Source organism: Pseudomonas sp. AMR01 (assembly GCF_041946035.1).
In the GTDB taxonomy this organism is placed as follows: domain Bacteria; phylum Pseudomonadota; class Gammaproteobacteria; order Pseudomonadales; family Pseudomonadaceae; genus Aquipseudomonas; species Aquipseudomonas antarctica_B.
In genome coordinates this window covers 171,319-227,420 of sequence record NZ_JAUTYR010000003.1, presented here as the reverse complement: position 1 = coordinate 227,420, position 56,102 = coordinate 171,319, and the positions used below count along the sequence as shown (strand labels likewise).

The 56,102-nt window shown below is 61.0% G+C and carries 50 protein-coding genes (2 of these 50 only partly in view); 22 read left to right on the top strand and 28 right to left on the bottom strand.

The features are described from left to right. The 4 genes from glmU to Q7C20_RS04505 form a co-directional block, all read left to right on the top strand. Window positions 1-1,238, top strand: the 3' portion of a protein-coding gene (gene glmU, locus Q7C20_RS04520; protein WP_375065768.1) for a bifunctional UDP-N-acetylglucosamine diphosphorylase/glucosamine-1-phosphate N-acetyltransferase GlmU. Its footprint begins 130 nt before the window's first position; only the last 1,238 of its 1,368 coding nucleotides appear in the window; its start codon lies off the left edge, out of view; its stop codon occupies window positions 1,236-1,238. Window positions 1,239-1,466: 228 nt separating this feature from the next. Next, window positions 1,467-2,234: a DeoR family transcriptional regulator gene (locus tag Q7C20_RS04515; RefSeq protein WP_348055767.1), complete on the top strand. Its 768-nt coding sequence runs from the start codon at window positions 1,467-1,469 to the stop codon at window positions 2,232-2,234. 12 nt (window positions 2,235-2,246) lie between these two features. Next, a complete protein-coding gene (gene glmS / locus Q7C20_RS04510) occupies window positions 2,247-4,079 on the top strand; it encodes a glutamine--fructose-6-phosphate transaminase (isomerizing) (RefSeq protein WP_348055765.1) in 1,833 nt (610 codons plus the stop codon). A gap of 76 nt (window positions 4,080-4,155) precedes the next feature. Further along, the gene (locus Q7C20_RS04505) at window positions 4,156-4,533 is read left to right on the top strand and encodes a hypothetical protein (RefSeq protein ID WP_375065765.1); all 378 of its coding nucleotides are present in this window, start codon (window positions 4,156-4,158) and stop codon (window positions 4,531-4,533) included. 57 nt (window positions 4,534-4,590) lie between these two features. Here the strand turns inward: Q7C20_RS04505 and Q7C20_RS04500 are convergent, their stop codons facing one another. The 5 genes from Q7C20_RS04500 to Q7C20_RS04480 all read right to left on the bottom strand — a co-directional run bounded on the left by Q7C20_RS04500 (window position 4,591) and on the right by Q7C20_RS04480 (window position 15,246). Continuing rightward, complete coding sequence (locus tag Q7C20_RS04500; RefSeq protein ID WP_375065763.1) at window positions 4,591-5,349, bottom strand: hypothetical protein; 759 nt, start codon at window positions 5,347-5,349, stop codon at window positions 4,591-4,593. Further along, on the bottom strand, window positions 5,331-6,341 hold the full coding sequence (locus Q7C20_RS04495; RefSeq protein WP_375065761.1) for a hypothetical protein: 1,011 nt from the start codon (window positions 6,339-6,341) through the stop codon (window positions 5,331-5,333). The genes Q7C20_RS04500 and Q7C20_RS04495 overlap by 19 nt, the downstream gene beginning before the upstream one ends. 99 nt (window positions 6,342-6,440) lie before the next feature. Then, complete coding sequence (pbpC, locus tag Q7C20_RS04490; RefSeq protein WP_375065759.1) at window positions 6,441-8,750, bottom strand: penicillin-binding protein 1C; 2,310 nt, start codon at window positions 8,748-8,750, stop codon at window positions 6,441-6,443. After that, entirely contained in the window at window positions 8,731-14,538 is a 5,808-nt protein-coding gene (locus tag Q7C20_RS04485; RefSeq protein ID WP_375065757.1) for an alpha-2-macroglobulin, read from the bottom strand. The genes pbpC and Q7C20_RS04485 overlap by 20 nt, the downstream gene beginning before the upstream one ends. A 78-nt stretch (window positions 14,539-14,616) precedes the next feature. Beyond that, entirely contained in the window at window positions 14,617-15,246 is a 630-nt protein-coding gene (locus Q7C20_RS04480; protein ID WP_348055747.1) for a LysE family translocator, read from the bottom strand. A gap of 135 nt (window positions 15,247-15,381) precedes the next feature. Here Q7C20_RS04480 and Q7C20_RS04475 point away from each other — a divergent pair, with 135 nt between their 5' ends. Then, window positions 15,382-15,855 carry an Lrp/AsnC family transcriptional regulator gene (locus Q7C20_RS04475; RefSeq protein ID WP_029529034.1) on the top strand — a complete coding sequence of 158 codons (474 nt, stop codon included), beginning with the start codon at window positions 15,382-15,384 and terminating at the stop codon, window positions 15,853-15,855. Between the two features lie 118 nt (window positions 15,856-15,973). On the opposite strand, the gene Q7C20_RS04470 is transcribed toward Q7C20_RS04475, so the two are convergent. From Q7C20_RS04470 to Q7C20_RS04430, 9 genes are all read right to left on the bottom strand, one after another. Further along, the gene (locus tag Q7C20_RS04470; RefSeq protein WP_348055745.1) at window positions 15,974-16,174 is read right to left on the bottom strand and encodes a DUF3077 domain-containing protein; all 201 of its coding nucleotides are present in this window, start codon (window positions 16,172-16,174) and stop codon (window positions 15,974-15,976) included. A 368-nt stretch (window positions 16,175-16,542) separates the two neighbouring features. Beyond that, on the bottom strand, window positions 16,543-17,130 hold the full coding sequence (locus tag Q7C20_RS04465) for a mobile mystery protein B (protein ID WP_375065754.1): 588 nt from the start codon (window positions 17,128-17,130) through the stop codon (window positions 16,543-16,545). Further along, window positions 17,121-17,585: a helix-turn-helix domain-containing protein gene (locus Q7C20_RS04460; RefSeq protein WP_348055741.1), complete on the bottom strand. Its 465-nt coding sequence runs from the start codon at window positions 17,583-17,585 to the stop codon at window positions 17,121-17,123. Before Q7C20_RS04460 ends, Q7C20_RS04465 begins: the two co-directional genes overlap by 10 nt. 162 nt (window positions 17,586-17,747) lie before the next feature. Continuing rightward, window positions 17,748-18,680 (bottom strand): phosphatidate cytidylyltransferase, encoded by a 933-nt coding sequence (locus Q7C20_RS04455; RefSeq protein ID WP_375065752.1) that lies wholly within the window; start codon window positions 18,678-18,680, stop codon window positions 17,748-17,750. 1 nt (window position 18,681) lies between these two features. Beyond that, complete coding sequence (locus Q7C20_RS04450) at window positions 18,682-19,302, bottom strand: lysophospholipid acyltransferase family protein (RefSeq protein ID WP_375065750.1); 621 nt, start codon at window positions 19,300-19,302, stop codon at window positions 18,682-18,684. A gap of 9 nt (window positions 19,303-19,311) precedes the next feature. Next, on the bottom strand, window positions 19,312-19,755 hold the full coding sequence (locus Q7C20_RS04445) for a hypothetical protein (RefSeq protein ID WP_348055735.1): 444 nt from the start codon (window positions 19,753-19,755) through the stop codon (window positions 19,312-19,314). Beyond that, a complete protein-coding gene (locus Q7C20_RS04440; RefSeq protein ID WP_375065748.1) occupies window positions 19,745-21,043 on the bottom strand; it encodes a phosphatase PAP2/dual specificity phosphatase family protein in 1,299 nt (432 codons plus the stop codon). The genes Q7C20_RS04445 and Q7C20_RS04440 overlap by 11 nt, the downstream gene beginning before the upstream one ends. A 2-nt stretch (window positions 21,044-21,045) precedes the next feature. Beyond that, a complete protein-coding gene (locus tag Q7C20_RS04435; RefSeq protein ID WP_375065746.1) occupies window positions 21,046-22,800 on the bottom strand; it encodes a bifunctional alpha/beta hydrolase/class I SAM-dependent methyltransferase in 1,755 nt (584 codons plus the stop codon). A gap of 11 nt (window positions 22,801-22,811) precedes the next feature. Further along, window positions 22,812-23,432: a CDP-alcohol phosphatidyltransferase family protein gene (locus Q7C20_RS04430; RefSeq protein ID WP_375065744.1), complete on the bottom strand. Its 621-nt coding sequence runs from the start codon at window positions 23,430-23,432 to the stop codon at window positions 22,812-22,814. Window positions 23,433-23,735: 303 nt separating this feature from the next. On the opposite strand from Q7C20_RS04430, the gene hflK (Q7C20_RS04425) reads away from it, so the two are divergent. The 8 genes from hflK (Q7C20_RS04425) (at window position 23,736) to cfaB (ending at window position 32,906) form a co-directional block, all read left to right on the top strand. Beyond that, the gene (hflK, locus tag Q7C20_RS04425) at window positions 23,736-25,661 is read left to right on the top strand and encodes a protease modulator HflK (RefSeq protein WP_375065742.1); all 1,926 of its coding nucleotides are present in this window, start codon (window positions 23,736-23,738) and stop codon (window positions 25,659-25,661) included. A gap of 12 nt (window positions 25,662-25,673) precedes the next feature. Next, complete coding sequence (gene hflC / locus Q7C20_RS04420; RefSeq protein ID WP_177004980.1) at window positions 25,674-26,663, top strand: protease modulator HflC; 990 nt, start codon at window positions 25,674-25,676, stop codon at window positions 26,661-26,663. Further along, on the top strand, window positions 26,660-27,694 hold the full coding sequence (gene hflK, locus Q7C20_RS04415) for a protease modulator HflK (RefSeq protein WP_375065739.1): 1,035 nt from the start codon (window positions 26,660-26,662) through the stop codon (window positions 27,692-27,694). Before hflC ends, hflK (Q7C20_RS04415) begins: the two co-directional genes overlap by 4 nt. After that, on the top strand, window positions 27,691-29,577 hold the full coding sequence (locus Q7C20_RS04410; RefSeq protein WP_375065737.1) for a cation-translocating P-type ATPase: 1,887 nt from the start codon (window positions 27,691-27,693) through the stop codon (window positions 29,575-29,577). The genes hflK (Q7C20_RS04415) and Q7C20_RS04410 overlap by 4 nt, the downstream gene beginning before the upstream one ends. Before the next feature lie 118 nt (window positions 29,578-29,695). After that, complete coding sequence (locus Q7C20_RS04405; RefSeq protein WP_348055725.1) at window positions 29,696-29,947, top strand: hypothetical protein; 252 nt, start codon at window positions 29,696-29,698, stop codon at window positions 29,945-29,947. 65 nt (window positions 29,948-30,012) lie between these two features. Continuing rightward, complete coding sequence (locus Q7C20_RS04400) at window positions 30,013-30,858, top strand: DUF692 domain-containing protein (RefSeq protein ID WP_375065735.1); 846 nt, start codon at window positions 30,013-30,015, stop codon at window positions 30,856-30,858. Next, entirely contained in the window at window positions 30,849-31,637 is a 789-nt protein-coding gene (locus Q7C20_RS04395; RefSeq protein ID WP_375065733.1) for a putative DNA-binding domain-containing protein, read from the top strand. The genes Q7C20_RS04400 and Q7C20_RS04395 overlap by 10 nt, the downstream gene beginning before the upstream one ends. An 87-nt stretch (window positions 31,638-31,724) precedes the next feature. After that, window positions 31,725-32,906: a C17 cyclopropane fatty acid synthase CfaB gene (gene cfaB, locus Q7C20_RS04390; protein WP_348055719.1), complete on the top strand. Its 1,182-nt coding sequence runs from the start codon at window positions 31,725-31,727 to the stop codon at window positions 32,904-32,906. Window positions 32,907-33,040: 134 nt separating this feature from the next. Here cfaB and cls read toward each other — a convergent pair whose 3' ends face one another. After that, window positions 33,041-34,480, bottom strand: a complete 1,440-nt coding sequence (cls, locus tag Q7C20_RS04385) for a cardiolipin synthase (RefSeq protein ID WP_375065730.1) — start codon at window positions 34,478-34,480, stop codon at window positions 33,041-33,043. 130 nt (window positions 34,481-34,610) lie between these two features. On the opposite strand from cls, the gene Q7C20_RS04380 reads away from it, so the two are divergent. After that, the gene (locus tag Q7C20_RS04380) at window positions 34,611-35,132 is read left to right on the top strand and encodes a DUF3617 domain-containing protein (RefSeq protein ID WP_375065728.1); all 522 of its coding nucleotides are present in this window, start codon (window positions 34,611-34,613) and stop codon (window positions 35,130-35,132) included. Here Q7C20_RS04380 and Q7C20_RS04375 read toward each other — a convergent pair. Genes Q7C20_RS04375 through folE2 form a run of 7 tightly spaced genes read right to left on the bottom strand, consistent with a single transcriptional unit; the run spans window position 35,129 to window position 40,754 of the window. Then, complete coding sequence (locus Q7C20_RS04375) at window positions 35,129-36,466, bottom strand: dihydroorotase (RefSeq protein WP_375065726.1); 1,338 nt, start codon at window positions 36,464-36,466, stop codon at window positions 35,129-35,131. The two genes, Q7C20_RS04380 and Q7C20_RS04375, sit on opposite strands and share 4 nt — an antisense overlap. Before the next feature lie 3 nt (window positions 36,467-36,469). Continuing rightward, window positions 36,470-37,030 carry a DapH/DapD/GlmU-related protein gene (locus tag Q7C20_RS04370; protein WP_375065724.1) on the bottom strand — a complete coding sequence of 187 codons (561 nt, stop codon included), beginning with the start codon at window positions 37,028-37,030 and terminating at the stop codon, window positions 36,470-36,472. After that, window positions 37,027-37,440, bottom strand: a complete 414-nt coding sequence (hisI, locus tag Q7C20_RS04365; protein WP_375065722.1) for a phosphoribosyl-AMP cyclohydrolase — start codon at window positions 37,438-37,440, stop codon at window positions 37,027-37,029. The genes Q7C20_RS04370 and hisI overlap by 4 nt, the downstream gene beginning before the upstream one ends. Continuing rightward, window positions 37,437-38,315 carry a metal ABC transporter substrate-binding protein gene (locus Q7C20_RS04360; RefSeq protein ID WP_375065720.1) on the bottom strand — a complete coding sequence of 293 codons (879 nt, stop codon included), beginning with the start codon at window positions 38,313-38,315 and terminating at the stop codon, window positions 37,437-37,439. Before Q7C20_RS04360 ends, hisI begins: the two co-directional genes overlap by 4 nt. A gap of 11 nt (window positions 38,316-38,326) precedes the next feature. Then, on the bottom strand, window positions 38,327-39,193 hold the full coding sequence (locus Q7C20_RS04355; protein WP_375065718.1) for a metal ABC transporter permease: 867 nt from the start codon (window positions 39,191-39,193) through the stop codon (window positions 38,327-38,329). Then, complete coding sequence (locus Q7C20_RS04350) at window positions 39,193-39,861, bottom strand: metal ABC transporter ATP-binding protein (RefSeq protein WP_375065716.1); 669 nt, start codon at window positions 39,859-39,861, stop codon at window positions 39,193-39,195. The genes Q7C20_RS04355 and Q7C20_RS04350 overlap by 1 nt, the downstream gene beginning before the upstream one ends. Continuing rightward, window positions 39,858-40,754: a GTP cyclohydrolase FolE2 gene (folE2, locus tag Q7C20_RS04345; RefSeq protein ID WP_375065714.1), complete on the bottom strand. Its 897-nt coding sequence runs from the start codon at window positions 40,752-40,754 to the stop codon at window positions 39,858-39,860. Before folE2 ends, Q7C20_RS04350 begins: the two co-directional genes overlap by 4 nt. Window positions 40,755-40,882: 128 nt before the next feature. Between folE2 and Q7C20_RS04340 the strand changes: the two genes are divergently transcribed. Continuing rightward, on the top strand, window positions 40,883-42,094 hold the full coding sequence (locus tag Q7C20_RS04340) for an N-acetylmuramoyl-L-alanine amidase (RefSeq protein ID WP_348055699.1): 1,212 nt from the start codon (window positions 40,883-40,885) through the stop codon (window positions 42,092-42,094). On the opposite strand, the gene Q7C20_RS04335 is transcribed toward Q7C20_RS04340, so the two are convergent. Continuing rightward, on the bottom strand, window positions 42,091-42,459 hold the full coding sequence (locus Q7C20_RS04335) for a glutamine synthetase (RefSeq protein ID WP_375065711.1): 369 nt from the start codon (window positions 42,457-42,459) through the stop codon (window positions 42,091-42,093). The two genes, Q7C20_RS04340 and Q7C20_RS04335, sit on opposite strands and share 4 nt — an antisense overlap. Before the next feature lie 126 nt (window positions 42,460-42,585). On the opposite strand from Q7C20_RS04335, the gene dksA reads away from it, so the two are divergent. From dksA to Q7C20_RS04315, 4 genes are read left to right on the top strand one after another with little or no spacing between them, the layout of a single operon-like run. Beyond that, window positions 42,586-42,990, top strand: coding sequence for an RNA polymerase-binding protein DksA (gene dksA / locus Q7C20_RS04330; RefSeq protein WP_348055695.1), 405 nt, complete (start codon window positions 42,586-42,588; stop codon window positions 42,988-42,990). Between the two features lie 27 nt (window positions 42,991-43,017). Further along, on the top strand, window positions 43,018-44,226 hold the full coding sequence (zigA, locus tag Q7C20_RS04325) for a zinc metallochaperone GTPase ZigA (RefSeq protein ID WP_375065709.1): 1,209 nt from the start codon (window positions 43,018-43,020) through the stop codon (window positions 44,224-44,226). Beyond that, on the top strand, window positions 44,226-44,870 hold the full coding sequence (locus tag Q7C20_RS04320) for a DUF1826 domain-containing protein (RefSeq protein ID WP_375065707.1): 645 nt from the start codon (window positions 44,226-44,228) through the stop codon (window positions 44,868-44,870). Before zigA ends, Q7C20_RS04320 begins: the two co-directional genes overlap by 1 nt. Before the next feature lie 44 nt (window positions 44,871-44,914). After that, window positions 44,915-45,877 carry a CobW family GTP-binding protein gene (locus Q7C20_RS04315; RefSeq protein WP_348055689.1) on the top strand — a complete coding sequence of 321 codons (963 nt, stop codon included), beginning with the start codon at window positions 44,915-44,917 and terminating at the stop codon, window positions 45,875-45,877. Here the strand turns inward: Q7C20_RS04315 and Q7C20_RS04310 are convergent. Continuing rightward, window positions 45,871-46,266: a DUF3301 domain-containing protein gene (locus Q7C20_RS04310; RefSeq protein WP_348055687.1), complete on the bottom strand. Its 396-nt coding sequence runs from the start codon at window positions 46,264-46,266 to the stop codon at window positions 45,871-45,873. The two genes, Q7C20_RS04315 and Q7C20_RS04310, sit on opposite strands and share 7 nt — an antisense overlap. 117 nt (window positions 46,267-46,383) lie before the next feature. On the opposite strand from Q7C20_RS04310, the gene pdxY reads away from it, so the two are divergent. Beyond that, the gene (pdxY, locus tag Q7C20_RS04305; RefSeq protein ID WP_375065704.1) at window positions 46,384-47,256 is read left to right on the top strand and encodes a pyridoxal kinase PdxY; all 873 of its coding nucleotides are present in this window, start codon (window positions 46,384-46,386) and stop codon (window positions 47,254-47,256) included. 167 nt (window positions 47,257-47,423) lie between these two features. On the opposite strand, the gene Q7C20_RS04300 is transcribed toward pdxY, so the two are convergent. Further along, on the bottom strand, window positions 47,424-47,909 hold the full coding sequence (locus Q7C20_RS04300) for an acyl-CoA thioesterase (RefSeq protein ID WP_003213461.1): 486 nt from the start codon (window positions 47,907-47,909) through the stop codon (window positions 47,424-47,426). 290 nt (window positions 47,910-48,199) lie between these two features. Here Q7C20_RS04300 and Q7C20_RS04295 point away from each other — a divergent pair, with 290 nt between their 5' ends. After that, a complete protein-coding gene (locus tag Q7C20_RS04295) occupies window positions 48,200-49,963 on the top strand; it encodes a cation:proton antiporter (protein ID WP_375065702.1) in 1,764 nt (587 codons plus the stop codon). 218 nt (window positions 49,964-50,181) lie between these two features. Here the strand turns inward: Q7C20_RS04295 and Q7C20_RS04290 are convergent, their stop codons facing one another. The 3 genes from Q7C20_RS04290 to uvrD all read right to left on the bottom strand — a co-directional run bounded on the left by Q7C20_RS04290 (window position 50,182) and on the right by uvrD (window position 54,111). Continuing rightward, window positions 50,182-50,589 (bottom strand): SMI1/KNR4 family protein, encoded by a 408-nt coding sequence (locus Q7C20_RS04290; RefSeq protein WP_375065700.1) that lies wholly within the window; start codon window positions 50,587-50,589, stop codon window positions 50,182-50,184. A 135-nt stretch (window positions 50,590-50,724) separates the two neighbouring features. After that, complete coding sequence (locus Q7C20_RS04285) at window positions 50,725-51,594, bottom strand: Tim44 domain-containing protein (RefSeq protein WP_375065698.1); 870 nt, start codon at window positions 51,592-51,594, stop codon at window positions 50,725-50,727. Window positions 51,595-51,927: 333 nt separating this feature from the next. Beyond that, window positions 51,928-54,111: a DNA helicase II gene (uvrD, locus tag Q7C20_RS04280; protein ID WP_375065696.1), complete on the bottom strand. Its 2,184-nt coding sequence runs from the start codon at window positions 54,109-54,111 to the stop codon at window positions 51,928-51,930. Between the two features lie 279 nt (window positions 54,112-54,390). Between uvrD and Q7C20_RS04275 the strand changes: the two genes are divergently transcribed. After that, a protein-coding gene (locus Q7C20_RS04275) for an EAL domain-containing protein (RefSeq protein ID WP_375065694.1) crosses the window boundary here: on the top strand, window positions 54,391-56,102 show its 5' portion. 1,135 nt of this gene lie beyond the right edge of the window; 1,712 of the gene's 2,847 nt are visible here — the first part of the coding sequence; the start codon lies at window positions 54,391-54,393; its stop codon lies beyond the right edge, outside the window.

The following is a 56,102-nucleotide window of genomic DNA, read 5'->3' as shown; positions in this document are numbered from 1 at the left end:
ACCCACAGCGTATTCACGTGGTGATTGGCCACGGCGCAGATGTGGTGCGCGAACGCCTGGCGGCCGACGATCTGAATTTCGTGCTGCAAGACAAACAACTGGGCACTGGCCACGCCACCGCGCAGGCCGTGCCGTTCATCACCGCCGACACTGTGCTGATCCTCTACGGCGACGTGCCGTTGATTGAAGTGGAAACCCTGCAACGTCTGCTCAAACACTTGGTGCCCGGTCAGATGGGCCTGCTCACCGTAGAGCTGGACGACCCAACCGGCTATGGCCGCATCGTGCGTAACGCCGACGGCAAGGTCGCCGCCATCGTTGAGCATAAAGACGCAAGCGCTGCCCAACGTGCGATCACCGAAGGCAACACCGGGATTATGGCGGTCCCGGCGAATAAGCTCGGCGACTGGATGAGCCGCCTGTCCAACAATAACGTGCAGGGCGAGTACTACCTCACCGACGTCATCGAAATGGCCGTGAGTGATGGCTTACTCGTTGCCACCGAGCAACCTCACGACCCGATGGAAGTGCAGGGCGCCAACGACCGCAAACAGCTGGCAGAGCTCGAGCGTCACTATCAGTTGCGTGAAGGCCTGCGTCTGATGGCACAGGGCGTGACCATGCGAGACCCGGCGCGCTTCGATGTACGCGGCGAGGTTACCGTGGGCCGCGACGTGCTGATCGACATCAACGTGATCCTCGAAGGCCGCGTGGTCATCGAAGACGACGTGGTGATTGGCCCCAATTGCGTGATCAAGGACAGCACCCTGCGCAAAGGCGTGGTAGTTAAAGCCAATAGCCATATCGACGGTGCGGTCATGGGCGAGGGCAGCGATGCCGGGCCGTTCGCGCGGTTGCGTCCGGGCACCGTGATGGGCGCCCGGGCGCACGTCGGCAATTTTGTCGAGCTGAAAAACGCAAAAATGGGTGACGACGCCAAGGCTGGCCACTTGGCCTACTTGGGCGATGCCGTTATCGGTGCGCGCAGCAACATTGGCGCCGGGGCAATCACCTGCAACTACGACGGCGCGAACAAATATCAGACGACCATTGGAGAAGACGTATTCATCGGCTCCAACAATTCGCTGGTTGCACCGGTGACCATCGGCGATGGCTCGAATACCGCTGCCGGTTCCACCATCAATCAGGATGTGGATAAGTCCCAACTGGCAGTCGCCCGCGCACGCCAGCGCAACATCGATGGCTGGAAACGCCCGGTCAAAATCACGAAGAGCTGAGTTATCCACAATCTGATCAGCGATAAATATCCAATGTGGGAGCGGGCTTGCTCGCGAATGCGGTCGGTCAGTCACTGAATATGTGTCTGATGTACCGCGTTCGCGAGCAAGCCCGCTCCCAAATTGGTTTTGTGTTGATCTAAAAATTTACCTCGCCCCACTTGACGACGTTTCGCCAATAGGTTTTGATTGCCTTCGTTATCTTTCGAAACGAAACTTGTCATCACCATGTCGAAACGAAATACACCTCAACGACGCCACAACATTCTGACCCTGCTCACCGAACAGGGCGAAGTCAGTGTGGACGAGTTGGCCAAGCGTTTCGAAACCTCGGAAGTGACCATCCGCAAGGACCTGGCCGCCCTCGAGAGCAATGGTTTGCTGCTGCGCCGCTACGGTGGCGCGATCACCATGCCCCACGAGCTTGTCGGCGACGCCGCCCAACCCATTTCGGCCTACAAGCGCGCAATCGCCCGGGCCGCGGTCATGCGCCTGCGCGAACACGCTCGCATCATCATCGACAGCGGCAGCACCACCGCCGCCATGATCCCCGAACTCGGCCATCAGCCTGGTTTGGTAGTGATGACCAATTCGCTGCACGTGGCCCGCGCCTTGAGCGAACTTGAGCACGAGCCGGTGTTGTTGATGACCGGTGGCACCTGGGACCCGCATTCGGACTCGTTCCAGGGCCAGGTCGCCGAGCAAGTGCTGCGCTCTTATGACTTTGATCAACTGTTTATCGGTGCCGACGGCATCGATTTGCAGCGCGGTACCACCACCTTTAATGAATTGCTTGGCCTGAGCCGTGTAATGGCTGAGGTTGCCCGCGAAGTGGTGGTGATGGTCGAATCCGACAAGATCGGCCGCAAGATTCCCAATCTGGAACTGCCCTGGAGCAGCGTCCATACCCTTATCACCGATGATCGCCTGCCTCATGAGGCCCGCGACCAGATTCAAGCCCGCGGCATCACGCTGATATGCGCGGCAATCATCTAGGAGAAATAAACCATGTGTGGAATTGTAGGCGCAGTCGCTGAACGCAACGTCACTGCCATCTTGCTCGAAGGCCTCAAACGCCTGGAATACCGTGGCTATGACAGCGCCGGCGTGGCTGTTTTCACCAATGCCGGCAAACTGGAGCGCATGCGCCGCCCAGGCAAGGTCAGCGAGTTGGAACAGGCCCTGGCGGGCGAGCCGCTGGTTGGCCGTCTCGGCATTGCCCACACCCGCTGGGCCACCCACGGCGCGCCTTGCGAACGCAATGCCCACCCGCATCTTTCCGGCGACCTGGCCGTGGTGCACAACGGCATCATCGAAAACCACGAAGTGCTGCGTGAGCAATTGAAGGGTATGGGCTATGTGTTCACCTCGGACACCGACACCGAAGTCATCGCGCACCTGCTGAACCACAAACTCAAAGACCTCGGCGACCTGACCGTCGCCCTCAAAGCCACCGTCAAGGAGCTTCACGGCGCCTACGGCTTGGCCGTGGTCAGCGCCAGCCAGCCCGACCGTCTGGTTGCGGCTCGCAGTGGCAGCCCGCTGGTGATCGGCCTGGGCCTGGGTGAAAACTTCCTTGCCTCCGACCAATTGGCCCTGCGCCAGGTCACCGACCGCTTCATGTACCTGGAAGAAGGCGATATTGCCGACATCCGCCGCGAAAGCGTGGCTATCTGGGACGTCAACGGCAACTCCGTCGAGCGCGAAGCCGTGCAATACCGCGACGGTGCCGAAGCCGCTGACAAAGGCGAGTTCCGCCACTTTATGCTCAAGGAAATTCACGAGCAGCCTTCGGTGGTGCAACGCACCCTGGAAGGTCGTCTGAGCCAGAATCAGGTGCTGGTCAACGCCTTCGGCCCGCAAGCCGCCGAGCTGTTCGCCAAAGTGCGCAACGTGCAAATCGTCGCCTGCGGCACCAGCTACCACGCCGGTATGGTTGCCCGTTACTGGCTGGAAGAATTGGCCGGCATCCCGTGCCAGGTCGAAGTCGCCAGCGAATTCCGCTACCGCAAGGTGGTGGTGCAGCCCGACACCCTGTTCGTGACCATCTCCCAGTCCGGCGAAACCGCCGACACCCTGGCCGCCCTGCGCAACGCCAAAGAGCTGGGCTTCCTCGCCAGCCTGGCGATCTGCAACGTCAGCATCAGCTCGCTGGTGCGCGAATCCGACCTGACCCTGCTGACCCAGGCCGGTCGCGAAATCGGCGTGGCGTCGACCAAGGCGTTCACCACCCAACTGGTCGGCCTGCTGCTGTTGACCCTGTCCCTGGGCCAAGTGCGCGGCACCCTCGCCGACGGCGTCGAGGCCACCCTGGTCGAAGAACTGCGCCGCCTGCCAACCCGTCTCGGCGAAGCCCTGGCCATGGACAGCACCGTGGAAAAAGTCGCCGAACTGTTCGCCGACAAGAACCACACCCTGTTCCTCGGCCGTGGCGCGCAGTACCCGGTGGCAATGGAAGGCTCGCTCAAACTCAAGGAAATTTCGTACATCCACGCCGAAGCCTACCCGGCCGGCGAGCTGAAACACGGCCCATTGGCCCTGGTGGATGACGACATGCCGGTGGTCACCGTCGCGCCAAACAACGAACTGCTGGAAAAGCTCAAATCCAACCTGCAGGAAGTGCGCGCCCGTGGCGGCCAACTGATCGTGTTCGCCGACGAGAAAGCCGGCATGAGCAACGGCGAAGGCACCCACGTCATCAACATGCCGCACATCCACGACACCCTTTCGCCGATCCTCTACACCATCCCGCTGCAGTTGCTGTCGTACTACGTCGCCGTGCTCAAGGGCACCGACGTTGACCAGCCGCGCAACCTGGCGAAATCGGTGACGGTGGAGTAAAGCGCCATACCCTGGAGGCCCGTTGGTCTCCAGGGAGCGTTCGAAATAGCCCATTTCGACGAAAGGATATGCGTTGATGCAAACCTCCTCTTCCAACATCGGCGATCGATTGCACAATCGCCACTTTGTTGTAGCAAACAACACTCAAGGGCTTTCCGGCTCCGGCACGCTGTTTCACTACCAGGTCGAGGGTGATGCTATTTCCGGGACTTACCACGGTGGAAGAATCCGTTTAGGTCATCAGGTCGGACGTGTAACAGGTCACAATTCTATCGAGCTGTTGTACCAGTGCTTGACTACGGAAGGTGAGCTGCTTGCTGGCTGGTCCCGAGGCAGAGTAGGTATTGATAAGGCCGGGCGTACCACGCTGGCGTTCGAGTGGGGCTGGCTGTCGGGTGCCACAGGCGGCGGAACCTCCAGCTATATCGAACTCGAAGCATCAGAACCCCGATAATCGGGGTTTTTTATGCGTGCTCGTTTGTGTAATCGCTTTAGATACGTCGAGCGGTCGTCAGAGAGCAAGTCCAAAGCTCACCGCCAGACGTGCAATGATCGTTTCCAGTGAGCCTTTTAGTTTTAAATCTTTCAGGCTGACCTCCTCATGCGCCAGAAGCTCAAGGAATCTGGTCATATCGGCGCGTATTACGGAGGGCAACGCTATCGGTTGATCTGAAAGCAATTGGCTCAGGGCCAGAACATCATTCCTGTGTTTCTTTATGTTTTTACTGTCGATGGGCTCTCCGCGCGCCTTGGCATCCGACAAGTTCAGCCAGGCTTTTGCTTTGAACGGAATCAATCGATCAGCGCCGATATGAGTGATATCACCGAGAAATCTTCGTCCTTCCAGCAGGAAAGCGTAGTAGGCATCATCCAGCAGGAACGCGGACAAACTGGAAACCGATTCGTCAGTTGGAATAGGGGTTAACTTGGCGCCTTCGGGGGCTGCAAGCCCTTCAGGCGTTCGCGTAAACAGTTCGATTTGTACGGGGTATGCTTCATCGCTGGGGTGCTGAAAACGAAAGAAAACAGGCCGTTCTCCGTCGCCTTGTTTGATTCGATAGCCACCTGCCTGGATGAACGCCCAGAAATGGGCGACGAAACTTGAATCCAGAGCCTCTATCACTAGAACAATATCCAAGTCCTTGGTTGCCCTGAAAAGTCCCCCGGCATCATCCATTGTGATCCAGGCCGCTACGCCACCAATCATCACATAGCGGTCCCGATAATCAGCAAAGTGCTGCCCGAATACATCTAGTCCTCTAATAGCCAAGTGACGCTCCCCTTCAGCTCATCCAGTGCGATTTGAACGCGTTCGTCCGGGCAGTCTTCCAGGCTCAAAAGTAATGATGCTTCGTCCGCCAGGTTGTGCTCTTTCTTCAGGCTGGCGTATGACCAGATTTCGACCCAGGCTCTCTGTTCATCAATACCATCGGCCATCGTCAGCTCAAGACTGTCGAATATTTTCTTAGTCATGCCGTAGACCGGTAAGGCAGGTTCGGCCAGCATTGTGTTTCTCGCCAGCGCGGTTTCTCCTGCCAGGTAAACACCGTCGCCAAGAGGGAGTTTTGTTTTAAGAGGTAGCTTTCGCTTCACAGGGGATCGCAGGTAAGGGCGTGCCTTTTCAAAGACCTTTGCCTGTGAGCCACTAAATTCGTAGTGGCTGATGAAGCCTTTGATCTGAGCCGGGCGAATAATGTCCAGTGCTAACAACTGATGGATAACCTTGCCCAGGGTCACACGGCTGTACTTGTAAGGCCCCATGATCTGGTTGGCGTTAAAAAGCGTATGGCTTTGCCAGCCGCGATAGAGACAGTGCAGCAACATGGCCTGCGACGCAGGCAACAAGGCACTGGGTTCTGCGTCAGTTCTGCGTTTACGGAAGTGCTCACGCAGGTCCAAAGCCAACTCGGGCACAAACATCTGATAGCCAGGCTGGATGAAATTGATCTGCTGGTTAATCAAGCTACGTCGCTCTTGGGCGGACAACGATTTGCTGACGTATACAACCACAGCATCGGTAGCTTTCAGAACGTGTTGGATGTGTTTTTTTAATGCGACAGCGCCGGGATAGGTGTTATCCACAGGCAAAAGTAGAAGTATTGATAAAGCGGGGAGTGGGCCGAACTGAAGGGTAAGTTCTGATATTCCGTAGGCGTCCGTGATGAAGAACGGAAGATTTAATCCATTCGTCGTCTCCACCTCCGTTTTTGTACCCAGAATTGACTCTATATAAGCACGTGTTTCGGCGCTGAGGTTGTCCATTCGCAGGCTCGTGTTAATCTATTTTTTACACTGTAATCCTGTATGGATTACACGTCAAAAATAAGGTTAACAGCCTACCTTTGTGTGTTACCGATTCAGTTACGGCACAAATTCCACTTTCAGCCCACGGCTGGCGCTACGTCCCTGATCATCGCTGACCCGCAGCCGGTAGTCTCCTGACTTGCCCGGCCGCCAGTTCAGCGTGGTTTGCGGCGGGCCCTGGCCAATCAACGTTTGGTTGGCAAACCAATACAGCGTTACTGCGTCGCTGGCGGCGTTGGCGTTCAACGGGATGCTTTCCTGTGGCTGAGACAGGCGCAACTGATAACTCACCTGCGTCAACGGCGAGCGAATCTGTGGGGCTTCGCTGTTGTCGCTGATGCGGTTGGGCTGGCAGTTTTTCATCACGTTGGGCGGCGTGCGCCGTGGCAGGCCGGCGGCGCGGTACAGGCGCTGCACATCGCTGGGCCAGAACTCGAAGACTTCTTCGCGGGTGTATTGCGCTTCGAACGGTGGGCATGCCGCTTTGCCGGTGCGCGTGTCGATCAGCACCGGGCGGTGCAGGTTGGACACACGAATCGGCGACACGCCGGGGATGTACCAGGTCTTGCGCGTTTGCGGGCACCAGCGATTGGGCAACTCGCCGGAGGCGGCACACACGTCGATGCGCACCAGCCCGGCGGGCGGCTTGTCGGGTTTGATCACCACATTGGGCAAGGCCAATGGCAGCGCGTCGGCAATCCGGAAAAACAGCGGCGCGGCGGTCTTGGCGCCGATAAACGCCGGGTTGGGTCGACCATCGAAGTTGCCTACCCACACCACCAGCACATACGGCCCCACCAGGCCTGCGCTCCACGCGTCATGAAAGCCCCAGGAGGTGCCGGTTTTCCAGGCGGTGCGCCAGTGGCGACCGGGCAAGCCGTCGGGCCGTGGATTGCGGCGCAGCATGTCGCGCACCATAAACGCCGCTTGCGGGCTGAGCAGTTGCGCGCCGGTGGCTTGGGGCTGTTCCTGCACATAGCGCAGCGGCCGCAAGTGCCCATCCCCGGCGAGCATCACATACAGCCGCGCCAGCTCCTCCGGCGTCATCTCACCGCCGCCGAGGGCCAGGGCCAGGCCGTAATGGCTTTCGTCGCGCAGGCCTTTGATGCCGGCGCGTTGCAACAGGCCGTATAAGGACGGCGACGTCACTTGGCTGGCGAGCCACACCGCCGGGATATTTCGGCTACGGATCAACGCGTCCCTTGCCGTCAGTGGGCCGACAAAACTGCCGTCGAAATTTTCCGGCTGGAAGTAGCCGAAGTTCGTCGGCAAATCCTTGAGGATGCTCATGGGGTGGATCACGCCTTGATCCAGCGCCAGCCCATACAGGAACGGCTTGAGCGTTGAACCTGGCGAGCGTCGCGACAAAATGCCGTTAACCTGGCCGTGGATGCCTGTGGATAAGTAATCCGCCGAGCCCACCAGCGCTTTCACGCTTTGGTCACGGCTGTCGATCAGGATCGCCGTGGCGTTTTCCACGCCCGTGCTGCGTCGCTCGGCGATGAAGCCGGTGATCAGGCGCTCCAGCAATTGCTGCAAAGGCAGGTTAAGCGTGCTGTTCAGCTCATTGCCGGGCAGGGATGCGAGCAGTTGTTCGCTCAAGTGCGGCGCCAGAAACGGGATCTGTTGGCGGTTGCGGGCTTCCAGCGGCAAGTCCAGCAGACTGTCGTTGCGCGAGTCGTGTGGATACGTTTCGCGCCAGTCCGCCATCAAGCGCAGCCGCGCGTTTTGCAGCGACGGACCAAACCGTGCGCGCCGTCCCGGCTGCTGCGGAATCACCGCCAGTGCCAGGGCCTCGGACAACGACAACTGCGCCGCCGACTTGCCAAAGTAAATGCGGCTCGCGGCCTCGGCGCCCTCGATATTGCCGCCCATGGGCGCCAGGTTCAGGTAGGCCTCAAGGATATCGTGCTTGCTGTAGCGCGCTTCCAGCCACAGCGCCAACGCCATCTGCTGCAACTTGCCGGGTACCTGGCGGGTGTTCAAATCCCACAGCCGTCGTGCCAATTGCATGCTTAAGGTCGAGCCGCCCTGGCGCTGACCGCCGCTGTAGGTGGCCATGGCCGCGCGCAGCAACGCCGGGGGATTGATCCCCGGGTGCCAATAGAAATTGCGGTCTTCCTTGAGTAACAAGGCCTCGACGAGCGACGGCGACATGCGCTCCAGCGGCAGCCACAGTCGGTACTGCCCGTCATCCGCCAAGGTCATGCGCAGCAACGAACCATCGTCGGCCAATACCACCCGCGACGAGGTCACAGCCTGTTCCAGCGGGGCATGCGGCCACAGCCGCAACCCCGCCAGCCCTCCCACGAAGAGCGCCGCCGCGGCGAGCAGCGGCGTCAGGCGTTTAAGGCTTGGTAATTTCAAGCTGGCCTACTTTGCCGCGCCCTTGCAGGGTGGTTTCGTACATGCCTTCGGCGTAGGCCGGTGGCGTGTTGAAGGTGCCTGCGTTGGTGGCGCGCACGCGGTAAACGAAAGTGCCTACATCACGCAGTGCAGTGCCGTACAACACCACCCGATCATCGCGCACGTCCACGTAGTCCGGCTGCCAGTTACTCAGCTCGGTTTCGCCGATCGGCGCTTGCCAGGTGTCCGCTTCTTCGCCGTCTGCCGTTTCCACGTACTCGGCATCTTCGCCTTCACTTTCCTCGGTGCTGGCGGCTTCCGGCTCCGGCGGCAAGTTATACACAGGCTCGACGCCCCCCGGCAGCAGGTCGACCACGGCCACTTGCTGCACTTGGTCACGGTCGGTGGCGCGCAGGCGCAAGCGCACCAGGAACTCATCGCCTACCGCGACTTTGCTCACCGGCTCGCCTTTGAGGTCGAGGTATTCGTGAATGATTTCCAAGCCATTGGTGATCGGCTTGAGCTTGGCGCCCTTGTCGAAACCGGCTTCGCTGAGCATGTAGAACGCGGCCGGGCCGTCGGTTTTCTCCATCACCAGCTTCTGCGTGGCGCCCGGTACGGCGGCGCGCGGTGGCTGGCCGGCCATTTCCAGCAATTGCTGCTGTTTGTCGCCCAGCCAGGCAGTGGCCTTGAGGGTCATGTCGCTTTGGGCGCGCTGACCATAATTGTCCAAAGCCCGCAGCAACAGTGCCGCTGACAACGAGTTGTAACGCTGCTCGTTAAGGCGCTTGCCGAGTTTATCCAGCAACGTCGCCGGCACGTCGTCCAGCAGTTCGGGGAAATGACGGGCCAGCAGGTGCAGGTGTTCGGCATCGTGCATCAGCGGGTCGTAATACAGGCCGTCGCTGTTCCACTTATCAGCCAGGGAGCGCCATGGCACCTTGCGGAACAGTGCGTCCGCCTGGCGATCCTGCTTGAGCAGTTTGTAGCTGGCGGCCAGGTACGCGGCGCCCAGATCGTTCTGCCACGCGTCTTTGAAGTACGTCTCGTAGCGCTCGCGGATATCACTCAAGGCGCCACTCACCAGAATCCCCTGACGGCTCAGCAGGTAACTGGCGTAGGCACGGTTGCGCAATTCCGACAGGCCTTCGCTCGGGCCATTGGCCAAATCTGTCAGGTAGGCGTTCGAACGCACCAGCAGGTCTTCCGGCACCGGCAGCCCGCGCTCCTTGGCTTCGATCAGGAAGTCGGTGGCGTACAAGCTGGCGTACGGCGCCACGTCCGGGTTAGCCGCCCACAAACCAAAGCCACCGGCCTGGTTCTGACGCTGGCGCAGCATGCGCACCGCGCTGCTGAAGGCTTGTTCTGCCTCAGGCGCATTGCCGCCCCAGATCAACGCCGGCATGGCCTTGGACACCAATTGTTCGGTGCACGCGTAGCCGTAGTCATCCAGGTAATGCTTGAGGCCGTTGGCCCACACCAGCGGCGAGGCCGCCACGCCCAGTTGCACGTCGCGCAGTTGGCTGAACAGCTCGCGCGTGGGTTTCAGCTCTTTGCTGGCGCTGTCGAAACGGCCCAGGCTCAGGGCCACGCGGTGTTCGCTCAGTGGGCGGATCGAGGTGGTTTCGGCCACCTGGATGCGTTTGCCGTCCGGCAATACCGCGACAAAACGCAGGTCTGCCGAGCCGAGGGTGTCGCCCACCTGAATCTTGAATTCAGCGGTGCCTTCCTTGCGCGGTTGCAGTGACAAGGTGCTGCCTTTGTCGCCCTGCACCTTGAGGCCGTCGCTGGTCTGCACTTCAAACTTCACGTCCGCCGCCGCGTCGAGGTTGCTGAACACCCCGGCGCTCACGTTGAACACATCCCCCGGCGCCACAAAGGCCGGCACGTTAGGGGTGATCACAATCGGCCCGCGCACCTCGGTATTGGCCTCGCTGACGCCGACGCTGTCGGCATCCACCGCCACCGCAAACAGGTGCAACTTACCGTTGAAGCTGTCCGGCACCTGGTAATGCAGCACGGTTTCACCGGCCGGCAGGTCGACCAACCCGGACCACCACGCCACGGGTGGCTGGTGTTTACGTTTGAACGGGTTCAAGTGATTGGCCAGGGCGCCTTCGGTATCGCCACCGGGCGCTGCCCCACTGAGCAGGCGGCTGAATTCCGGCAGGATCAGGTCAAGAATCTGACTGGTACCGACTTCCAACGCACGCTTCTGGAAGAAGAAGCCCAGTGGGTCCGGCGTCTGATAGCGCGCCACTTGCAGGATGCCTTCGTCCACCGCGTAAACCACTGCGCGGCCCGGGCGGTCGGCCGTCACCTTGATGTCCAGCGTCTGCCCAGGCTCGATCTTCGCCGGGCCTTCAACCTTCAACGCCATGCGTCGCGCATCCAGGTTGATGCTGAACGGCACCACGCCATAGGACAGCGGGCTCATGTACACCTCAGCCGAGCCCATATCCCGCACAAACTGCACGTTGACGTAGGCATTGCCCTCAAGCCCTTCGGGCACGCGGATGTGTTGCACGCTGTTGGTGCTGTCGGCCTTGAACCACTGCTGGGTGTAAACCTTGTCGCGCTCGATGGTGATCAAGCCCGCGCCGGTGTACGGCGCGCGAATGCTGATGGCAATCTCATCACCGGAGGCGTAGCTGGGTTTATCCAGTCGCAGTTGCAGTTCGGCGTTTCGCTCAAGCGAGCGTGAGGTGTTGCCACGCCCGGCCACGCTGTAGTCGATCTGGTTAAGCAGGTTGCCGTTGGCGTCTTTCAATTGCAGGGTGAAATCCCCCGGCGTGCCGGTGTTCAGGGCCTGCCTGGCGCCGTCTTTGCTCATCACCAAGGGCGAGGCCGGCTGGCTTATGTTCTTGATGCGCGACTCGTATTTGTAAGTGCCGTTGGACTGCTTCACCAGCACCGACACGTAACGGTGCTCGACCACTTCAGTGGTCAGGCCGTCCACCGCCAGCGGGGTCAGGTCCGGCGCGACGGCCAGCCATTGCAACTGACGCGGGGCGTCCTTGGCGACGTACGACAGCGAGTCCTGACTTTTCACACCGACGAGGTAAGGCGCGGACGACACCAGCAAGGCACTTTGCGCAGCGACGTTGCGACCGCCTTCGGCTTCGAACACCTGGGTCATCACTTGCAGGCGATAGGTACTGTTGGCGAAGCGTTGCAGGTTAAGGTCGAGCACGGCCTGGCCGTTATCGTCCACGGTGGTTTCGGCCAGGTCTTCGGTGCTGGCGTCTTCCAGGGAATCGTTGAGGCGAAAGCGATAATCGGGGTAACGGTCGAACGCCGCGAGCGTTGGGCTCAGGGACATTTTCGCGGTGACGCGCCGGCCAGCCGCCGGGGCGCCGAACAGGTGCATGGCGGTGACTTTGGCCACCACTTGGTCCGGTGGAATCCAGCCCTGCACAGGGGTGTCGTGCAGGCTCAGGCTTACTTTCATGCGGTCCGGCTCAAAATCGCGGACCTTGAAACTGACACTGCCGAGGTCGGTGCGGGTTTTTTTCTCGCCGATCAACTGCAAGGTTGCGGTGTAATCACCCGAGGGGGCGACTTCGCTGCTGGGGAAATCAAAGGTTTCAAAACCGCTGGTGGACAGCTTCAACGGTTGGCGAATCACTTCCAGGCCGCGCGGGTCGGTGATTTGCAGCTCCACCGGCAAGCCTTGCAGGGCGCCTTTCCAGTTGCCGCTGCGCACGATCATGCCCAGGTGCGCGGTTTCGCCAGGACGGTACAGGCCACGGTCGGTGAACAGGTAGGCGCTGAGACGATTGATCGCACCGTCTTCTTCCAAACCGCCTACATCGAAGCGCGACAGGTCCAACTGCTGCGACTGACGGGCAATCGGCAGAAACGATAGGTCATTGCCGCGTGTGACCACATACATCAGCGGCGTTTTCTCACGGCGCAGTTCATCCAGCTTGGCGAAATGCGCGTGGCCTTCGGCGTCGGTGCGGCCACTGCTCACCGGCAAACCGTTGCGGCCAATGATGTCGACTTGGGCGTCGGACACCGGCGAACCATTGCCGATGGACTGCACGTACACATCATGGCTGCCGTCGCTGGAGCGCTTGGCGATGATGCCCAAGTCAGTTACCACGATGAATCGCAAGTCGCTGGTGCTGGTGCGGTCGTACTCGAAGGTGCGTTCGGCCGGATCATCCTGCGGGCTGAGCTTGAGCACAAAAATGCCGCGACGGCCGCCATTGGCGGTGAGGTAGTGGCTGAGGTCCACGTTGTCGTAAACGGTTTTCGCCGGGTCGCTGGACGACAGCGGAATATCCAGGGACTGGCGCTCGACCATGCGGTCGAAGTACTCGTTGCCAAAGTTTGGCCGGGCGAAGCTGCCGCTGCTCTGGTCCACCAGGTGTTGCAGCTGGTTGGGCAGCAGGCGCGCAATTTCCACATGGGCGCCGGGCACGCCACGGGCCATGAAGCCCAGGCGTTTTTCACCGTTGAGGCTGAGCAACGCGCCGTCAGACAGGAACTGCAGGGTGCGCGGATAGGCCGGCATGCTGATCAGCGACGCCGTAGGATTCTTCGCCAGATAGCCGCCGATGGCTTCCAGGTTCGCCGGCACGCGCACATACATCGCTCGGCCGGCCGGGGCCTTGAATTTGAAGGCGTGCAGGGTGTTCAGCGGTTCAATGCTGGGCACATGGGTCAGGCTGACCTTGGTGCTGCGAGCGAGCAGGGCGTCGTCGATGTCTTTGCTGGTGTAGGGGCGGGTGTCGTCCTGGGCTTTTTCCGGCAGCAGCCAGGCCTGGACCTTACCGGCGATAGTCTCATCGGCTACGGCGCTGGAGCTGCTGAACATCAGCACCGGCTCCGGCTCGCCGCGCTCATTGTCGACAAAACTGACTTCGGCGGCGGTGAAGGTCAGGCGATAACGGCCAGGCACAGTGACTTCCGACACCAGCGGCGCAGTGCTGGCGTTGCCGCCGTCGCGAGCCTTGATGCCTTCATCCAGCTTGGCGCTGACCGGCGTGCTTTCCAGCGGCGTGGCCAGGGCAGCCGAACGCACGTAGGCATTGAGTTTTTTGTCGTCGAAGGTGATTTCCGGGCGGTTGGGCAACTGCGCGTCGCGGTAGGTCAGGCCTTTGCCGAGGGTGACCGTTACGCGTTTGCGCAGGTTGTCTTCATCCACCGGGTGGGAAAAATGAAAGGTCGCCACCAGTTGTTTCAAGGTCGGGTTGGACGGGTCCTGATACAGCTCGTTTTGCGCCAGGGTGGCGCGGAATGGCTGGGTGGAAAATTGGCTGCTGTATTGGCTGAGCAGCACGCCGTCGGCCATCAGGTTTTTCTTCGCCAGCTCGAGGGTGTAGTGGGCGTCGATGGGCCAGTCTTTTTCCGGCACGAACACCAGGGTGTGGTCATCGAACCAGCGCCAGGCGCCTGCCACTTCGGGATTGAGGGTGATGCCTGCGGTCACCGGCTTGCCAATCGCCGCCAGTGGAGCCACGGATTCGGCGAAACGCACCTGCAAGTTATCCACAACCGGTACGGGCTGGGTGTAATCGGTGAGGTTCGGTTTGTGCAGCGAATAGCCCACGGTGTGCGGCTGCGGCAGGTGGGAGTACCACTGCCAGCCGTAAAAACCAGCGGCGGCCAGCAATACCAGGCCCAGCAAGCCGGCACCCGCCTGGCGCGGATACGCGCGAGCCTTGCGTCCCGCGTTCCCCAGGCCACGGCCGCTGGCCCGCAGCCAGGAGGGCGGTTGCCATTGGCCAAAGATGGCCCTCACCACAGTCACTAACGCACCGGCAATACGGCGGCTGATCGCTTTCAACGAATCGAACATGATGAGCATCCCTGGCTAAGTGCGGCGTATATTACACGCGTCTTTGATACAAAAGATGACGGTGACACGCCGATGAGCTCAGGCGTGTTGCACAAAGGTGAGGCGTACCGCAAAACCGATCAAAAGACTGCCGAACAACCACTGCTGCACGCGCTGCGCCGAGCGATTGCGCGCCAGCCACCGGCCGATACGCGCACCGGCCAGGGCGTAGCAGCAGTCGAACGCGAAACCGAACACCACCAGAATTACACCCAGCAACGCAAACTGTGCCGCCACCGGGCCGGCTTGCGGGTTGATGAACTGCGGCAGCAGCACCGAGCAGAACAGCAGCGCCTTGGGGTTGAGCAGGTTTGTGAGCAGGCCACGTCGGAATGCCTCGCGCCAGGCGTGGGCCGTTGTCGCGGTATGGGTCGAGTCGAGGGCGGGCAGCATGTTGGCGCGCAGGCACTGCACGCCCAGCCACAACAAATAAGCCGCGCCACCCAGGCGCACCACGTCAAACGTCCAGGGCGCCACCTTGAACAAGGTCGCCAGGCCCATGCCGGCCAGTGCCACATGGCATGCCCGCGCCAGGCCCAAACCAATCGCCGTGGTCAGCGCCAAGGCTTTGCCCTGGCGTGCGCCGGTTTGCAGCAGCAGGATCATGTCCGGCCCGGGCAACAAATACGCCACCGAAAGGGCCACCAGAAATAACCAGAGTTCCGCCATGTTTCACCCCTTGAATTGTTGGCTAATTCTAAGGTTGAAGGGCGGGGCAGGTGCTTGCGTAGTCAGCTAGAAAAGCGTCTAGTCTTGGCACTGTCTGCCACTAAATGTGATGAAAGCCATTCACTTATGCCAAATCTGAAACTGGACGCCTTTGACCGCAAGATTCTTGAAGCCCTGCAACGGGATGGCCGCCTGAGCAACGTGCAACTGGCTGACGAAATCGGCTTGTCTGCCTCACCTTGCCTGCGGCGTGTGCGCCTGCTTGAAGAAGCCGGAGTGATTCGTGGCTATCAGGCCACCCTTGACCGCGATGAAGTGGGCCTGGGGATGATGGTGTTTGTAGGCGTCAAGGTAGAGCGGCATAACGACACCGAGGCCAACGCCTTTCGCGAAGCGGTAATGGCATTGCCCGAGGTGATCTCGGCGTTTCTGGTGTCGGGGGAATCCGATTTTCTGCTGCAGGTGGTCGTGCCGGATTTGCGCGGGTATGAGCGGTTCGTCACCGGGAGTTTGTTGAAGTTGCCGGGCGTGAGGGATATTCGCAGCAACTTCGCGATTCAAACCGTAAAAACCCCAGGGGCGCTGCCGCTGGGGCATCTGCCGGGCTGAGCACTTTAAAACACTGCAAAACCCATGTGGGAGCGGGCTTGCTCGCGAAAGCGGTGTGTCAGCCCACATATTTGGTGATTGACACACCGTCTTCGCGAGCAAGCCCGCTCCCACAGGTTTACTGCGGGCTCATGCAGTCCAGTGAACGGTCCACCATCACCTTGGCCATCTCCATCAGGTAGCCAGCGGCTTTGGGTGAATCACTTAACCCTTCGGCGCAGTGGAGCAGGTCTGAGGCGTAGGCCAGGGCGTCTTCCAGGCTGAGGTCGGGATGGGGGGTGAAAAAGTGGTGTGGCGGATCAGGTCTTACTTTGCTCATTGCGGTAACTCCAATGTAGGTAGTTGGAGCTGCCATTAATCGCGACTAAACGATGGGGTGGCAGCTGTACGCAGGTTAGTCGACCGGAACATTGGGAACCCGGCGCACCCGAAGGTGCCCTGCGCACAGCCACCAAAAAGCGTTGGCGAAAAAAAACGCCAGGCTTGCGATGGCGCTTGTGCGCCCAATGTAAATCTATCCGAGCGACTAAACCCGGTCACTGAATTAGCAGTGACGAACGCAGACTAGCCACCGGAAAGGCAGGGCACAAGCGGCTGAGATTCTCTCGGAAATGTCCTGCGAAAGAAAGGGACGAGGCAGGTAGGAGCGGTAGTTTCAGACTTTGCCCAACACATGGAATAGACGGGTCAGCTACGCACGAAACCCATAAGCGCGGTGTAATCATTTGCGTCGGCAGCGCGAAGCGCTTGGATGTAGCGTTGGCGCACTTCATTTGCGGTCACCAGGTTACCGCGCCCCCAGGAGAAGGGAGCAAGCCCGCATTGCCTCAGCAGGCAGTCGGTCATGAGCCGAGCATGTCTACCGTTGCCATTTGGAAAGGCGTGTAACCAAACAAGTCGATGATGAAAGCGCACGGCAACCTCTTCTGGCGGGAAAACGTTGTGCTCCAGCCAGTAATCCACGTTGTCGAGCAACTGGCGCAAACCGACTGCAATCTGCGTCCAGTCACAGCCGATATTCTTATCGGATTTGCGGAAAGTACCGGCCCATTTCCAAGTGTCGTCGAACATTTTTACGTGCAGCTCACGGCAGAAATGATCGTTCAATACATCCAGCTTTTTTTGCCGAGCTATCCACCGCGAGGCTTTGAGGATGTTTTGCGCTTCCCATTCATCCAGTTCGCCCTGGGTGGCGATGTGTCTCGGTTTCAGGCCAGCGACTTCGTCGGGATCCAGGGGTGTTTGGCCTGGTTTAAGCTCCAGTTCTATTGCCATAGGCGCGCCCACGAACCGTCGAGCAGTTCTTTGCGGCGCTCATCAATCTGCCGTTCGATGAACGCATCAGAGGGGCGTTGGTCTTCGAGGCTCATGGAATGGGCGACGCCCAGGATTTCTTGCTTCGCCATGAGTTCGGCGCGGTCTTGGATGACTTCCTGCAGGGGCTTCCTGGGGACCAGGCCGTAGACGAGTTCACAGTCCAGCGCTGCCGCTAGTTTCCTCAGTTGTGCGAGCGATATCCGGTCTTCAGCCTCGGAGCGCTCTGACTTGGTCAGAGTGACTGGGGATACGCCCGCAATTTCGGCCTGCGCTCTTAGTGAGCGACCTAATGACTCTCGGATGGCCCGCAGCCAACCGCCTGGCGGAACAGGCGCATTTTTTACTGCATTAAACGGTTCAATGGCACGTTCTACTTGAGAAAGGCGTAGTTTGTAGAGGTTGGAAGCACTCATGGGGAAGGACCTTTTGTAAGCTTATAGGCTATCAATGACATAAAAATATTAGCCTATAGGTATACAGTCAATATAAAAAATAAGCCTATAGACTAACAAAATACATGATCTCGTTTGCCTATAGGCTTATAAGTTGATTCAGGTTGTTAACGTCAACGAAGTTTACGTCCACCAATACCGCACGAGGTGAAAGAAGATCGGTGCTGCAAAACACACCGAATCCAAGCGATCCAGCATGCCGCCGTGCCCTTCGATCATGTGCCCCCAGTCCTTCACGCCACGGTCGCGTTTGATCGCCGACATCACGATGCCGCCGGCGAAGCCCAGCAGGTTGATCAGAAGTGCGATCAAGAACGACTGCCACGGGTTGAACGGCGTGGTCCACCACAGCGCCGCGCCGATCAGGGATGAGAGCAGAATCCCGCCGACAAAGCCTTCCACCGTCTTGGACGGTGAGAGGTTGGGCGCGATCTTGTGCTTGCCGAACAGCTTGCCGCACACGTACTGCAGCACATCCGACAGTTGCACCACGATCACCAGATAGGCGATCAGCAGCAGGTTACGGCCTTCGTAACCGGGGATATCGAGGGTTAGCAGCGCGGGCACAAAAGACACGCAGAACACCGCGATCATCAGGCCCCACTGCACTTTCGACGCACGTTCCAGGAAGTGTGTGCTGTCGCCGCCCAGCGAGGCGAGGATCGGCAGCAGCAGGAACACGTACACCGGGATGAAGATCGAGAACAGCCCGTACCAGTCGGAATAGATCAACAGGTATTGCACCGGCAGCGCTATGTAAAACGCGGCCACCAGCGCCGGGTAGTCGCTGCGGCGGGTGGGGGTGAGGGTCAGAAATTCGCGCAGGGCGTAGAACGACACCGCGTAGAACAGCAGGATCACCGCGCCGGTGCCGAGCCAGAAGGCGATGCCGATCACCACCACCATCACCCACCAGGCGTTGATGCGCGCGTTGAGGTTGTCGACCACCGCGTTCGGCGCGCCACGGGTGCGCAGTTTGAGGATCAGGCCGATCAGCGAAGCGAGCACCAGGATCGCGCCGATGCCGCCGAATAACATCAGGGTTTGGCTATCCATGTCAGACATGCTCCGGGGCGAGGGCGAGCAGGGCGTCGCGGGTGCGGGCAAGGAAGGCAGCCTTGTCTTCGTCTGCCTCCAATTGCAGCGGCGCGCCGAAACTGGTGGTGCACAGCAAAGGCAGCGGCAGTACGCGGCCCTTGGGCATGACTCGGTTAAGGTTGGCGATCCACACGGGGATCAACTCGGCCTGTGGGTAACTTTTTGCCAAGTGATACAGGCCGCTTTTGAACGGCAGCAGACCGTCTTCCAGATTGCGCGTGCCTTCGGGGAAGATGATCAGCGATTCGCCGCCTTCAAGCGCGGCGAGCATCGGCTGTAAAGGGTTATCCACAGGGTCTTTGCGCTCGCGGTCGATCAACACGCCGTTGAATACACGGTTGATAATGTAGCGGCGCAGGGCGCTTTTGTTCCAGTAGTCGCTGCCGGCCACCGGGCGCGTGAATTTGCGCAGGTTCTGCGGCAGCGAGGCCCATAGCAGTACGAAGTCGCCATGGCTGCTGTGGTTGGCGAAGTAGATGCGCTGCACGGGCACGGGCGCGCAGCCCAACCACAGGCTGCGAGCGCCAGTGACGGTGCGGGCCATGGAGGTAATCAGCGTGGCGACCACGGGTTCGAACATGGGAATTCCTTATCCGGCGAAAGGTAGCCAAGGGCTGGCGAGGATCACGGCCAGGGTCAGCAGCGCTTGCGCGCCGAGCAACCAGGCCTGTTTGCGCAGCAATTTGAGAGCGCCACGACGGCGTTCGGTCCAGGCGCGGCCAGCGCGCTTGGCCGATTGCAGGCCGAGGGCTTGCAAGGCCCGGTCGAGGTCCGGGGTGCGTTCAGTGTCGCGGGCCATCACGGCGAACAAGTCGGCGTCGAAGGCCACACGCAACGCCCAGTACTTTTGCAGCAGCCCGAGAACGATCATCCACAGGGCGAGCAACAGGCAAATAGTCGAGATGCTCGCCATTAACAGCTGCGCCAGGCCGAATAAGAAGCCGAGCAATGTCAGGCCTGTGGATAACTGATCCAGCGACCGGCCACGACGCAGCAGGCTGGCGACGACCTGCAATTGCATATCAGCGGGCATGGGATAACCCCTCCAAAGCTTGGCGGTGAGCGGGGTGCAGGACAACAGCGGCCCGCGCTGTACGAATAATAGCCAGTGCCTCGTCGACGGTTGCCGCGCGCCCGCTGTGCAGCAGCCAGGCGGCAACGGCGGTGGCGCTACGCGAGTAACCGAGGGCGCAGCACACCAGTAACGGGCCTTTGGAACGCAGGCGTTCGATGGCGTGGGCGGCGTGCAGGCATTCGTCGGGCGTTGGGGTGACAAGGTCCAGCACAGGGATGGATTGATAGGCGCGACCTTGTGGATAAATCGGCAACTCGGCACAGAGATCGACGATGGCCTTGAAGGAGCCTTGCTCACTGGCCGTAGGAATTCGCCCCAGCCAAACGTTATCCACAACCTGATCGGGTTGCGGGCGTTTGCGCGTCCACAGGCGTGAGTTGATCCACGCGCCAGCCAAATAGGGCGCATACAGCCAGCGAGCCGCGGGCGTCAGTCTCCCGTCGGTGCGTTTCTGAAAGCCGCTGGCACCGAGCACGCAGTAATTCGCCATTATCAAAACCAATGAAACGGCAGGCCACAGCAGCCATAACCAACCGCCGCCCAGGACAAAGGCGAGAATCACCAGGACCAAAGCGCCCAGCCCATAACGCAGGCCTAGCCGCCAGCGCTTGGGATCCCGAGCCAGCTTTATATTCAACAGTGGGCTTGGATGTTCCGTCGGCCACAACCACACGCACAGCCAGCCGGCGAGAGCGCCTGTGGGTAAGTCGATAAAGTGATGTTGATAAGTGGTCAGGACTGAAACCCCGATCAGCGCGAACCAGCCGTGAACCACCCAACGCCATAAACCCTGGGTGTGACGCTGGTACATCACCCACAAAATTACCAGCAGCGCGATATGTAACGAAGGCGCCTGGTTGAACGGCTTGTCGAAGCCCGCCAGCACTGCAAACAGCCAGCCGAACACGCCATCCAGCTCCGGCCGTTCGAAGGTGAAACGCAGTGGCCAGATCAAAAAGCAGCTCACCGCGATCAGCTGTGCACTGAGCAGGCGTAGCGCATGTTGTTTCAGCTCATGGCGGCTATTGGGCAGCAGCAGGGAAAAGCCATAGAGCAAGTCGATGGACCAGTAGGGCACGATGGTCCACGCCAGGAACGGCATGTGGGTTTCCCAGGCGAACACCAGTGTGCCGACGTCGCTGCGCTGGCTGGTCACCCACGTAGCGAAGCCGTAGGTGCTGAAAAACAGCGGCGCCAGCAACAGCAGCCAGAGGACCGCTGGTTTCAATAAACCGGGTTCGCGCATGCTCAGATCTTCTGTGCCAGGGACACGGTGAAAATGCCCCACTCATCCACACGTTGGGTGATCTTGCGGAAACCCGCCGCTTCAACCAGTTGATCCATTTCTGCCTGGCTGCGACGGCGCATCACCCAGGCCTGGCCCTGGCGGTGGCTGGTCAACGCGCGGGCAATCAGTTCCAGTTGCGGGTGCCACGGCTGGCCGGTGTAGACCAGATAGCCGCCAGGTTCTACGGCTTCGGCAAGGCCCGCCAGCGAGCCGCCGACCATGGCGTTATCGGCGAACAATTCGTACAGCCCGGACACCACCGCCAGGGTGGGCTTGGGGTCCAGCGCGGCGAGGTCCACCCGGTCAAACGCATCGCCTTTGATGAATTGCGCGATATCCCCCAGGCCTTTCTCGCGAATCAGCGCGCCACCGTCGCGCACGTTGATGTCGCTGTAGTCGCGCAGCAGGATCGATTCCGGCAATGGCGACACACCCTGCAAGGCTTCCAGAATGTAGCGGCCGTGACCGGCGGCAATATCGACGATGCGCACTTCGCGATCGTCCCCGCGCAACTTGGCCATGGCCAGGCGCAGCAGTTCTTCAACGTTCAGCTTGCGTTGGCGAATGCCGCGCCAGCCGATGGAGTTGAGGTAGTTGGTGTCGATCATTCGCCCCAAACCGCCCTTGCCGGTGGGCTTGTTGCGGTACACGTAGTCCAGGGTGCTGCCGGAATCGAAGCCGGTGTCGAAGCCGAGTTTGACGCCATCCGAGAGGTTCTTGCCCAGGCCCATGCTGGCGCGGGTCATGCGCCAGTACAGGTCGCGCAGGGAATTGCGCGGCAGTGGCGCGGCGAGGGATTCGGATTCGGCGCAGGTGGCGCCCAGCTTGTCGGCATCGAGCAGCGAAGCGCGGTCCAGCGGGTGCGCGAAGTTTTGCAGGATAAAGCGTTTGGCGCTGTTCACGGCCACCGCGCGGTCGCGTTCGCCGAGGGTGTCGTGGAAGAAACCGGGCAAGATGTGCAGCTCTTTTTTCAGGCTGCCGAGGCGGTCGAAAAACTGCTGCTGGGGTTTGCGGTGAACTACGAAGTCCGAACCGGAAATCAGCAGTTGCGTCGGCACCTGGATCGCCTGGGCATCGGCTACAACGCGGTCGGCGGCTTCGTACAGGCCGAGCAGCACATTCACCGAGATGGCTTTGGTGATCAGCGGGTCGCTGTCGTAGGACGCCACGCGCTGCGGGTCATGGCTGAGGAACTTGGCCTTGACGTAACTGTTGACGAAAAAGTTGCCGCGAAACCTGCGCATCAGCGCCAGGCCGGGCCGTGCGAAGGGCACGTAGAGCTTGACCTTGAACGCGGGGGAGGCGAGCACCAGCGCGCGGATCTTCGGCGCGTAATCGTGCACCCAAGTCGCTGCGATGACCGCGCCGACGCTTTGGGCGATGACGGCAATGTTTTCTTCTTTGATGCTGTACGTGGCGCCGATGTGGTCGCAGAAGGTCTGCACATCCCGTGCGCTGGTGGCGAAGCTTGGGCTGTCGCCGCGCTCGCCGGGGGATTGGCCGTGGCCGCGGGCGTCCCAGGCGAAGAAGTCGAACTGCGGCAGATCAAGCTCATCCACCAGGTGGGCGATGCGACCCGAATGCTCATGGCCGCGATGGAACAGCAGGATCGCCTCTCGCGGCTCATCACCCTGCGGGGCGGTGGCCGGCCAGTGCCGGTAGAAAAGCTCGACGCCATCATGGGTACTGAAGGTGTGTTCTTGCTGTTCGCGCATCGCAAAAATCCTTATGCAATCGGAGAGGTATTTTCTTCTTTGAGGCCTTGGCGTACGCGGTTCACCAGGGTGTAGGCGAGCAGGGCAGCGACTGTCCACATGACCGCTTGAACCCAACCCGCGCCGAGCCAGCCCAGCGCGACGCCGGTGGCCAGTACACCGAGTACAAAGGCGCGATCACTCTTGCCCATCGGGCCGTCGTAGCGTCGCGAGGCGCCGACCATCGGCCCGAGTACGCCGGCGTACTCGCTGAACACGGCGAGCAGAGCCACCAGCAGCACTGGCGCCAGGCTCACGCCGGGGATCAAGGCAAAGGGCAGGATCAGCGCACTGTCGGCGATCACGTCGCACAGTTCATTGAGGTAAGCGCCGAGGCGCGACTGCTGGCCGAATTCCCGGGCGAGCATGCCGTCGATGGCATTGAGGGCCATGCGCAGGATCATCCACAGGGGGATCAGCGCAAACAGCCAAAGGTGGGCGGCGAAGCTCGCGATCAGCAGGCCGATCAGCACAGAAACAACACCCGCCAGCACGGTGATTTGGTTGGCGGTGGTGCCGTTGTCGTAGAGGCGCTGCACGAGGGGGCGCAGCAGGTTTTGAAAACGCGGCTTGAGCTGATAGATCGAAATCATGGGGGGTGGCGCTTCCTTGTCCGTGAACCCGCGAAAAACTGTTTGGAGTGTGCCGATTAATCGTGGCCTGCACCAGTGATGGCTCGTGTTTCTGGGGGTTTAATCACGGTCTCGCAGGCGTCGCAGAATAAATGTGGGAGCGGGCTTGCTCGCGAATGCGGTCGATCAGCCAGTGCAGTGGTGACTGACCCACCGCATTCGCGAGCAAGCCCGCTCCCACAGGGGTTTTGTGTTGTTTTCAAACAAAAATTTCACGCTCCGTGTTATATCGTAACGAATTGTATACATGTGGGCGTTGAGCGGATGCAAGTGGATCTAGAAGCGGACGGCGCCTCGGTCGAGGGCCTTCCGCGTTTTCAGCAGGGGTTGTTTCACGCACGCAGGCTCCGGCAAGCCGGTATCAGCCTGACGGCCCTGGCAGTGTGCGGTTGGGTACTGGCACTGTTTGTCGCGTTGTTTGCGCCGTTGTCGATCTGGCCGGTGGTGTTGATCAACTGCGCGTCCGCGTTACTGGTGCTGGTGGCCGGTTTGCAATCGGCGTGGTGGGTGGCCGACTGGCGCGCCCAGGCGCTGGAAGAACCGACGACAGCCGTGGTCGAAACAGTCGACGAAGACGCAGGCCTGTATGCGCGTCTTGTGGAGCGTTTCGGTAGCGGGTTGATCGCGCAAATCGGCACCCCCGTTTTGTGGTTGGCCGGCTTGTCGTTGCTGGCGCTGGTCAGCATCATCCAATTCTGGAACCTGGCATTGCCTGCCGCCGTCGTGGGCCAGTCGGCGAGCATCGGTGCCGCGCTGGCCTTGGCGCTGGCGTTTGGCTTGCTGGTATTTGAGCGTCGCCTGGCGCAGGAAACCGCCGCGCAGTGGCCGGAAGCCTCGCAGCTGGCGCAGTTGAGCCGGGTGGCGATTGTGAGCCTGCTGGTCAGTGCCATTTGCTTGCTGTTCGCTGGCGCGCAATCCGTTTGGCCACTGCGCCTGGCGGTGCTGATCGGCCTGTTGCCTGGTTTGGTCGCCGTGGAGCTTTTGCTCAGAGCCGTACTCTCGCTGTTCAGCCCGCGCCAGCCGCGCGTTGAGCCGCGCCTGATGGCGCAGAGCTTTATCGCCGGGCTGCTGCGCTGGCCGCCGCAACCCTTGCAGGCTTTGCAGCACGAATTGCACAACCGCTTCGGCATCGACCTGCGCCAGATTTGGGCATTCACCTACATGCGCCGGGCATTTTTACCGGTGTTGCTGGTGGTGGTGGCTGTGGGCTGGGCGCTGACCGGCGTGCATGAAGTGCCGCTGCAAGGCCGTGGGATTTATGAGCGCTTCGGCAAACCGGTCGAAGTGTTTGGCCCAGGCCTGCATGCCGGTTTGCCCTGGCCGTTGGGCCGCGTATTGAATGTGGAAAATGGCGTGGTGCATGAGCTGGCCACCAGCGTCAGCGAAGCCGCCGCACCGGAACTGGCGCCTGCCGAAGGCCCGGCGCCTACCATTGCCAACCGTTTGTGGGACGCCAGCCATGTCAATGACAAGTCCCAGGTGATCGCCAGCAGCAGCGGCGACAAGCAGAGCTTCCAGATCGTCAATATGGACGTGCGGTTCGTGTACCGCATCGGCCTCAGCGATCACGCCGCGCTTGCCGCCACCTATAACGTTGCCGACGTGCCGACGCTGATCCGCAGCACCGCGAGCCGCATCCTGGTCCACGACTTCGCCTCGCGCACCCTTGACGAATTACTCGGCGAACAGCGCACCAGCCTCGCTGAGGAAGTCGGTCGCGCCGTGCAGGCCGACCTGAAAAAACTCGACAGTGGCGTGGAGATTCTCGCCACCGTGGTGGAAGCCATTCACCCACCGGCCGGCGCGGCGAATGCCTATCACGGCGTGCAAGCCGCGCAGATCGGCGCCCAGGCGTTGATTTCCCGCGAGCGCGGCGCGGCCAGCGAACACACCAACCAGGCCTTGCTGCAAGCCAGCACTGCGCGCGATCAGGCCCTGGCCACTGCACGCGAGGTGAATGCCGGCGCCCAGGCGGCGGACCTGCGTTTTGCCGCCGAACAAAAGGCCTACGCCACGGCGGGCCAGGCCTTTGTGCTGGAACAGTACTTCGGCCAACTGAGCCTGGGCCTGGCCCACGCCAAGCTGCTTATTCTGGATCATCGTTTGGGCGCCGACAGTGCGCCGACGATTGATCTGCGTTCTTTTACTTTGCCGGCCGACCCTTCGGTTCCGCGTAAAGCCGTTCAATAAGGAGTCTGTCTGTTGAGCGCTCATTCTCACGATCACGGTCATCACCATGGCCATCACCACCACCATCATCATGGTGATGAACAGGCCGCTGGCCCTTTCCCTTGGCGGCGTATGGCCTGGGCCTTGTTGTTGGTGCTGTTTGCAGTAGCGGCGGCAAGCCTGGTGCAAGTGCGCTCCGGCGAAGCCACGGTGATTACCCGTTTCGGCAACCCATCACGCGTGCTGCTCGAGCCGGGCCTGGGCTGGCGCTGGCCGGCGCCGTTCGAAGCGGCGATCCCGGTGGACTTGCGCCTGCGCACCACGTCCAGTGGTTTGCAGGACGTGGGCACGCGCGATGGCCTGCGGATCATCGTGCAGGCTTACGTGGCGTGGCAGGTGCAGGGCGATGCCGACAACGTGCAGCGTTTTATGCGCGCGGTGCAGAACCAGCCGGATGAAGCCGCGCGGCAGATTCGGACCTTTGTGGGTTCGGCGCTGGAAACCACGGCGGCCAGCTTCGACCTGTCCAGCCTGATCAACACCGATGCGAGCCAAGTGCGCATTGCCGACTTCGAGGCGCAGTTGCGCCAGCAGATTGATCAACAATTGCTCACCACCTACGGCGTGCGCGTGGCGCAAGTCGGCGTGGAGCGGCTGACGTTGCCGTCGGTGACGCTGACTGCCACCGTCGACCGCATGCGCGCCGAGCGTGAAACCATCGCCACCGAACGCACCGCCGTAGGCAAACGTGAAGCGGCGCAGATTCGTTCCGCTGCCGAGCGTGACGCGCGCATCGTGCAGGCGGACGCCACGGTGAAAGCCGCCGACATCGAAGCGCAATCACGGGTCGAAGCGGCGCAGATTTATGGCCGCGCCTACGCCGGCAACCCGCAGCTGTATAACCTGCTGCGCTCGCTCGACACCCTGGGCACGGTGGTCACGCCGGGCACCAAGATTATTCTGCGTACTGACGCCGCGCCATTTCGCGCACTGGTGGACGGGCCGAAGGACGTTCAGCCATGACCACGCGTGACAGCCCGGACAGCCCGTGGATCCAGGCCGGGCGCCTGACCTTCCTGGCGCTGTACGCGGTGACCGTGTTGGCAGCGTTGGCCTGGGCGTTTTCCAATGTGCGCCAGATAGACCCGCAAAATCGCGCCGTGGTGCTGCACTTCGGCGCGCTTGATCGTATCCAGAATGCCGGGCTGCTATTGGCGTGGCCGCAGCCGTTTGAGCAAGTGGTGTTACTGCCGGCGGCGGACCGGGTGATCGAGCGTCGGGTGGAGAACCTGCTGCGCTCAGACACCGCGATCCAGGCCGATCGCGTGGCCAGCTTTGCCACGCCATTGAGCGATGCGCTGGCCGGTTCCGGTTACTTGCTGACCGGCGACGCGGGCGTGGTGCAACTGGATGTACGGGTGTTTTACAAGGTCACCGAGCCTTACGCGTTCGTGCTGCAGGGCGAGCATGTTTTGCCCGCGCTGGATCGCTTGGTCACGCGCAGCGCGGTAGCGCTGACGGCGGCACGCGACCTGGACACCATATTGGTCGCGCGCCCTGAACTGATCGGCACGGATAACGGCGCCGCCGAGCGTCGTGAACGGCTGCGCGGTGATCTGGTGCAAGGCATCAACAAACGCCTGACGGAGTTGGCGTCCACCGGTTTGGGGTTGGGCATTGAAGTCACCCGTGTGGATGTGCAATCGAGCCTGCCGGGCCCGGCGGTGAATGCGTTCAACGCCGTGCTGACGGCCAGTCAGCAAGCGGATAAAGCCGTTGCCAATGCGCGTACCGACGCGGAAAAGCTCACGCAGACCGCCACTCAGGATGCTGATCGTTTGGTGCAAGTCGCCCACGCTCAGGCCAGCGAGCGCCTCGCCAACGCCCAGGCGCAAACCGCCACCGTCGCCAGCCTCGCGCAGGTTAAGGACCCGGGCTTGCTGCTGCGGCTGTACCGCGAGCGCCTGCCGAAAATCCTCGGCCAGGCTGGCTCCGTAACCACGGTCGACCCCAAAGACGACTCCCGCTTGATCATTCAGGGAGCTGAACAATGAGCGCACCCATGCTGACGTCCGCCGAGCAGCGCAGTGCTGCGCGGCAATTGACCCTGGCCATGTTGGCGTTGGGCTTGTTGATATTGGGTTTGGTGTGGCGCTGGTTGGCGCCGGATCAAATGGGGGTGAGCCAGTTATTGCTGGGCGTGGCTTCTTTATTAGTGGCCGTGCCGGTGATGCGTTCTGCGTGGTACAGCCTGCGTTTCCCAAGCCTGCATGGCATCACTGACCAATTGATCGCCCTGGCGATGATGGGCGCATGGGCCACGGGTGATCTGCTCACCGCCGCGCTGCTGCCGATCATCATGATCTTCGGCCATGTGCTGGAGGAGCGCAGCGTGATCGGCTCCCAGGAAGCGATTCACGCCCTGGGCAAACTGACCCGCAGCCACGCGCGGTTGGTGCAGGCCGACGGCAGCATCGTTGAAGTGGATAACGGCACGTTGAACACCGGCGATATCGTCGAAGTGCGTGCCGGTGACCGAGTGCCCGCCGATGGCGTGGTGCTGTCCGGTCAGGCCAGCCTGGATACGGCGCCGATTACCGGTGAGTCGGTACCGCTGGAAGCCAGTGTGGGCGTGCAGGTGTTTGGCGGAGCGATCAACCTGGATGGCCTGCTGCGCTTGCAGGTGACGCGCACCGGTGATGAGTCGACGTTGGGCAAGGTCATCGCGTTGATGCAGAACGCCGAGCGCTCCAAGCCGCCGATCACGCGGCTGCTGGAGCGTTATGCCGGCAGTTATATGGTGCTGGTGTTGCTGCTGGCGGCGGTGACCTGGTTTGTGACCAATGACGCCCAGGCAATGTTGGCCGTGCTGGTGGCGGCGTGCCCGTGTGCGTTGGTGTTGTCGGCGCCGGCCACAGCGATTGCGGGGATTGCCGTCGCGGCGCGGCATGGGATTTTGATTCGCAGCTCGGCGTTTCTGGAAGAGCTGGCGGACCTGACGTCATTGGTGGTCGACAAGACCGGCACGCTGACATTTGGCACGTTGCGGTTGCAGTCCATCGAAACCACCGCGCCGGATCGGCAGGTGTTATTGAACCTGGCAGCCAGCCTGGGTTCTGCGAGTAGCCACCCGGTCAGCCGCGCGTTGGCGGGGTTGGCGACGCACGAGCAAATGCTGGCGTTGACCGATATCCGCGAGCGCCAAGGCCTTGGCGTGGTGGCGCAGACCGATCAAGGCGAGGCGGCGCTGGGGCGGCCGGAGTTGTTCGAGCAGTTGGGCATTACCACCACGGCGGTTCCCATTCATGACGGGCCGATTGCCGGGCTGGCGTTGAACGGGCAGTTTCTGGCGTGGATGTTGCTGGCGGACAGCGTCAAGCCGGAAGCACGCCAGGCCCTGCAAGAGCTGCGGGATTTGGGCCTGGGCCGCCAGTTGCTACTGACCGGCGACCGTCAAAGTGTTGCCGACAGCCTGGCGCTGGACGTGGGTATCAGCGACGTCGAAGCCCAAGCCTTGCCGGAAGACAAACTCAACCGCGTGCTGGGTGAGATCAGCAGCGGCTTCCGGCCAATGGTGGTGGGCGACGGCATCAACGATTCGCTGGCACTCAAGGCCGGTGTGGTCGGCGTGGCGATGGGCGCGGGCGGGGCGGATATCGCCTTGGCGTCGGCGGACGTGGTGTTGATCGGCAGCGATTTGCGCCGCTTGGGCACCTGTGTGCGCTTGAGCCGACAGTGCCGACACACGCTGCAGGTTAACGTGATCATCGGCCTGGGCTGGACGCTCGCTATTGTGGTGTTCGCCGCATTTGGCTGGTTGGGCGCGGCGGGCGCCATGATTGCGGCGGTGCTGCATAACCTCAGCACCTTGCTGGTGCTGGGTAATGCCGGGCGTTTGCTACGCTTTCAGGAACCCCTTTTGAAGCTCGACGAATAATTTCTGGAAATATTTGCACAGGGCTGTAACGCCGATGAGGGACCTCACTCTAGTGGTGTGTCGAGACTGAACAATCCGTTTGGACCGACTCCCATATTGATTCTCGAGGAATACAAAAATGAACATCAAAAATGCCGTTTCCGGTGCTGCCCTGGCTTTTGCTGCCGCCACTATGTTTGCCGGTGTCACCACCCAGGCACAGGCCGCCGACGCTCCTGTTCACTGCTACGGTGTGACTTCCTGCAAAGGCATGAACGACTGCAAAACTGCTGATAATGCCTGCAAAGGGCAGGCTGCTTGCAAGGGCCACGGTTTCAAGGCGATGACCAAGGCAGCCTGCGATGCCGCTGGCGGCAAAGTCGGCGAATAACCGGCACCGAGTGCTCCCGCAGCGGATGCCCCCACCGCTGCGGACACTTTGCCCAGGAGTGTTTGATGTCCGCTTCCCTTCCAAGTCTGGGTTACGGCCTGGGTTTACGCAGTGAGTACTATCAGCAGATCCTTGAACAGTCGCCGGCCGTGGATTGGTTCGAAGTGATCTCCGAGAATTATCTGGTCCAGGGCGGCAAAGCCTTGTACTACCTGGACGCTATCGCCGAACGCTATCCCTTGGTGATGCATGGCGTGTCCCTGTCTATCGGTGGGCCGCATGCCCTCGATATCGATTACCTGAAACAAATAAAGCAGCTCGCCGAGCGCATTCAGCCCGCGTGGATTTCCGATCATCTGTGCTGGAGCCGTGGCAGCGCGCACCAGTTGCACGATTTGTTGCCCTTGCCTTACACCGAAGAAAGCCTTTACCACGTGGCCGCCCGCGTTCGCCAAGTGCAGGACGTGCTGCAGCGCCCGCTGGTGCTGGAAAATGTCTCCAGTTACGTGCGCTCCAAGGCGGATGAGTTTACCGAGTGGGAATTCCTCAACGCGCTGGCCCATCTCACCGGCTGCCAGCTGCTGCTGGACGTTAATAATGTGTACGTGAGTTCGCGTAACCATGGTTTTGACGCGTGGACGTTTATTCGCAGCCTGCCACCGCAAAGCATTCGCCAGTTGCACCTGGCGGGGCATATGGACTACGGCGACTACGTGGTCGATACCCATGACCACCCGGTGTGTGACCCGGTGTGGGCGCTGTATCAACAGACGCTCGAACATTTGGGGCCGGTGTCGACCTTGTTGGAGCGCGATGACCATTTTCCGCCGTTCGAGGAGCTGCTCACCGAGTTGAGCAAAGCCCGCGAACTGGGCGCGACCGCGTTGGCCAGGAGGACGCTATGCGCCTGACCGACTGGCAGTTGGCCTTCGAACAGCACCTGTTATCTGAAACCTCCATCGCCAACAGCGACTTTGCCGCCACGTTAATCGGCGGGCCGACGCTGGACGTGGACACGGGCCTGGCGATTTATCACAACGCCTATGTATCGAGGTTGCAGGAAGTGTTGCGCCATGACTTCGGCGCGATCTGGTATTGGCTGGGCGACGATGAATTCGCGTTACTGACAGAGGCCTATGTGCGCCGTTATCCCTCCGCCCATTACAGCTTGCGCTGGCTAGGCGAGCGCTTCCCGGCGTTTATTGCGCAACACTTGGTGGCTGAGCAAAGCCCGCCGCTGGTTGAACTGGCGCGCCTGGAATGGGCGTTTACCCTGGCGTTCGATGCGCCGCAGGGCGAGCCGCTGAGCCTGAATGACATGGCCTCGCTGCCACCTGAAGACTGGCCGGGTTTGCAGGTCACTCTGGCGCCTTCGGTGCAGCAGGTGCGTTGCCATTTCAACAGCGTGGCGATCTGGCGGGCCAGCAAGGACGAGTCGGATTTCCCCGAAAGCCTCGCGCTTGAGTCGGCGCAGATTTGCCTGGTTTGGCGCCATCAGAACGTATGTCACTACCGCAGCCTGGAACCTGCAGAAGCCTGCGCGCTGGCAGGCATGGTGACGACCGGCTGGAATTTTTCAGAACTGTGCGCTGAGCTGGCAGTCACTTATGCAGAGGGTGCCCCTTTGCAGGCCGTTACGTGGCTGAAACAGTGGATCCAGGACGGTTTGCTCGAGCGCCGATTTCCATAGTGGAGAGCTATCAAATCGATAGCCTCCTACTTTGTCTTCGGATGGACTACCCTCACATCAGACGTCTGAAACATGGGGGGACTCGTCATGCTCGCGCAACTTCCACCGGCCTTACAGAATCTCAAGTTACCGCTACGTCTTCGACTCTGGGACGGCCATGAATTCAACTTGGGCCCCGAGCCCAGCGTGACCATCGTGGTGAAGGACCCCACGATCGTCAGTCAACTGACCCATCCCACGCTTAACTCACTTGGCGAGGCCTTCATTGAGGGCAGGCTGGAGCTGGAAGGCTCGATTGCCGAAGTGATTCGGGTGTGTGATGAATTGAGTACCGCCCTGGTTGATGATGAGGACACGCACCCCGTGCGTTCGATCCACGACAAGGCGACTGACGCAGCGGCGATTTCCTACCATTACGACCTGTCCAACGAGTTTTACCAGCTCTGGCTGGACCAGGACATGGCGTATTCCTGCGGTTACTTCGAGACCGGCAGCGAATCCATCGACCAAGCCCAACAAGACAAATTTCGCCACTTGTGCCGCAAATTGCGCCTGCAGCCGGGGGAGTATTTGCTTGATGTGGGCTGCGGATGGGGCGGGCTGGCGCGCTTTGCCGCGCGGGAGTTCGGCGCGAAAGTGTTCGGCATTACCCTGAGCAAGGAGCAGTTGGCGCTGGCTCGGGAGCGTGTGAAAGCCGAGGGCCTGGACGATCAGGTCGACCTGCAACTGCTCGACTACCGCGACCTGCCACAAGACGGCCGTTTCGACAAAGTGGTCAGCGTGGGCATGTTTGAACACGTCGGCCACGCCAACCTGGCGCAGTACAGCAAAACCCTGTTTGGCGCCGTGCGTGAAGGCGGCCTGGTGATGAACCACGGGATTACCGCCAAGCACACCGATGGTCGCCCGGTAGGCCGTGGCGCGGGTGAGTTTATCGAGCGTTACGTATTCCCCAACGGCGAACTGCCGCACCTGGCAATGATGACCGCCGAACTCAGCGAAGCAGGGCTGGAAGTGGTCGACGTTGAAAGCCTGCGCCTGCACTACGCACGCACCCTGGACCATTGGAGCGAGCGCCTGGAGGACAACCTGGAAGCGGCGGCGAAAATGGTACCGGAGCAAGCGTTGCGCATCTGGCGGCTGTACCTGGCCGGCTGCGCCTACGCGTTTGCGCGGGGCTGGATCAACTTGCATCAGATTCTGGCGGTGAAGCCCCATGCCGATGGCAGCCATGAACTGCCGTGGACGCGGGAGGATATCTACCGCTGATCTTCAAAACACTGCACATCAAAAAACTGTGGGAGCTGGCTTGCCTGCGATGGCGGTGTATCAGGACCAGATGAGTCGACTGATAGACCGCAATCGCAGGCAAGCCAGCTCCCACATTGGTTTTGTATTGGTTGTTAGAGAATGGGTGAAATCAAACGCGCCACCCGCATGCCCAGCTGTTGAAGGCGGCGGGTCTCGCGGCTTTCTTCTTTGCTGACCTCATGGGCCAGGGCAAAGTCAGCCAGCAGCATGTGCTCAACTTCGCTGGCAAACGCCTCGTCCACCGTCAGCAACATCACCTCGAAATTCAGCCGGAACGAACGGTTGTCCATGTTCGCGCTGCCGATGGCGCTGATTTCACTGTCCACCAACACCACCTTCTGATGCAGAAACCCCGGTGTGTAGCGGAACACCCGCACCCCGGCGCGTACGGCTTCGATCGCGTAAAGGCTGGAGGCGGCGTAGACAATTTTGTGATCAGGACGCGACGGCAGCAGCACGCGCACGTCTACGCCACGCAGAACAGCCAGGCGCAGCGCAGAGAACACGGCTTCATCGGGGATGAAATACGGGCTGGTGATCCACACCCGTTCGGTGGCGGCGTGGATGGCCTCTACAAAAAACAGCGAGCAGGTTTCATACGGGTCGGCCGGGCCGCTGGCGAGCAACTGGCAGAGCACGCCGTCTTCGGGGTAGGTGTCCGGCAGAATCAGCGGCGGCAATTCGCGCGCGGCCCAGAACCAGTCTTCGGCAAACGACTCTTGCAGGCACGCCACCACCGGGCCGGTGACTTGCACATGGGTGTCGCGCCATGGCGCCAAAGGCGGCTTTTTGCCAAGGTATTCGTCGCCGACGTTATGCCCGCCGACAAACCCGGTAATGCCGTCCACCACCACAATTTTGCGGTGGTTGCGAAAGTTGACCTGGAAGCGATTGAGCCAGCCGCTGCGAGTGGCGAAGGCTTTGACTTTGACCCCGGCGTCGCGCAGCGATTGCACATAACGGTGGGGCAGGGCGTGGCTGCCGATGCGGTCGTAGAGCACATGAATGTCGACGCCTTCGGCTGCTTTTTCCTTCAGCAAGGTATGTAACTGCCTGCCAAGCTCGTCGTCATGAATGATGAAGAACTGAAACAGCACCGCCGTTTTGGCGTTGCGAATGGCCTCGAAGATCGCGCCAAAGGTGGCGTCGCCATTGATCAACAAGCGCACTTCGTTGTTGGCCAGGCACGGCATGCGCCCCAGCTTGGGCATCGCGCGCAGCGACGCGTAGGCGCTGGAATTGCGCGCGGCCAGGGCTTCTTCGACCCACGGGCGCCAGTTCAGCTCGGTGATCGCCTTGTGCATTTCCTGGTTGGCCTGGCGCCGCGCCTGGATGTACGCGTCGAAGGTACTGCGGCCAAAAATCAGGTAGGGAATCAGCGTGAGGTAAGGCATGAACATCAACGACAACGCCCAGGCGATCGAGCCTTGGGCGGTCCTGACGGTCAGCACCGCATGGATGGCGGCGAGGGTCCCGAGAAAATGCAGCGAGGCAATGAAGTAGGCGAGCAGGTGCGGGCCAAAAAAATCCATGAACGACATCTCTCCAGACAGTCCAGTGCCTAACAGACCATGTCTGACGGCGATTGTCGCTATTTTATTTGCCGTGCAACACTGGCGGCTTTGCGGCGTCTAACGCCCACAATTACCCAGGAGTTACCCGATGAATGCTCGTCTGCTAAGTTTGGCCATGGTTGTTGGTTTGTCGCTGCCCGTGGCGGCTCAGGCACAGATGCTGGCGCCGGGTTTGTGGGAATTGACCACCAGCAATATGAAAGTCGATAACCAGGACCTGCCGGACCTTTCGCTGATCCTCGGCCAACTGAAACAACAGATGACCCCTGAGCAGCGCGCGATGCTGGAAAAACAGGGCATCACCATGGCCGGCAAAGGCGTGCAGGTGTGCCTGACGCCAGCGCAGGTCGCCTCCGATTCGATCCCCCTGACGGACCCGCAGTCGGGCTGCAAACAGGAAGTGACCGAGAAGAACGGCAACCAGTGGAAATTCCGCTTCAGCTGCCCGAAAGCCCAAGGCACCGGCGTGGCCACCTTCAAGAGCCAGCAGGAATTCACCACCACGGTTAACGGCACTTTCAATGTCACCGGCATTCAGCAGAAAGGCAGCCTCGACAGCCACGCCCAGTGGCTGGGCAACGATTGCGGTACGGTCAAACCTCGCGCTTAACGCACAAAGTGCAGCGGCAAACCCTGGCAGCTGTCGACCACCTGGCCGTCGTGCCACGCCAGGTGGCCTGACACCAGCGTGGTGCTGACGCTGTGACGCAAGCTGCGCTCGGCGAACGGTGTCCAGCCGCAGCGTGCCAAAATCGGCTGGCTGCTCACCGGTTTGCCTTCGGGCTCGGGCTGGATCAGCACCAGGTCGGCCCAGTAGCCCTCGCGTAAGTAACCACGATCAGGAATGGCGAACAGATCAGCCACGCGGTGACTGGTTTTCTCCACCAGCGTAGTCAGCGGCAGGTGCCCGTCAGCCACCAATTCCAGTAGCGCCGGCAGTGCGTGCTGCACCAGCGGCAGCCCGGACGGCGCTTCGCGATAGCCCAACTGTTTTTGCGCCCAGGTATGCGGCGCATGGTCACTGCCAATCACATCCAGGCGATCACTCAGCAAGGCCAGGCGCAGCGCGTCGCGGTCGGCGCGGGTCTTGATCGCCGGGTTGCATTTGATCTGGTGGCCGAGTCGGTGATAGTCACGGTCATCAAACAGCAAGTGATGCAGGCAGACCTCGGCGGTGATGCGTTTTTCCGCCAGAGGTTTGTCTTCGAACAGCGCCAACTCGCGGGCGCTGGTGAGGTGCAGCACGTGCAGGCGCGTGCCGTGACGCTTGGCCAATTCCACCGCAAGCGAGGATGAGCGATAGCAGGCTTCGGCATCGCGGATCAGCGGGTGAGCGACGGCGGGAATGTGCTCGCCAAAGCGCTCGCGCAGGCGTTGCTCGTTGGCCAGGATGCTGGGCGTGTGTTCGCAATGGGCCAGCAAAATGGTCGGCACTTCGGCAAACAATCGCTCCAGAATTCGCGGGTCGTCCACCAGCATATTGCCGGTGGAGGCACCCATGAACACTTTGACCCCGGCGACTTCCCGCGGGTCGAGGGCGGCGACGGTGTCGAGGTTGTCGTTGCTCACGCCAAAGTGAAAGCCGTAGTTGGCCACCGAGTGCAGCGCAGCGCGGCGTTTTTTATCGGCCAGGGCTTCCAGGTTCAACGTGGCGGGGTTGGTGTTGGGCATGTCCATGAAGCTGGTGATGCCACCCGCGACCGCCGCGCGGGATTCGCTGTAGAAGCTGCCTTTGTCCGGCGCGCCGGGTTCGCGAAAGTGCACCTGGTCGTCGATCATGCCCGGCAGCAACCACTGACCTGCAGCGTCGATTTCCACCGGCTCGTTGTAGCCTTCCAGGCTGGCGGCGATCTTCTCGATACGGCCATTGGCGACCAGCACATCGGCGTCGAATTCCTGGCCTTCATTGACCAGGCGGGCGTTGCGAATCAGCACACGGCTCATGGTTCAGAACTCGTTTTGCAGGGCTTTATAGCCACGCACCAAATCGACGTTGGTGCGCGCCACGTCCTCGGAAAACTCCGAGGCGCTGATGCTGACCGGCGGGAATTGCGACAGGTCAGTGTTCGGCCCGATGCGGGTGGTGGAAGGCACGTAGAACGCGTCGGGCAGGTCGCGGCCGTCGACCACCGAGTTGTGGCGCACCACGCAGCCGTCGCCCACGGCGCAGTTGAACAACACGCTGTTGAAACCGATAAACACGCGGTCGCCGACGGTGCAGGGGCCGTGGACGATGGAGCGATGCGCAATCGAGGTAAATTCGCCGATGGTGACCGCTGCGCCGGATTTGGAGTGGATGACCACGCCGTCCTGGATGTTCGAGTTGGCGCCGATGGTGATCGGGTCCATGGCGCCGCTGGCGTTGACTTCGTCGGCGCGGATGACCGCGTAGGGACCAACGAATACGTTCTCGCCGATGATGACCTTGCCGCAGATGATTGCCGTCTTGTCGACGTAGGCCGACTCGGCAATCACCGGCAGGTCGCCGGAAGGGTTCTTGCGAATCATGGTGTGGGCTCCGTGATGATGTGGACGTGGTTGCCGTCGATGGCGTTGTAGAAGCAAGTGACTCGGCCGGTGTGGCAGGCCGGGCCACGTTGGTTGACGATCAGCAGCACTGCGTCGCCGTCGCAATCCAGGCGTGCTTCGACCAACTGTTGCCAGTGGCCGGAGCTTTCGCCTTTGCGCCACAGTTGCTGGCGCGAGCGTGACCAGTAGCAGACTTGCCCGGTGGCCAGGGTTTCGATGAGGGCCTGGCGGTTCATCCAGGCCAGCATCAACACCTCGCCGCTGCGGTGTTGCTGGGCGATGGCGGCAATCAAGCCATCGCTGTTCCACGGCAGGGCGTCGAGCACGCTGTCGAGTGGAAAGCGGCTGCCGAGGGCAGCCTTTTCCAGATCGAGCATGCTCAAGGTCATGGCTTGCTCAGGGCGGCGCACAGGGTGTTGAGGTTGTATTCGAACAGACCGGTAAAGGTGCTGGCGGGGCCTTCGGCTGCGAGAGCGTCGGAGTACAAGGTGCCGCCGATCTGCGCGCCGCTTTCGTCAGCGATCTGCTTGAGCAGGCGCGAGTCCTTGATGTTTTCCATGAACACGGCCTTGACCTTGTCTTTGCGGATCTGGGTGATCAGCGCGGCGACTTCGGCAGCAGACGGCTCACGTTCGGTGGACAGGCCTTGTGGCGCGAGGAACTGAATGCCATAGGCCTGGCCCAGGTAGCCGAACGCGTCATGGGAGGTAACGATGCGGCGGTTGCCCGGTGGCAGTGCGCCAAACTTGGCCTTGGCTTCGGCCAGCAAACGGTAGATTTCTTTCAGGTAGGTTTGGCTGTTGCGCTCGTAGTCCGCCTTGTTGGCCGGGTCGGCGGCCACCAGTGCCTTGGTGATGTTGTTTACGTAGATTTCGGCATTGGCCAGGTTGTGCCAGGCGTGCGGGTCGGGGATGGTCTCGCCGTCCTCTTCCATGGTGTGGGAGATCACGCCTTTACTGGCGGTGACCACCGTGGCTTTGGTCTCGGTGCTGGTCACCAGACGGTCCAGCCATGGCTCGAAGCCGAGGCCGTTCTTGATGATGACCTTGGCCTTGAGCAACGCTTTGGCGTCGTCCGGCGTCGGCTCATAGGTGTGGGCGTCGGAGTCGGGGCCGACCATGTTGCTGATCTGGATGTGGTCGCCACCAATCTGGTGGGTCATGTCATCGAGAATACTGAAGCTGGTGACCACCTGGAGTTTGTCGGCGGCCTGGGCCATCGACAGGGGCAGCAGGATACTGAACAGCACGAGTAAAGCGCGCATCGGGAAACACCTCATTGGGATGTAAGAGAGGGCGGCCGGCGCAGCAAACCGTGCACCGGACCGAAAACCACGGACAGCAAATACCCAGCGCCAGCCACCAGCACGATGGCCGGGCCGCTGGGCAATGAGTAATAAAACGACAGCAACAAACCGAACCACACCGACAGGCATCCCAGCACCGCCGATACCGCGATCAACACCGGCAGGCGCCGGCTCCAGAAACGTGAAGCAATGGCCGGCAACATCATCAAGCCCACGACCATCAAGGCGCCGATGGCCTGGAAACCGATCACCAGATTCAGCACCACCAAGGTTAAAAACAAACCGTGGGCGAGTGGGCCGAGGCGGCTGACGGTTTGCAGGAACAGCGGGTCGAGGGTGTCCAGCAATAGCGGCTTGTAGATCACCGCCATGGCGATCAGGCTGAAACTGGAGACCCACAGCATGCCGGTGAGGGTGGTTTCATCCACCGCCAGCGCAGAGCCGAACAGCAGGTGCAGAAGGTCCAGGCGTTTGCCGGCGATGCCGAGGATCAGCACGCCGGCGGCGAGGGAGATCGGGTAGATGGCCGCTAGGCTGGCGTCTTCACGCAGGCCGGTGCGGCGCGTGATCCATGCAGATAAACCCGCCATGCTCAGGCCGGCGCCAAGGCCGCCAATGGTCAAGGCAGGCAGGCTGATGCCGGCAAACCAGAAGCCCAGCGCAGCGCCGGGCAAGATGCCGTGGGCCACGGCGTCACCGATCAGGCTCATGCGTCGCAGGATCAAGAAAACGCCCAATGGCGCAGTGCTGCACGCGAGTACGAGCCCGCCGATGAGGGCGCGGCGCATGAAGACAAAATCCTGGAACGGCATCCACAGGTGGGCAGCAAAGTGCATCAGGCCACCTGCATGTGCGGTTGCGGGCGTATCAGTTCTTTACTGGTGCCGAACACGCAGCCGGTGCTTTTGATCTGCACCACGTTCTGGGTGTGATGGCGCACGGAGGCGAGGTCGTGACACACGATGACCACCGTGCGGCCTTCATCGTGCCAGGCGTGCACGTGTTTCCAGCACAAGGCCTGGCCTTCTTCGTCGAGGGCCGCATGGGGTTCGTCGAGCAGCAACACCGGCGCTTCGGCCAGGCTCATACGGGCGAGCAGGGCGCGTTGCAGTTCGCCGCCGGACAACGCCATCAGCGGGCGATGTTCAAGGCCGGTGAGGCACCAGTCTTCCAGCACGGCTTGCAGGCGATGGCTGCGTTGTTCCGTGTTGAGCTGGGTGCCCCAGAAACCGGCGGCGACCAATTCTTGCAGGCTGATCGGAAACTGGCGGTCCAGGTGTTGCTGCTGGGGCAGAAACGACAGACCGCCACGGCGTGGAACATCCACCGTGACCTTGCCCGCCAGCGGCTTTTGCAGGCCGGCGATGACTTTGAGCAGGCTGCTTTTGCCAGTGCCGTTGGCGCCGATGATGCCGGTGAGGCTGCCTTTTTCCAGTGTGAGGTCCAGGGCAGGCGTCAGCGGTTGGCCGGGGGCGCCCCAGCGCAAAGCGTTACAGGTGATCATGCAGGGTTTCTCGTCCAGCGGCTTTCAGCCACGGCATCGTGCGCGTGCAGGCTTTCGGCGTGGATCACTTTCAGGTGGAAGGCTTTGACGGCATCCGAGCGTTTCAAGGCGAGGTTCAGGCGGCGCGCGGCGTCTTCGCAGAACATCAGGTTCTGCCCGTTGGCCAGGGCGAAGGCTTGTTCGTCCGCGCGTTTTACAGCGGTTTGCACGGCGGTGCCGAGGGCGGTTTCTACATCGTCGATCAGGGCGCTGAGCGGCAGATCGGGCAGCGTTTCATCCAGTTGGATTGATAACTGCGCGCTGCTGCGCTGGCTGTGAGGCGTGGCGACAATGCCGTCGGCGCTGCCGAGCCAGGTCAACACGTCTTCATGCTGCAACGGCGTGTTGGCGAAATCGGCGAGAAATTGCTGCTGAATCAACTGCCTGGCGAGGGCAGCGGAGCACGGGCAGGTTGAGGAATAGGTAACGTCAATTTTTAGTTCCACGTGGAACATCTGGTTTTCAAGACGCGCCTCGATGCTCACCGGGTAGCCTTTCCAGCCGGCTAGCGGGCTGACCAAAGCTGCGCGTTTGAGCAGCAAGTCTGTGTGAATACGCAGGTAGGCGTTCTTAGATAAACCTTCATGACTCTCCAGAAACCGCTCAAGTAGAGTACGCAGAAGCGCAGGCGTTAGCGGCTGTTGGTCGAGCAATTCCAGCGCCAGGTAGAGGCGTGACATATGAATGCCACGGGCTTCACCGTCGTCCAGGCTTACACCTGCATCGGCGGTGGCGGTCAGGCGCTGGCCATCGATGAGGATCGGCAAAGCGATGCCGCACATGCCAACCCAATCGAGTGGCAAGGCTTGGCGTGAAGCCTGCGCGGCGATATCCGGCAGAGTCAGCGCATTCATGGGCAGGTCCATCGTTGGAAATAAAAAGACATGTTATATTATAACTATTGAGTCGACGATGATTTTTCTATTCCAGTCTTTCTTCAGTCATGTCGAGCAGGGACGCTCCTTTATTTGCGGTATTTGTCATGCACAGACGTCAGCTCCTTAACCTGCTGCTGGTCAGCCCCCTGTTCGCATTGCCTTTGGGGGCCTACGCCACACAGATCCGCAATGCGCGCCTGTGGCGCTCGGACGATAAACTGCGGCTGGTGTTCGACCTCAGCGGCCCGGTGCAATACAAGACGTTTTCCCTGACTTCGCCGGAACGCGTGATCATTGACCTGAGCGGTTCCGGGCTCAGCGGTGACTTCTCGCAACTTGCGCTGAAAAACAGCGGCATTACGTCGATCCGCTCGGGGCATTTCGGTCAGGGCGACACGCGAATCGTGCTGGACCTGGCCTCGCCGATGCAGCTCAACAGCTTCCTGTTGCCGCCGCAGGATGGCCAGGGCCATCGCTTGGTACTCGACCTGACCAGCGCCACTCAGGCGCCTCGCCAGATCGCCGCTGAACCGTTGCCGCTGATTGCGCCGGTGGACAAAGCCCATCCCAAGCGCGACATCATTGTGGTGGTCGATCCCGGCCACGGCGGCAAAGACCCTGGCGCCATTGGCTCCAAGGGCCAGCGCGAAAAAGACGTGGTGCTGTCGATCGCCCAACTGTTGGCCAAACGCTTGAAGCGCGAGAAGGGCTTTGACGTGAAACTGGTGCGCAACGACGACTTCTTCGTGCCGCTGCGCAAGCGCGTGGACATCGCGCGTCAGCACAAGGCCGACATGTTTATCTCGGTGCACGCCGACGCCGCGCCACGCCTCACGGCCTCGGGCGCTTCGGTGTATGCACTGTCGGAAGGCGGCGCCACCTCTGCCACCGCGCGCTTCATGGCGCAACGCGAAAACGGCGCCGACTTGTTGGGCGCCACCACGCTGCTCAATCTGAAGGACAAGGACCCGATGCTGGCCGGGGTGATTCTCGACATGTCGATGAACGCCACTATCGCTTCGAGCTTGCAGCTGGGCAGTTCGGTATTGGGCAGCCTGCAAAACATCACCACGCTGCACCAGAAGCGTGTGGAGCAGGCCGGTTTTGCGGTGCTCAAATCACCGGATGTGCCGTCAATCCTGGTGGAAACCGGGTTTATCTCCAACACCCAGGACGCCCAGCGGCTGGTCACGGCGCGTCATCAACAGGCTGTAGCTGATGGCCTGTTTGAAGGCCTGAAAAAGTACTTCCAGAAGAACCCGCCGATGAACAGCTACATGGCCTGGGTTCAGGAACAGCAGAACGGCCAGGTCTAGCAGCCGGTAATACGGCTGCACGTGAACTTTGCGCTGGCGCCACCGGAACTGGAAAACCGGTTAAGGGTGGTCCAGCCCACGCGGCGCGTGTAGCCGACCCACGCCTCACCATCGGACGCCAACCCGGTAAAGAACGTCAGCTGCCCGTAGCGGCTGTTGGTCTGTGCCCAATAGCGCTTGCCGATCACCTCAAAACCGCGCAAATACGTGGTGCTTCCCATCGTCGCCACACTGTAGGCATTGCCCAGCGGGTCGACACACGCCAGCAGGTTGGCACTGCGCGTGCAGTTCGCCAGCAGGCTCGGTACCTGCGCGCAGGCTGGTCCCGCGGCTGCTAAAAACAGGGCGCACAGCAGGTATTTCATAAGTTTTCTCGGAGCAGGAAAGTGGCCAAGCATTGCGCCCTTCGTCGTGACGAGCAAGGGGGATTGGATTATTTGTATTGTTATACTATAACATTGAAAGTCAGCCCGACCCGTGACGCGCTTCCCATGACTGAACAAGAATTGCTTGCTCAACCGCCTGCTGACTACATGAACGACGCCCAGCAAGCCTTCTTCCGCGCGTTGCTGCTGACCCAGCGTGATGAGCTGCAAGCCCGCATCGAGGCTGAGTTTGTGGCGTTGCGCGAGCAGGAAACCAACAGCGACCTGGCCGATGTGGGCGCCGCCGAAGAGCAGCGCCAGTGGCAACTGCGCCTGCTGGAGCGCGAAAAAAAGCTTTTGGACAAGATCGATGACGCCCTGGAGTTGTTGGCCCGCGGCGAATACGGCTGGTGCCGCGAAACCGGCGAGCCCATCGGCCTGCAACGCCTGCTGCTGCGGCCCACAGCGACCTTGAGTATCGAAGCCAAAGAACGTGAAGAGCTGCGCGAACGCCATAAACGGGCGATTTGACCGGCCACCCCTGATGAGGATTACCTGATGACCAATCGTCTCCCCGTTACCGTGTTGTCCGGCTTCCTCGGCGCCGGTAAAAGCACGCTGCTCAACTATGTCCTGCGTAACCGCGAAAACCTGCGGGTGGCAGTGATCGTCAACGACATGAGCGAGATCAACATCGACGGCAGCGAGGTCCAGCGCGACGTCACTCTCAACCGCGCCGAAGAAAAACTGGTGGAGATGAGCAACGGCTGCATCTGCTGCACCTTGCGGGAAGACTTGCTGGAAGAGGTCGGAAAGCTCGCCAAGGAAGGTCGGTTCGATTACTTGTTGATCGAATCCACCGGTATCTCAGAGCCGTTGCCCGTGGCCGAAACCTTCACCTTTCGCGATGAAAACGAGCAAAGCCTGGCCGACGTTGCGCGGCTGGACACCATGGTCACCGTGGTCGACGGCATGAACTTCCTGCTCGACTACCAGGCCGCAGAAAGCCTGGCCTCACGCGGCGAAACCCTGGGCGAAGACGATGAACGCTCGATTACCGACTTGTTGATCGAGCAGATCGAATTCGCCGAGGTGATTTTGATCAGCAAGATCGATCTGATCAGCAGCCACGAACGTGAAGAGTTGATCGCCATCCTCGAACGCCTCAACGCGCAGGCCGAAATCATTCCGATGGTCATGGGCGAGGTGCCGTTGAACAAGATCCTCAACACGGGTCGCTTCGACTTCGAGCGCGCCGCTCAAGCGCCGGGTTGGTTGCAGGAATTGCGCGGTGAGCATGTGCCGGAAACCGAAGAGTACGGCATTGCTTCCACGGCTTACCGTGCCCGCCGCCCGTTTCATCCGCAGCGTTTTTTCGACTTTATCGACCGCCCGTGGGTGAACGGCAAACTGCTGCGTTCCAAAGGTTTTTTCTGGCTGGCCAGCAAGCATCAGGACGCTGGCAGCTGGTCACAGGCTGGCGGCTTGATGCGCCATGGCTTTGCCGGGCGCTGGTGGCGCTTTGTACCAAAAAGCCAATGGCCGCAGGACGAAGAAAGCGTGGCCGCCATCATGGGCAACTGGCAATTGAGCACCGGCGATTGCCGTCAGGAGCTGGTGTTTATCGGGCAAAACATTGATTTCGCCCAGATGCGCGCCGAGCTGGATGCGTGCCTGCTTAACGAGGAAGAAATGGCCCTGGGCGTTGAAGGTTGGCGCCTCCTGACTGACCCCTTTGGCCCTTGGTTTGAGGAGGAAGCTGCCTGATGCTGGCTCCGATGACTTCCCTGCGCCCTGTCATTCGCCAAACTCGCGGTGACACCCCGCTGGCGCTGTCCGACATCCTTGAAGACGGCGTCAACCTGGCGGTGTGGCAGCGCCAGTTACCCCTGCATATCGCCGAATTCGGTGCTTTGCTGGTGGCGCTGAATGAACCGTTGGCGGATTCCATGGTGATTGAGCTGAAAGATGAGGGCGGCGTACCGAACTTGCAGGGTTTGGCGTCCAGCTGCAGCGATCTTGAAGGCTACGAAGGCTTTATCGCCGATGTTTCCTGGCTTGTCAGCGCGTTTGCCTGCCTGTTGGGCGCCAAGCGCATCGGTGTGCGCTTGCGGCTGCTGGACAAGGCCATGTGCCCGCGGTTTCACGTGGACCATGTGCCCGTGCGACTGATCACCACTTACGCCGGTATCGGCAGCCAATGGCTGCGCGAAGGCGTGATGGATCGCCGCGCACTCGGCCAGCCGGACGCGGAGCCTGTCGAGCGCATCGAGCAGGTCCGCTGCGGCGAAGTCGCTTTGCTCAAAGGCACCAAATGGCACGGTAACGAGCACCACGGCCTGATCCACCGGTCGCCGGCGCTCAAGGCTGATGAGCGACGGGTAATCCTGACACTGGATTGGCTCGCATAACCGCGTAGGATCAAACGCTCTACACGGTCTGAATGATGCCTTCCATGCTGCAGAACATTCCCACCCACGTGATTGCCGGGCCGTTGGGCGCCGGCAAAACCAGCCTGATCAAGCACCTGCTCGCCCAGCGCCCGGCAGACGAGCGTTGGGCAATATTGATCAACGAGTTCGGGCAGATTGGCCTGGACGCAGCGCTGCTTACTCAGGATGACGACGGCATTGCCTTGGGCGAGGTGGCCGGTGGCTGTTTATGCTGTGTGAATGGTGCACCGTTCCAGGTAGGCCTGGGCCGTTTGCTGCGTAAGGCCAAGCCGGATCGCTTGTTTATCGAACCCTCGGGCCTGGGCCACCCGGCGCAATTGCTCAAGCAACTGCGGGCAGCGCCGTGGCAGGACGTGTTGTCTGTTCAGCCGTGTGTGCTGGTGCTGGATGCCCAGGCGCTGGCGGCGGGCAAACCCTTGCCTGAAGCGCAACGCGAAACATTGGCCAGTGCCGGACTGTTGGTATTGAACAAGGATGAGGCGCTCGACGCCTCGCAGCGCCAGGCCATCGAACGACAACTGCCCCATCGCCCGCTCTATTGGACCCGTCAGGCGCACCTGCCGCTGGCGCAGTTGCCCGGCCTGAATGCAAAAGCCGCTGCGGCTGTGGATAACTTCGACGTGCCCAAGGGCTTGGCGCAAATGCCGGCCATCTGGAGCGATCCGGCCGTGCCGATTTGCTTGAGCCAGGGCCAGGAAGGTGGTTGGAGCATCGGCTGGCGGTGGCATTCGAGCCAGCAATTTGACCCTCAGCGCCTGCGTGACTGGCTGGCAAACCTTGATTGGCGCCGCGCCAAACTGGTTATCCACAGCCCCGACGGTTGGGTGTCCGCCAACGCTGTGGATAACAGCCCGCTCGCCTGGCAACCCAGCGAATGGCGCCGCGATTCACGTATTGAATTGATCTTCAGCGCGCCACAGGACGCGGCTGCGCTACAGGCTGCGCTTGCAGCCTGCCGTCAGTGACGGTTTTTGCTGGCGTGGTCCTGGCGCCATTGGCTTAGCTCGATCACCTCGGCGGTCGGCAGCGGCGTTTTGATTTCGAACGGGTAGGGCGCCAGTTCGATCTGTGCGCTGTGAGCGCCGAACTGGGTGATGGTCCCGGAATGACGGGTTTCCCCTGTCACGGTGAACTCGAAGTTGTAGATGCGCGCCAGGCGGCGCCGACCATTGGCGTCCTTCACAAAACCGATGCGTTTGAGCGCCACTGCACCGTCGAGCAGCTCGATATCGAGCTTGGCGCAGTGCTGTTTGACGCGCTCCAGCGCCCGTTCGCGCAGGCCGTGGTTGTGCCACACCCAGGCGGCGCCGGTCGCCAGCAGCATCAATACGAAGATGTTTCCCAGGGTGAGCATGCGATGAACTCCAACAAAGTGAGAGCAGCTTAACTGTGTCGCCGGTCTGTCGTACAGGCTGCGTTTAGTCGCATACTGCGCGGCCTGAATTTCAATGGTTTTACGGAAATCTCCCGCATGAAACGCACACCTCATCTGCTTGCGATCCAGTCTCATGTGGTCTTTGGCCACGCCGGAAACAGCGCCGCCGTGTTCCCCATGCAGCGGGTCGGGGTGAATGTCTGGCCGCTCAACACGGTGCAGTTCTCCAACCACACTCAGTATGGACAGTGGGCGGGCGAAGTGTTGGCGCCGCAGCAAATTCCGGCGCTGGTGGAAGGCATTGCGGCGATTGGCGAACTGGGCAACTGTGATGCGGTGCTGTCTGGCTACCTCGGCAGTGCCGCCCAGGGCCGCGCGATCCTGACAGGCGTGGCGCGCATCAAGGCCATCAACCCCAAGGCGTTATATTTGTGCGACCCGGTGATGGGCCATCCGGAAAAAGGCTGCATCGTGCCGCAGGACGTCAGCGATTTCCTGCTGGATGAAGCCGTGGCCATGGCCGACTTTTTGTGCCCGAACCAGCTGGAGCTGGACAGCTTTGCCGGGCGCAAGCCGCAATCGCTGTTTGACTGCCTGGGCATGGCAAAAGCATTGCTGGCGCGCGGGCCGAAGGCGGTGTTGGTCAAGCACCTGGATTACCCGGGCAAGTTGCCGGAGGGTTTCGAGATGTTGTTGGTGACGGCTGAAGGCAGCTGGCACCTGCGCCGACCGTTGCTGGCGTTTCCGCGTCAGCCGGTGGGCGTGGGCGATCTGACCTCGGGGCTGTTTCTGGCGCGTGTGCTGTTGGGGGACAGCCTGCAGGCGGCGTTCGAATTCACCGCTGCGGCTGTGCATGAAGTGCTGCTGGAAACGCAGGCGTGTGCCAGTTACGAGCTGGAACTGGTACGGGCTCAGGACCGAATCGCCCATCCGCGCGTACGCTTTGAGGCCACACCGATTAGTTTGTAACCCCACAAAAACCAATGTGGGGGGCTTGTTGTGGCGAGGGAGCTTGCTCCCGCTGGGCTGCGTAGCGGCCCCAAAAATCTTGGGAGCGCTTCGCACTCCAGCGGGAGCAAGCTCCCTCGCCACAATAAGCCCGCTCCCACATTCTGATCTGGTTTACAGACCGGGGCTTACGGCCCGTCGGCCTTGATTTCCTGATAGCGCTTCTCCAGCTCCTGGCGAATCTGCCGGCGTTGCTGGGCCTGCACGAACCGGCGCTTGTCTTCGCTGTTCTGCGGTTGCAGCGGCGGTACGGCGGCGGGTTTGCGCTGGTCGTCCACTGCCACCATGGTGAAGAAACAACTGTTGGTATGGCGCACCGAGCGCTCGCGGATGTTCTCGGTCACCACCTTGATGCCCACTTCCATCGACGTATTGCCGGTGTAGTTGACCGACGCAAGGAAGGTCACCAGCTCGCCGACATGGATCGGCTCGCGAAAAATCACTTGGTCCACCGACAGCGTGACCACATAGCGGCCGGCATAACGGCTCGCGCAAGCGTAGGCCACTTCGTCGAGGTACTTGAGCAATGTGCCGCCGTGGACATTGCCTGAGAAGTTGGCCATGTCAGGGGTCATCAATACCGTCATCGACAGCTGGGCGTTTCCGGGTTCCATAGCACACTCACGGTTGTAGGCATCGGTTGGGGAGCACCTCTGCGGGTGCTGGAATCTTTGCTGCGCCATCCCTAACGGGACGCCGGTGGGCGGCTTGCCGTCACGCGTGCGCCGATCTGTTTCCATATATTGCACCGGCTTTCTGCCGGAAGTCGCGGTGTTAACCTTCAAAAGCCCGTGTCAGGGCATTTCTTACGATTCAGGCCGACTTTTCCTTCCGCGCTTTTCGACTTTTCAGAAGCGCGCGCGGAAGTGGGAAAAGCGTCAGTACCCTCAAGGAGCCCCTCGCCATGCACGCCATCAGCTTTATCCAGGACTTGGCCGTGATCATGCTGGTGGCAGGGGTTGTCACCATCCTGTTCCACCGCTTCAAGCAGCCGGTGGTGCTGGGTTACATCGTCGCCGGGTTCATCATCGGCCCGCACACCCCGCCGTTCGGCCTGATCCACGACGAAGACACGATCAAGACCCTCGCTGAACTGGGGGTGATCTTCCTGATGTTCTGCCTGGGCCTGGAATTCAGCCTGCGCAAGCTGTTCAAGGTCGGCGCCACGGCGTTTATCGCAGCCTTCCTCGAAATCATCCTGATGATCTGGATCGGCTACGAAATCGGGCGCTGGTTTGACTGGAACACCATGGACTCGCTGTTCCTCGGCGCGATTCTGGCGATCTCCTCGACCACCATCATCGTCAAGGCGCTCAATGACCTGAAGATGAAGAACCAGCGCTTCGCCCAGTTGATTTTCGGCGTGCTGATCGTGGAAGACATCCTCGGCATCGGCATCATCGCCTTGCTGTCGAGCATCGCCGTCAGTGGCACGGTCAGCTCCGGCGAGGTGTTCTCCACCGTCGGCAAGCTCTCGCTGTTCATGATCGTCGCGCTGGTGATCGGCATTTTGCTGGTGCCGCGCCTGCTCGCCTACGTGGCCAAGTTCGAAAGCAACGAGATGCTATTGATTACGGTGCTGGGCCTGTGTTTTGGCTTCTGCCTGCTGGTGGTCAAGCTGGAATACAGCATGGTGCTGGGCGCATTCCTGATCGGCGCGATCATGGCCGAATCCCGGCAGCTCATTAAGATTGAGCGCCTGATCGAACCTGTTCGCGACATGTTCAGTGCGATCTTCTTTGTCGCCATTGGCTTGATGATCGATCCACAGATATTGCTGCAATACGCCTGGCCCATCGCCGTAATCACCGTGGCCGTGGTGCTGGGCAAGATGCTGTCCTGTGGCCTGGGCGCGTTTATCGCCGGCAACGACGGCCGAACCTCACTGCGCGTGGGCATGGGGCTGTCACAGATTGGCGAGTTTTCCTTCATCATTGCGGCGCTTGGGATGACCTTGCAGGTTACCAGCGACTTTCTGTATCCGGTGGCCGTGGCGGTCTCAGTGATCACCACATTGCTCACGCCTTACTTGATTCGCAGTGCCGACCCGCTGTCGCTGAAAATCGCCGCCGTGATGCCCCAGCGTATGAGTCGCGTGTTCGGGATGTATGGTGAATGGCTGCGCAGCATTCAGCCACAAGGCGAGGGCGCGATGCTGGCGTCGATGATCCGCAAGATCATCCTGCAAGTCGGGGTGAATCTGGCGCTGGTGATAGCGATCTTCTTCACCGGCAGTTTTTTCGCGGCGCGCATCGGCGGGTATCTGGAGGGCTGGATCAGTGATCCGAGCTGGCAGAAGGCGTTGATCTGGGGCGGGGCGTTGCTGTTGTCGTTGCCGTTTCTGATTGCGGCGTACCGCAAGCTCAAGGCGCTGTCGATGCTGCTGGCGGAGATGAGCGTGAAGCCGGAGATGGCCGGGCGGCATACCCAGCGCGTGCGTCGGGTGATTGCGGAGTTGATCCCGATCCTTTCGCTGCTGGTGATCTTCCTGCTATTGGCAGCCTTGTCGGCCAGTATTCTGCCGACCAACAAGTTGCTGGTGCTGATCGCCGTGGTCACGGCGGCGGTGGCGGCCGTGCTCTGGCGCTGGTTCATCCGCGTGCATACGCGGATGCAGGTCGCCTTGCTGGAGACCCTGGATAACCATAAAGACACGCCAGAACACTAACTATTGCGAGCTGGCGCGCTCACTGTGGCGAGCGAGCTTGTTGTTGTGAGCTAGCTTGTTGTGGCGAGCGAGCTTGCTCGCGTTGGGCTGCGCAGCAGCCCCAAAACCCTCACGTCACTGCATCTGAAAGAACGCATCGCCTGAATTGGGGCTGCTTCGCAGCCCAACGGGAGCAAGCTCCCTCGCCACAAAAGCTGGATCACCAGAGGTTTCGGGGATCAGCTTTCCAGCCAGACGTCCCGCGCCCAGTGCCATACCGATTCCCAGGTTTCCTCGGTCACCAGCTCTTCTTCGCCGGACCACAACACCACGGTGCCGTCTTCTTCGACGCAGTAGTAGTCGTCGCCGTCCTGGCAGATCGGGATCATGCTGCGATCAACCCCGGCATCCCAGGCGTTGGCGGCCACTTCCGGCAGGTAGGTGTGGGACTGTGGGTCGGTGACAGTCACCGGTTCCAGGCTGCCATACACTACGTCGCTGACGGTCAGCAGGAATTCGCGGAAGACAAAGGGGATGTCGATGAACAGCTGTTCCTCGATTTCCACAATCTGATCTTCATCAGGCAGTTCCAGAGGCACCGGAACCGGTTCGTTGGCTTCACGCAATTGTTCGATGATTTCTTCCACGGCCGGGATCCTCTTGCTGATGGCGCGGTTTATAGGGGCGTTTTATACAGTAGCTCGCCATAAGTGCAACCGTGAAATAGAAAACCCCGGAACATGTCCGGGGTTTTTATTGCCAGTGGCTCAAGCGGGCGGGTATCAGCCGTTCTGGCGGATACCGGCGACCAGCCAAGGCTGGTTGTCGCCTTGCGGACGTTCCATGTTCCAGCTTTCGCTGAACGCTTCGCCCTGGTCGAAACGCGAGGTCTTCGACACACCGCTGAAGGTCAGGGTGGCGATGGTCTTGTCGGCGCGGTCATCCACACCGTCAAGCTGTACGCGCAGGTCGTCGATGTAGGTCGACTGGAAGGCGTCGCCCAGCTCAGCACGTTCGCGCTTGAGGAACTCCAGCAGTTGCGGGGTCACGAACTCGGCGATCTTGTCCATTTCGTTGGCGTCCCAGTGCTGTTGCAGGGACTGGAAGTGGCTGCGGGCCGCTTCGACGAAACGTTCTTCGTTAAACCAGGCCGGTGCGTTGATCACCGGACGGGCAGCAGCAGGTGCAGCCGAACCCCCGAAGATCGAACCCATGGCAGGTTTTTGCTCGAACACTTCACGCTGCATCGGCGCGCCCGCTGGAGCCATGTGCTCCTGCTGCTTGCGTCGACGGGCGGCGATAAAGCGGAAGATCACAAAGGCGATGACCGCCAGGATCAGGATGTCGAAGATTTGCATGCCCTGGAAGCCGCCGCCCATGAACATGGAGGCGAGCAGGCCACCGGCGGCGATGCCGGCCAGAGGGCCCAACCAGCGCGAAGCACCGCCGGCCTTGGCCGCGGCACCAGCAGCACCGGCTGCACCAGCAGTGGCGGCAGCGCCGCCGGCACCGGCCGATGGCGCCATTTGGCTGGTCTGGTGAGTCGGTGCTGCGCCCGAACTTTTGCCGCCACCGAAGCGCTTGGCGTTGGCGTCGATGCTCATCGTCAGGCCGATGCACAACGCCAGGGCGATGCTAAGAAAACGTTTCATAAAGGGAATTCCCATTTGTGGATTGCACGCGCGCCATGTTGCACAGGTGTCGTGACAGTGGCTAGCGGCAGAGTGTTTCGGGCTTTTGCGTAGGACCAAACCCGAAGGGTCTGTAGGACTAGTTACACATATTGGCCCGCCCTCGTTAAAAACAAGGGCGGGCCAATAAGCTTCATGTAACGCAGTGTTTCTTGTGGCGAGGGAGCTTGCTCCCGTTGGGTTGCGCAACAGCCCCTTACCGGCAAACTCGGTCTGGCTGGTGCATTGCAGCAGTCAAAATCGGGGGCGCTTCGCACCCCAGCGGGAGCAAGCTCCCTCGCCACAGAAGATGGATCAGATGGCTTCAAGCTTCGCGTAGCCCATCATCAGCCACTTGCTGCCTTCGGCGAAGTTCACCTGCACGCGTGCCTGGGCGCCGGCGCCTTCGAAGTTGAGGATCACGCCTTCGCCGAACACCGAATGCCGCACCTGCTGCCCAAGGCTGAACTGGGTTTCCGGAATTTCGGAACCGGCAAACAGGGTGCTGGCGCTTTGCTGCTGGCCACCGCCGAACGGGCGACTCACGCTGTTGGACAGTCGCACTTCCTGGATCAGACCCTTCGGCACTTCACGTACGAAACGCGACACCTTGTTGTAGGTTTCGCTGCCGTACAAGCGGCGCGTCTCGGCGTAGGTCATCACCAGGTTCTGCATGGCGCGGGTAATGCCCACGTAAGCCAGGCGACGCTCTTCCTCAAGACGGCCGGGCTCTTCCAGGCTCATCTTGTGCGGGAACAGGCCTTCTTCCATGCCCACCAGGAACACGTACGGAAATTCCAGCCCCTTGGCGCTGTGCAAGGTCATCAGCTGGATGCTGTCTTCATGCTCATCCGCCTGGGTATCGCCGGCTTCCAGAGAAGCATGGCCGAGGAAGGCGGCGAGTGGCGTCAGCTCTTCATCTTCATCATTGTTTTCGAACGCGCGGGCGGCGCTGACCAGTTCCTCAAGGTTTTCTACCCGAGCCTGGCCTTTCTCGCCTTTTTCCGCTTCGTGGTAAGCAATCAGCCCGGACTGCTCGATCACCGTTTGGGTCATCAAGTGCAGCGGCATTTCCGAACACTTGGCCGCGAGGTTCTCGATCAACTCGACAAACACACCCAGCGCACCCGCAGCGCGCCCGGTCAGGCCTTTATTGGCGATCAGCAAGCGCATGGCTTCCCACATCGACACATCGGCGTGGCGGGCGTGGTCGCGAATCGCCTCGACGGTTTTCTCGCCGATGCCGCGCGCCGGAATATTGATCACCCGCTCCAGCGCCGCATCATTGCCACGGCCTTCCAGCAGGCGCAGGTAAGCCATGGCGTTCTTGATTTCTGCACGTTCGAAGAAGCGCTGGCCGCCATAGATGCGGTACGGGATACGCTCGCGCAGCAAGGCTTCTTCCAGCACCCGCGACTGGGCGTTGGAACGGTACAAGATGGCGATATCGCTGCGCGCCAGGCCGGTTTTCAGGGCGCTTTCGATGGTTTCCACCACGTAGCGCGCTTCATCGTGCTCGTTGAACGCGGCATACAGGTTGATCGCTTCGCCTTCGCCGCCGTCGGTCCACAGCTCTTTGCCCATGCGCCCGGTGTTATTGGCGATCAGCGCGTTGGCAGCCTTGAGGATGCCAGCAGTGGAGCGGTAGTTCTGCTCCAGACGGATGGTGATCGCGTCCGGGAAGTCGTCGGAATACTGGTAGATATTCTCGATTTTCGCGCCGCGCCAGCCGTAGATCGACTGGTCGTCGTCGCCAACCACCATCAGGCTGTCGCCGCCCTTGGCCAGCAAGCGCAACCAGGCGTACTGAACGGCGTTGGTGTCCTGGAATTCGTCCACCAGAATGTGCCGGAAGCGCTTCTGGTAGTGCGCCAGCAAGCCCGGGTTGTCGCGCCACAGGTCGAGGGCACGCAGCAGCAGCTCGGAGAAGTCGATCACGCCGGCGCGTGCACAGGCCGCTTCGTACGCTTCATAAATGCTGCGCATGGTGGCGAGGAACAAATCGCCACTGGCCTGGATATGTTGCGGGCGCAGGCCTTCGTCTTTCTGGCCGTTGATAAACCATTGCGCCTGGCGCGCCGGCCAGCGTTGCTCGTCGAGGCCCAGCTCGCGGATCACGCGCTTGACCAGGCGTTGCTGGTCATCGCTGTCGAGAATCTGGAACGTCTGCGCCAGGCCCGCTTCCTGCCAATGGGCCCGCAACAAGCGGTGCGCCAAGCCGTGGAAGGTGCCCACCCACATGCCGGCCGGGCTGATGCCCATCAACTGCTCGATGCGGTGGCGCATCTCGGCAGCGGCCTTGTTGGTGAAGGTCACCGACAGGATGGAATGCGGGGACGCGTTTTCGACCTGGATCAACCAGGCGATACGGTGCACCAGCACTCGGGTTTTACCGGAGCCAGCACCGGCCAGGACCAACTGACGGCCAACGGGGGCCGCTACGGCCTGGCGTTGGGCATCGTTGAGGGAGTTCAGCAAAAGGGAGAGATCATCGCGCATCGGCGCATTCTAGGGTGCCGGGGGGAGTCGGGCAAATGCCAATGCCAGGTGGCCGACGGAAAACGTTGGAGGCTATCGCCGCGCGGCAAAGTTTCCGGCGCCAGGGATGACCGGTCGGTCATTGGCCGCAGCCCCCGCAGCGCCTTGCTCAAGCTGTCTGGCCCAACCATTTACGCTTAAACGCACTAGCGATTTTATGGCGTTGAGCAGTTTGGCCCGAGCGCTTGCTTGTGTATGCTCCGTGCACGTTTGGGGCTCACCATTATAAGAACACTGCCTATGACTTTCAGCAGCGACCTGTCAGGCCCCTCGGCGGCGCCCGCGCAGGTCATCCGTAAACGCTACGCAACCGAGATGGCGGTCGAACGCACTCGCCTGCTGTACCAGGGTTCATTGCTGCCGACTTTATTAATGTTGGTAAACGGCCTGGTCTGCGCCTGGCTACTGTGGAACCCCGAACACTACCTGTTGGACAGCATCTGGCTGGTCTGGCTGCTTGCCTTGGTGGCGATGCGTGTGATCCAGGTGGCGGCGTTTGATTCGGCGATGCCCAGCCGACAGGCCCAGCCGGTGTGGGGGCGCATGTTCATGCTCGGCTCGGCGGTCAGCGGGCTGACCCTCGCCACCGCCGCCATCGCCCTGGTGCCTGCGGACAACTTTATGCAGCAAGCCTGGGTATTTGGCCTGATCGGCGCGGCGACGCTGTCGGCGAGCGTCGCGTATGCCGTGAGCTTGCCCGCGTTCCTGTCTTTCGCCTTGCCGTGCTTGCTGCCGGCCATCGTCTATCTATTCTGGGATGGCACCCCGCAGCAACAAGGCTGGGGCGTGCTGGGTTTGATCCTACTGGCCTCGCTGAGCCTGGTGGCGTGGCAGGTCAACCGGCTGATCCAGCGCGGGCTGCTGCGACGCTTCCAGAATCAGGCGTTGATCGAGCACCTCCAGCAGGCGCAACAGCGCAGTGAACAGTTGAATCAGGAACTGGTGCGCGAAGTCGAACAGCGCCGCCTGGCCGAACAGGAATTACGCGATGCGCAAATCGGCCTGCAAGACCGCGTGGCGCAACGCAGCCAGGAGCTGGACGCCGCCAGCCTGGCCCTGGCCTTGCAAGCCAGTGAGCTGGGGCTGTGGGACTGGAACCTGCAAACCGACGAAGTCCATCACACCCAGATCAAGGAGCTGTTCGGCCTGGAGCCCGAATATGTCACGGCGATGCTCAGCCACCTCAAGCCGCGCCTGCATCCCGAAGACGTGCCGCTGCTCAAGCACGCACTGGTGGAACACCTGAAAGGCCGCAGCGAGGATTATCAGGTGGAATACCGTGTGCGCCATGGCGATGGGCACTGGGTCTGGATCGAAGACCGTGGTCGCGCCGTGGAGCGTACGGCCAGCGGGCGGGTCACGCGCATGCTTGGCACGCGCCGCGACATCAGCGCCGGCAAGGCGCTGGAAGAACAGCAGCGGCTGGCCTCGACCGTGTTCGAAGCCGCCAGCGAAGGCATCGTGATTCTCGACCCTGACTATGTGTTGATCGCCGTAAACCAGGCCTTCAGCCGCGTCACCGGCTTTGAAATCGACGACATGATTGGTCGCAACGTCGGGGAATTACCCAGCAGTCGCGACGCCCGCCGCCACTTCCCGGTGATCCGCCAGGCGCTGCTCAGCCACGGCACCTGGCAGGGCGAGCTGGTGGAAACGCGCAAGAATGGCGAGCTGTACCCGCAATGGCTGCAACTGAATGTGGTGCGTGATGTTCGCGGAAAAGTCAGTCATATCGTAGGCTTCTTCGCCGATCTGTCCGCACGGCGTGAATCTGAGGAGCGCATGCGCTACCTCACGCATTACGACGAATTGACCGGGCTGGCCAACCGCTCGCTGTTCCGCGAACGCCTGCGCGAGGCCCATGTGCGGGTGCGCCAGGGCGGGCGTAGCCTGGCGCTGCTGCACATCAACCTGGACCGATTCAAGTTGCTCAATGACAGCCTGGGCCATGA

What these genes read in the sequence shown, in the direction of transcription:
- Q7C20_RS04515 (WP_348055767.1), top strand. Translation starts at nt 1,467, where the DNA reads ATGTCGAAACGAAATACACCTCAACGACGCCACAACATTCTGACCCTG.
- glmS (WP_348055765.1), top strand. Translation starts at nt 2,247, where the DNA reads ATGTGTGGAATTGTAGGCGCAGTCGCTGAACGCAACGTCACTGCCATC.
- Q7C20_RS04505 (WP_375065765.1), top strand. Translation starts at nt 4,156, where the DNA reads ATGCAAACCTCCTCTTCCAACATCGGCGATCGATTGCACAATCGCCAC.
- Q7C20_RS04495 (WP_375065761.1), bottom strand. Translation starts at nt 6,341, where the DNA reads ATGGACAACCTCAGCGCCGAAACACGTGCTTATATAGAGTCAATTCTG.
- Q7C20_RS04485 (WP_375065757.1), bottom strand. Translation starts at nt 14,538, where the DNA reads ATGTTCGATTCGTTGAAAGCGATCAGCCGCCGTATTGCCGGTGCGTTA.
- Q7C20_RS04480 (WP_348055747.1), bottom strand. Translation starts at nt 15,246, where the DNA reads ATGGCGGAACTCTGGTTATTTCTGGTGGCCCTTTCGGTGGCGTATTTG.
- Q7C20_RS04470 (WP_348055745.1), bottom strand. Translation starts at nt 16,174, where the DNA reads ATGAGCAAAGTAAGACCTGATCCGCCACACCACTTTTTCACCCCCCAT.
- Q7C20_RS04465 (WP_375065754.1), bottom strand. Translation starts at nt 17,130, where the DNA reads ATGGCAATAGAACTGGAGCTTAAACCAGGCCAAACACCCCTGGATCCC.
- Q7C20_RS04460 (WP_348055741.1), bottom strand. Translation starts at nt 17,585, where the DNA reads ATGAGTGCTTCCAACCTCTACAAACTACGCCTTTCTCAAGTAGAACGT.
- Q7C20_RS04455 (WP_375065752.1), bottom strand. Translation starts at nt 18,680, where the DNA reads ATGGATAGCCAAACCCTGATGTTATTCGGCGGCATCGGCGCGATCCTG.
- Q7C20_RS04450 (WP_375065750.1), bottom strand. Translation starts at nt 19,302, where the DNA reads ATGTTCGAACCCGTGGTCGCCACGCTGATTACCTCCATGGCCCGCACC.
- Q7C20_RS04445 (WP_348055735.1), bottom strand. Translation starts at nt 19,755, where the DNA reads ATGCCCGCTGATATGCAATTGCAGGTCGTCGCCAGCCTGCTGCGTCGT.
- Q7C20_RS04440 (WP_375065748.1), bottom strand. Translation starts at nt 21,043, where the DNA reads ATGCGCGAACCCGGTTTATTGAAACCAGCGGTCCTCTGGCTGCTGTTG.
- Q7C20_RS04435 (WP_375065746.1), bottom strand. Translation starts at nt 22,800, where the DNA reads ATGCGCGAACAGCAAGAACACACCTTCAGTACCCATGATGGCGTCGAG.
- Q7C20_RS04430 (WP_375065744.1), bottom strand. Translation starts at nt 23,432, where the DNA reads ATGATTTCGATCTATCAGCTCAAGCCGCGTTTTCAAAACCTGCTGCGC.
- hflK (WP_375065742.1), top strand. Translation starts at nt 23,736, where the DNA reads ATGCAAGTGGATCTAGAAGCGGACGGCGCCTCGGTCGAGGGCCTTCCG.
- hflK (WP_375065739.1), top strand. Translation starts at nt 26,660, where the DNA reads ATGACCACGCGTGACAGCCCGGACAGCCCGTGGATCCAGGCCGGGCGC.
- Q7C20_RS04410 (WP_375065737.1), top strand. Translation starts at nt 27,691, where the DNA reads ATGAGCGCACCCATGCTGACGTCCGCCGAGCAGCGCAGTGCTGCGCGG.
- Q7C20_RS04405 (WP_348055725.1), top strand. Translation starts at nt 29,696, where the DNA reads ATGAACATCAAAAATGCCGTTTCCGGTGCTGCCCTGGCTTTTGCTGCC.
- Q7C20_RS04400 (WP_375065735.1), top strand. Translation starts at nt 30,013, where the DNA reads ATGTCCGCTTCCCTTCCAAGTCTGGGTTACGGCCTGGGTTTACGCAGT.
- Q7C20_RS04395 (WP_375065733.1), top strand. Translation starts at nt 30,849, where the DNA reads ATGCGCCTGACCGACTGGCAGTTGGCCTTCGAACAGCACCTGTTATCT.
- cfaB (WP_348055719.1), top strand. Translation starts at nt 31,725, where the DNA reads ATGCTCGCGCAACTTCCACCGGCCTTACAGAATCTCAAGTTACCGCTA.
- cls (WP_375065730.1), bottom strand. Translation starts at nt 34,480, where the DNA reads ATGGATTTTTTTGGCCCGCACCTGCTCGCCTACTTCATTGCCTCGCTG.
- Q7C20_RS04380 (WP_375065728.1), top strand. Translation starts at nt 34,611, where the DNA reads ATGAATGCTCGTCTGCTAAGTTTGGCCATGGTTGTTGGTTTGTCGCTG.
- Q7C20_RS04375 (WP_375065726.1), bottom strand. Translation starts at nt 36,466, where the DNA reads ATGAGCCGTGTGCTGATTCGCAACGCCCGCCTGGTCAATGAAGGCCAG.
- Q7C20_RS04370 (WP_375065724.1), bottom strand. Translation starts at nt 37,030, where the DNA reads ATGATTCGCAAGAACCCTTCCGGCGACCTGCCGGTGATTGCCGAGTCG.
- hisI (WP_375065722.1), bottom strand. Translation starts at nt 37,440, where the DNA reads ATGACCTTGAGCATGCTCGATCTGGAAAAGGCTGCCCTCGGCAGCCGC.
- Q7C20_RS04360 (WP_375065720.1), bottom strand. Translation starts at nt 38,315, where the DNA reads ATGCGCGCTTTACTCGTGCTGTTCAGTATCCTGCTGCCCCTGTCGATG.
- Q7C20_RS04355 (WP_375065718.1), bottom strand. Translation starts at nt 39,193, where the DNA reads ATGCACTTTGCTGCCCACCTGTGGATGCCGTTCCAGGATTTTGTCTTC.
- Q7C20_RS04350 (WP_375065716.1), bottom strand. Translation starts at nt 39,861, where the DNA reads ATGATCACCTGTAACGCTTTGCGCTGGGGCGCCCCCGGCCAACCGCTG.
- folE2 (WP_375065714.1), bottom strand. Translation starts at nt 40,754, where the DNA reads ATGAATGCGCTGACTCTGCCGGATATCGCCGCGCAGGCTTCACGCCAA.
- Q7C20_RS04340 (WP_348055699.1), top strand. Translation starts at nt 40,883, where the DNA reads ATGCACAGACGTCAGCTCCTTAACCTGCTGCTGGTCAGCCCCCTGTTC.
- Q7C20_RS04335 (WP_375065711.1), bottom strand. Translation starts at nt 42,459, where the DNA reads ATGAAATACCTGCTGTGCGCCCTGTTTTTAGCAGCCGCGGGACCAGCC.
- dksA (WP_348055695.1), top strand. Translation starts at nt 42,586, where the DNA reads ATGACTGAACAAGAATTGCTTGCTCAACCGCCTGCTGACTACATGAAC.
- zigA (WP_375065709.1), top strand. Translation starts at nt 43,018, where the DNA reads ATGACCAATCGTCTCCCCGTTACCGTGTTGTCCGGCTTCCTCGGCGCC.
- Q7C20_RS04320 (WP_375065707.1), top strand. Translation starts at nt 44,226, where the DNA reads ATGCTGGCTCCGATGACTTCCCTGCGCCCTGTCATTCGCCAAACTCGC.
- Q7C20_RS04315 (WP_348055689.1), top strand. Translation starts at nt 44,915, where the DNA reads ATGCTGCAGAACATTCCCACCCACGTGATTGCCGGGCCGTTGGGCGCC.
- Q7C20_RS04310 (WP_348055687.1), bottom strand. Translation starts at nt 46,266, where the DNA reads ATGCTCACCCTGGGAAACATCTTCGTATTGATGCTGCTGGCGACCGGC.
- pdxY (WP_375065704.1), top strand. Translation starts at nt 46,384, where the DNA reads ATGAAACGCACACCTCATCTGCTTGCGATCCAGTCTCATGTGGTCTTT.
- Q7C20_RS04300 (WP_003213461.1), bottom strand. Translation starts at nt 47,909, where the DNA reads ATGGAACCCGGAAACGCCCAGCTGTCGATGACGGTATTGATGACCCCT.
- Q7C20_RS04295 (WP_375065702.1), top strand. Translation starts at nt 48,200, where the DNA reads ATGCACGCCATCAGCTTTATCCAGGACTTGGCCGTGATCATGCTGGTG.
- Q7C20_RS04285 (WP_375065698.1), bottom strand. Translation starts at nt 51,594, where the DNA reads ATGAAACGTTTTCTTAGCATCGCCCTGGCGTTGTGCATCGGCCTGACG.
- uvrD (WP_375065696.1), bottom strand. Translation starts at nt 54,111, where the DNA reads ATGCGCGATGATCTCTCCCTTTTGCTGAACTCCCTCAACGATGCCCAA.